This window comes from Shewanella oncorhynchi, assembly GCF_012584455.1.
In the GTDB taxonomy this organism is placed as follows: Bacteria; Pseudomonadota; Gammaproteobacteria; order Enterobacterales; family Shewanellaceae; genus Shewanella; species Shewanella oncorhynchi.
On the sequence record NZ_JABAEB010000004.1, the window covers coordinates 1 to 57,671 of the forward strand.

The window sequence follows — 57,671 nt, forward strand, 5'->3', positions numbered from 1 at the left end:
CCGAAGGTTAAGCAGTTTCGATTAACTCAACACCTGTGAGTGTCCACACAGATTTGCTTGATAAATTGTTAAAGAGCATGGTTAGCAGCTTATTCAGCATTTAACCCTTGACCCCACTGGGTCAGTGGATGCGCATTATAGGGATGTCAGATTTTACCGCAACCCCTTTGGCGCGAATAATTACGAAAAACGATTCAAGCGCACACTTTTTAAACTAAAAGTGTGTTTTAACGCCAATATTATCGAATCTATGCTGAATTAAGGGCAAAGATGAGATTAATCCAGCGCTAGAAATGACAAGAGCCAACCTATTGGTTAGCTCTTTATCTCATGCGAAATAGCTTTACTTCTGATTTCTATCCAACAAGAGCAACAACTGGCACCGCTTATATCGCAACCTTGGTTGACGAATCAGCCCATGATGAACTGATTATAAGTAGTAGAACTCCAACTAACCCACGCTTTTTAAGTAAGCTGGCACATCGGCAATACTGTCGAGTACCACAGTGGCATCACTGTCATCAGCAATAACCTTACCACTGCGCACTAATATACGAGTAGTCACGCCCGCAGCTTTCGCGGCCTGCATATCTTCGGCTTTGTCGCCAACCATGACTGAGTTCGCTAAGTCGATTTTTAAGAATTGCGCCGCATCATTGAGCATACCCGGCTTAGGTTTACGGCAATCACAATCGACCTTATATTCCCCTATGCCTTTCTCGGCATGATGCGGGCAATAGTAAATACCATCGAGCTCGACCCCTTTGTCGGCAAAGTTCCAATCCATCCACTCCGTTAAGCTGTGGAATTGGTCTTCAGTATACATGCCACGGGCAATACCGGATTGATTAGTGACGACAACTAACTTGTAGCCCATTTCTTTTAAAGAGAGGCAAGATTCAAACACACCGTCAATATATTCGAAGTCATCCACTAGGTGGACATAACCATGGTCTTTGTTAATCACACCATCACGGTCTAAAAATACTGCTCGACTCACTGTAATACTCCCAAATCGCCTAAGGCGTTATCGCGCTATTATTCCATTCATTATCAGAAATTGCACCGCGAAGTTATGCTTTTAGCGCTAAATTGCGCGTTAGTGATATTTCGTGGCTGTACAGGCAAATCTCTATGCACAGCTTGTGTCTATGCGAGATAGCAATTGTCCCACCAAAGCAGCGTACAAAAAATCCAGCAGTGAAATGTGTAATTGCACTATTTTAATCAAAATACTCAATCGAAGAAGCTGAACAGCGTTTTTACAAATAATTGCTACTGTTGCCATCGAAGCCGCTCGCAAGTAATGCGCTTCAAATCGTAAGAGAAAACCACAAAAAACCCCGTCTTTTGGGCATTGTTAGTCTCTGAGATGCTGCACTCAATCAAGCATTTCCCTTTATTTGTGGTGTTTTTAACGGTAATCTTGGGCAAATAACGAGAAAATACCCGAAATAGACGGAAATAATGAGTCGAACTACGCCTATCGTCCACAAAACCCGCACCCAGTTAGTTGTGGAAGTGCTCAGAGAGAGAATTCTTTCTGGTGACATAGCCGCAGGAGAACCCCTCAGACAAAGTGCCTTGGCTGAAGCGTTAAATGTCAGCCGTATTCCGGTAAGAGAAGCATTATTGCAACTCGAAGCCGAAGGACTCGTTAAGTTTGAGCCCCATAAAGGTGCGACTGCGACCGTGTTATCCGTCGAACAAGTCACCGAACTCTTTGAATTACGTGCAATGATCGAAACCGATCTGCTTGCGAAAGCGATCCCACGACTTCAAGAGGCTGATTTAGAAAAAGCAGAACGTGTACTCGAACAATTGGAGTCGGCCTTCAAACATGAAGATGCCGTCGCCAGTTGGAGCGAGTTGAATACGCAATTTCACACTTGCTTATATCAGGCGGCTAATCGCCCACACACCCTTGAGGTTGTTCACGGCCTCAATACTAATTGTGATAGATACATTCGTTTGCAGTTATTGCTCGCGGGGGGAATTCCTGCCGCAGAGCATGAGCACAGGGCTTTGCTCAACCACTGCAAACTGAGAGAAACAGAAAAAGCGACGGCGCTACTGCGTCATCATATTCTGCATGCCGCAATGACAATTCGAGATCTCGTCGCCAAACAGGTGGTCTAGATCACGGACGGCCATTAGAGTTGCCGATAAGCTTTGTTGTCGATTCAAGGCAGCGCTCAGGTTCTGCCTTTTTTATTTGAGAGAAACCACCATGCAGTACGCCACTATCACAGGTTGGGGCAAATGTGTTCCACCAGCCACGCTGACCAACGATGATCTTGCTACCTTTATCGAGACATCCGACGAATGGATTAAATCTCGCACAGGGATCAGCCAACGCCATATCAGTCATGTAAATACCTCTGAACTTGCTTCAGTTGCAGCACAACGTGCGCTCGCAGCTGCAGGTATTGATGGCAGTGAAATCGACATGATCATTCTGGCCAGTGCCAGCCCAGACACTTTGATCCCAAATATTGCATCCACTGTACAAGCTAATATTGGCGCCAGTTGTGCCGCATTCGATATCAATGCTGCCTGCAGTGGCTTCTTATATGGATTAGGTTTAGCCAGCTCACAAATCAAGAGTGGCCAGAGCAAGAAAGTATTAGTCATTGGTGCTGAACGTTTATCTTTCTATTTAGATTGGTCACGCCGCGAAACCGCAGTGCTATTTGGTGATGGTGCAGGTGCCGTTGTGGTTGAAGCGACAGATGTTGCCGGTGGCGTGCTCGGTTATGAGCTGAATAACGATCCTGAAGGTCGTGATATTCTGAAAGCGGGCTTTGGCACGGCGATGGACAGATTCTCAGCCGACTCATTGGACTTTTTCATTGAATTCGATGGCCAAGAAATCTTCAAGCGTGCGATTAACGGAATGAATAAATTGAGCACTAAAGTGCTTGAAAAATGTGGTGTTGATAAGGATGAAGTGGATCTCGTGATCCCGCATCAAGCCAACGAACGTATTATTGATACCTTAGTTAGCCGAATGAAAATCCCGAAAGAAAAAGCCTTCGTGAACATCGCTAATTATGGCAATACCTCGGCGGCGACGATTCCAATTGCCATTTGTGATGCGTTAGAACAAGGCATTATCAAGCCGAATCAAACCATACTCTCTTGTGCCTTTGGCGCAGGCTTAACCTCTGCCGCACTCTTGCTGCAATGGGGAAATCGTGTCACACCTATCAATATCAGTGATGCCGAGTTACCACCTTGCGATAAAACAGGCATAGAGTTAGTCAAACGCGCTGTAGATTATTTTTGTAAGCCGTAAACGGTTTTTGCAAAACGATTACATAGTGTTTCACTAAAACAAAAAGCCATCTTAATCGATGGCTTTTTTAGTTTATGACTACAGAACTTATTCATTCAGCTTGCTAATGATCATCTCATCCCAATAGATAGCTTGATTAAAATGTTCGGCGAGTTTTTGATTTAACTCATTAAAGCCTTTAATCACGCCTTCGCTACCACTAATACAAGACCAGACAAATCGATGGCAATTATTGTCGAATAAATCATATTCCCGATACTGATAAATCGCCTGTTCAGCGCGGGGCAACACAGACTCGGCAATAAGAGGCTGATGTTGGTGATTACAGGCAAGATAGATTTGGCTACCGGTCCGTCCCGCTAAAAAACGCTTTACCGATACAGCCCGCACCAGCCCTGAGCCATGTAACTCTACGAGGCAATCATCACCAAGCCAAATGCCAGTATGCTCAATCACACCAAAAACATAACAACAGACGATACTCCCAGGAATTGGCGATACTTGTTTTAATCCCTTTTGCCATTGACTCGGTGCTGCCATCATAGCGCGATTGGCAGCGGGGTACTTAGGGGCCTTACCGAGTAATCTGTCACGCTCGAGCTGTTGACGCTGCTGGCGCTCATCGGCCAGCAAAACCGCACCTATTACGGCACCACCCACCCAAAGTAAAGGTAACGGCATCATATTCTCCTACACACTCGACTTAGTAGAGTGAAGTACAAGTTGGTTGGATTGCCAAGCTAACGGCAGGTTGAATTTGAATAGAGGATTAAATGTAAACTGAGTTTAGCCTGTCAGTGATTAACCTAAGATGAAATCAAAGTGAAATCAAAGTGAAATCAATCCATCTCAAATGAATTCACTCACCACAAAGAGTGATTTCTGTTAGCACTGACTAAGTCGATTTTTGCAGTAAATCAGCCACAGTAAGCTTTGCCGCACCGCCCATAGCAGCCATTTGCGCGAGTAATAATTCCCCACAAGCTAAGGCATCGGTCAGTGCGCTATGGGCTGTATAAATGGGTAAACTGTAACGTTCGCGACAAGCACCGAGACGCAAGCTCCCCTCTTTAATCACTGAGTGTTCCCGTAGTAAACGGTGCTTTTCAACCATTAAAGTATCAATTGCAGGTAAAACAAGGGCTTGATGATAAATCGTCAATAAATCCTGCTGTAAAAAACGACAATCTAAAGGGGCATGATGTGCCACCAGCACGCGGCCATAGGTTTGATTGATAAACCAGCCCATGGCTTCCTCAATGGTGACGGCTTGTACCAAATGATTATCAAGAATGCCGTGGATCGTCGCACTTTGGCCTACACTACCGCGAATTTGCACTAACTTTTGCTCGGCGCGTGCCAACGGGATCTCACCGCGCTCAATCGGCACCAATCCAATGCTGAGAATTTGATCTTGCTGTGGATTGAGCCCTGTCATCTCCAAATCCATCGCCGTTAACGGCGCTTCGGATAACGGCATTGCCAGTAGAGGCAACAGCGACTGATAATAGCCTTTAAATAAATGGTGTTGGCAACGCAGCGCCCGCCAATTGAGCTGAGTTTTCAGCAACAATGTATTCATATCAAAAGCTTCGCATAAATTTCATCTTCATCCCCGCCTGCGCCTCATGTACGACTTTAAAAGCGTCACGTAACTGATGACGAACCAGCGAAGATAAATGCCCAGGCAGCAAATAATTACTCACCTCTACCCCTTGATTATGTTGATAACCTTGGTTCGATAACCGCATATGGGCGATAAACTCGTGGGCATCAGCCAAATTGAGCGCATCTTGTCGATTGAGAATATTCGCATCCATCAAGGCACGAATACGTTTTGCAGTATTCACTTCTTTAATGCCCGCAGACAAGGCATAAACACGGGCAATATCGTTGATCAAAGCATTGCCCTTATGCTTCAAATCTATGCCTTTAACTTCGCTACCATCCCGTTCGAGTACAAATTTGCGGAAAAATCCTAGCGGCGGCGACTCCACCAGCGAATTACCTGTCATACCCGCGAGGAAAATATCGTTATCGCGGGTTTGAGCTAAGACTTTATCCTGTAAGGCATCAAAAAGGGTTTGTGGACCGTAAACCGATCGCATATCGAAGAAAATGCTGGCGTGCATTAACGCCTTAGGCTCAGGCGTTATGACCCATTTTTCAAATACCTGTTGCCACTGTTTGAGTGACATCCGCCATTGGGGATTTTGCGCCATAATATTGCCGGGACAAAATTCATAACCACATTGGTCAAGCCCTGCGCATACGGCATGGGTTAAGGCATCAAAGTAACCTTTAGCAAAATCATCCATCTCTTCTGCGACTAACAAGCCATTATCTTGATCTGAACACGCAGCCTGATCTTGTCGTCCCTGCGAGCCAAATGCCAACCAGCAAAAGGCCATGGGCGGTTCACCAAGCAATTGTTGATTGAGCAAGATTAATCGCCGCGTCAGCGCATCGGTGACAGAGGTTAACACTCGGCCAATTTCTTCAGCTCTGGCATCGGCACTAATAAGATTTTGCAGCAATAGGGGAATTTGCTTACTGACGCCAATTAAACTGGCAAGATCCTGCTGCCGTTCAATCTCACCAATCAACAGTAGCGGTTGTGAGCCCTGCCCGCGCAAGATGTCAGTACTGGTCACCATACCGATAGCTTTATCTTGATCGATAATAGGTAAGTGATGAATGTTATGCTCACTCATCAGCAGCATGGCTTCAAAAATCAAGGCATTGGAGGAGATCGAGATAGGTGAAACCGTCATGGCTTGATGCACAGCAACGCTGCCATCAAGCCCTGCTGCTAACACGCGATTACGCAAATCCTTATCGGTTAAGATGCCAACCAATTTATGATTATCCGTCACCAATAAGGACGATACTCGGCGATTTCGCATCAAGAGTGCCGCCTGAGTCACGCTAGCTTGGGCATCTATAACGATGGGAGTGGAAGACATCAAGGTACTTATCCGACTTGTGGTCGTCAGATCCTTTGCCTTAAAGCGGGCCTCATGGCGTAAACGCTTTGCGAAGGCGCGGGTAAAAAACTTATCGAAGTGACGACTCTCACTCCTAAGGCTATCAAACAAGGCTTGGGGCAGATGATAAACTAGACCGTCTTCAAGAATAGCGACTTTATTAACGACTTTTTCCCCTGATAACAAAGTAGAAAAGCCAAAAAACTCACCCTCACCCACTCTATCCACCAACACACCGTCAGGATCGCGCACTTCAAAGGCGCCGCTACGCACCATATACAACTTAGGTGAATTCGCGTCGAAATTAACATAACCAGAGGCCTTGCTGTAATACCCAACAGTAACAGCCTTAGCGCAGCGCACAACAACATCCTCAGGCAGAGCATCAAAAGGCACAAGTCCCTGTAGAAATTGCACTACGGGTTGTAACTCACTGGCATTCATAGGCAACACCTTTTTAGGCGAATTTTTACTGAGATGTCATCACTATAGCCTGCATTGTCGCTACGCTACATTCGACTAAAGTCAGCCGCAAGCATAATAAAGTGACTCCCCACAGAATCATAAAGGCTGGCCAAAAGAGCCATAAAAAAGAGCGCCGAAGCGCTCTCTTGTGTTGGTACTCACCATTACGCAGTAAGGTTAGTGGCCGCTTGCTTCACCCGAACCTTTAGGGAAACGAATCGATTCAACCATCTCCTGAACATGCAGTGGTGTTGCCGCTGTGACTCGACTGACTATCGCTGCCACACCGAAGTTCACTAACATGCCTACCATACCAATACCTTCTGGTGAAATACCCAGGAACCAGTTAGCAGCTATGTTAGCCGTTGGATCAACAAACTTGAAGTAGATGATATAACCAGCAGTAAACAGTAGACCCGTTAACATACCGGCAATCGCACCTTCTTTATTCATTGTCTTAGAGAAAATACCCATAACAATGGCAGGGAACAGTGAGGAAGCCGCTAATCCGAAGGCGAATGCCACCACTGCCGCCACGAAACCAGGAGGGTTCACCCCAAAGTAACCCGCAATCACAATGCCGATACCTGCCGCCAAGCGAGCGTATAGCAGCTCTTTTTTATCGGAAAGGTTAGGCATTAAATTCTTTTTCAATAGGTCGTGTGAAACCGACGTTGAAATCACCAATAGCAAGCCTGCAGATGTTGATAACGCTGCTGCTAAACCACCCGCCGCCACGAGGGCGATAACCCAAGCTGGTAAATTAGCGATTTCTGGCGTAGCAAGTACGATAATATCGTTATCAATCTTCATTTCATTTTTGCTAGCGGGATCTTCAATCTTACCTGACGAATAGTAAATTTTACCGTCGCCATTTTTGTCATCCCACTTAATCAAACCGGTTTTTTCCCAGTTCTTAATCCAATCTGGTGCAGACTCATAAGCCACACCTTTAGAATCGGGACCGTTAATAGTTTCAATCATGTTCACGCGGGAGAACGCTGCTAACGCAGGCACTGTGGTGTACATAATCGCAATAAAAACAAGCGACCATCCGGCAGTGATACGTGCATCTTTCACCTTAGGTACAGTGAAGAAACGCACGATAACATGGGGTAAACCCGCAGTACCCACCATCAAGGCACCCGTAATACAGAACACATCTATCATGCTCTTAGAACCGTCGGTGTAAGGTGCAAAGCCGAGCTCAACCGAAACGTTATTGAGTTTTTCTAACAAATACACACCGCTATTATTGCCAGCGGCATCCAGTAACTCAGCACCAAAACCAATTTGCGGAACTAAGTGGCCTGTCATCATCACTGAAAGGAAAATAGCCGGAACCATAAAGGCGAAAATCAGTACGCAGTATTGGGCAACCTGAGTGTAGGTAATCCCTTTCATACCACCGAGTACCGCGTAGAAGAACACGACCGCCATACCGATATATACGCCCGTATCCACATCCACTTCAAGGAAACGCGAGAACACAACACCCACGCCACGCATTTGCCCTGCAATATACGTAAAGCAAATAAAGATAGCGCAGATAACCGCGACTGTGCGTGCCGCCTGTGAGTAATAACGCTCACCGACGAAATCTGGCACAGTAAACTTACCAAATTTACGTAAATACGGTGCCATACAAAGGGCAAGCAATACGTAACCGCCAGTCCAGCCCATCAAGTACACGCTACCATCGTAACCGACGAAAGACACAATACCCGCTAACGAAATAAATGACGCCGCTGACATCCAATCTGCCGCCGTTGCCATACCGTTCACCACAGGGTGAACACCGCCGCCAGCAACATAGAACTCTTTGGTTGAACCCGCACGGGTCCAGATTGCAATCCCAATGTAGAGCGCAAATGAGAGCCCTACGATAATATATGTGAGTGTTTGAACATCCATCTCAAAGCTCCTTAGTCTTCTTGTACGTTATATTTTTTATCTAAGGCGTTGGCTTTTGCCGCGTAGACAAAGATAAGCGCAACGAATACATACATAGATCCCTGTTGTGCAAACCAGAAACCTAATTTGAATCCCATGAAATGGACTTCATTGAGTACATCAACCAATAAAATGCCGCATCCAAAAGAAACTGCCGCCCAAATGGCTAATAAGCTCAGTACGAGACGAATATTCTCGCGCCAATAACCCTTTGCCTTGTCGTTGTTTTCAAAACCCATAGTGACTCCCCTGTGCTGTTTTAATTTTAAGTCATGTTTAATCTAGCAACAGCTGGTGTGAGCACAATCACGACTTTCGTCTAACCCGTGATTCAAAACACTGTCTGCAAATAGCGAATAGAAACAAATTCAAAGAGTTAACAATGATATTACATTTCGATACGGTTTTAACTTTTTTAACAGGTTAGACCAATGTCGAACATGAATGAGTGGGATGTGAATGGAGAAAGAGGATTTTCATCCAATAAATAGAAATAACTTATTGTCTGAACTAGGGAAATTAGAAATTTAAATGACCTTTAATACAGCTCTAGACTGGCTAAAAATCAGATAACTTGAGGTTTTTAGCCTAGATTATCGAGAGTTTTAATCATGAGTTTCTCAATTAATTAGAGACGTTTCATTTCATCAAACCTAGGTCAGGTCAATTGCTTACCGTTTCATTTCATCATGTTATTTCGTCAAAATGTTAGGGTTTGACTCACAGTCACCTTGCAGGTTTACAACAAAAAATAACCCAGCCTATGCTGGGTTACTCAATCTACCTTGAGGAAACGTGACTAAGCGTTACTCGCAACAAGCAACTTTCATCGCATGATACATCGCGTGCCGTCCGTCTATAAAATGCCGTTACTTCGCAGCTAAAAACTTCACTAACGCCGCCAATTCTTCTGCGGTATGTGCGGTTGAGGTCAGCATATAACGGCCATTAACCAGTAATGACGGTACCCCCTTGATCCCAGCAAGCTCAGCTTGAGAGTCATAATTCATTAGGGTGAATTTTGCATCGACGGAATTCATCGCGGCATCGACATCATCCACCCTAGCGCCTTGGGCAAGGAAAAAGGCTTTTACTTGCTCAAGGGTGGTAAATTGCTCACCTTTCTCATGAATTTGCTTAAAAATGGCACCATGGGTTTGCTTAGTCATCTTTAATTTTTGCGCCATATAATAGGCAAACTGGCTCAATTCCCAAGCGGGACGACCTGCACCAACGGGTGTACGCTCAAAGGCCACATCTTTGCCAAGCAGCTTTACTGTCGACTCAATGAGCGGTTCTTGCTTATAACAATGTGTGCAGTTATAAGAAAAAAACTCCCGCAGCACTGGCTTTTGCGTTTCGGTAATGCCCGCCACAGTGACATAATCCTTGCCTTCTTCGAAACTTGCAGCCTGCAGGGCAAAACTGGCACTCAGCATTAATCCGCACGCAAATACTGCTATAGGTCGAACTCGATTAAACACGCCCATTATATTGTCTCTTTTTATTCGTCATTTGTTTAAATAAATAAGGATTACACATTTGCTAAAGCAAATTTGGAACCCAAAGATAACCTAAAAGTTCGACTTTTACCTTTTACAGTAATGAACCTTTCTCAACATGCCGCTAGCATATCCAGCGGCGAAACATACTGATATCGAAAGCCTAAATCTGTGACAATCGCGTCAGCTTGGATGACTTTACTCGGCATAGATTGTTGATTAAATTCTGGCGCGACTAAACCTAGAGATTCGGCAGCAGCTTGATAAAACTCAGCTTTAGTCGGATGTGAAGGTGCGCAAAGATTATAAATCGGCGCCACTGATAATCCAGAATGAGTTGCCGCGAGAATTGCGCTAACGGCGTGCACACAGTCACTAAGATGGACTAAATTTACCGCGACATTCGCCCCACTCACATCAGTTTTTCCAGCAAGAAAACGCCCAGGATGACGTTTAGGACCGACGAGTCCAGCAAAACGAACGATACAGGTATGGGGCAATGCTTGAAATAAAGCTTCAGCATCTAATAGCACTTGGCTATCGCTTGATTCTGCTATCGCATCGGCTTCTGTCATCAATTTATCTTGGGTCGGATATACGCCCGTAGTGCTGATAAACACAATCCGCTGATATTGCCAGCCTTGAGTTAATGCGATGAGTTGTTGTAATTCTTCAAGATAAGCGGCATTACCACGCTTTAATCGGGGAGGAATATTGACCACTAAATAATCGGTCTGAAATAAACCGCTTAACGCCTGAGCATCGGGGGCAGATGATGCTTCGTGGCCCAATTGCAGCGGATAGGCTTCAATCCCGACTTCAGTTAATACCGATAATTCTTCGGCACTGCGCTTACAGCCAGTGACTCGATAGCCCTCATGGACAAGTTGCTTTGCCAAAGCAAAACCAAACCAACCACAACCGACCAAAGCAACACTGGATTTTACTGTGCTGTTTTCTGCTTTTACATTCGCCATATTAGCCCTAAGGGAATCACATCAGCGGATAGAATACGGAACTTAGCGCATAAGATTCAAGTTTGTAGCGAACTAAAATAAAAACTAATCCCTTTATCGACTTGTAAGGTACGAATAGCCCCCTCGGACAACTCTTCCGCCTTGATGGCTTTTTGTACTGTCACGCCTTCATTACTTAAAAAACGCAGCGATGGTTCACTGCCATCCTCTTTGCAGGCCCACACTTGGGGTTGACTCACATCTTTAGTCGTCATCATGACTTTTGCGATACAGCCATCGGAGAGTTTCACTATGGTTCCTGGTGGATAAATACCGAGAATTTTAACCAAAATAGCGATTAAAGATTCGGCATGTTTAGTGGCCCGATTCTTAAACAAATAACCTAAAGCGACTTGAGGGGAGGATATTTGTTGACCACTGAGCTGTTGATCGTAGTCATTTGCCAAACTCACGATCTGCGTAATGATAGGAATTTTATGATCAGTTAACCCATCAGGGAAACCTGAACCGTCAATAAACTCATGGTGGTGTAAAATGACATTCAGCACTTCTTTAGGGAATAATCCGGAACGATTCAGCATGTCAAAGCCAAAATTAGGGTGCATTTGCAAATAGCTTGCTTCGTGTGTAGTCAAAGAGCCTCGCTTACGGCGAATAACATCAGGTACCTTAAGTTTACCAATGTCATGTAACAAACTACCAAGAGCAATATCACGCAGCTCTCTTGGAGTTAAATCCAGCGCATGACCTATCATCATTGCCAGCACAGCCACAGAGACGCCATGTTGGGTCACACTGACATCATTATCATCCATTCCAACTAATGTTAGGAACGGTGTTTCAACTTCCTGTAGATGGCTGAGTAAGTCTTCGACCAGTGCCGCCGATAAACGATAGGCGCCTTCAGGATCGCTGACTATTTTACCAAACACACTACGGCAGTTATTCACATTCATTAAAAAACGCTTCTGACTCAAACGCATCGCCTTACGGGTATCAGCCTTAAGATCACGCTCGGGTTCAACTGCTATCTCATCTTCGATGTCATCTTCTTCAACAATATCCAGTTCGGCATTCAATTCAGATAACAAAAAAACATAGGGGACGCCTAAGCCACGGATCATTTCAATTTGAGCGGCACTGCTAATATCAACACGGTTAAATAAAAAAGGATGGTTCGTCCATGACAAAGGCAACTTGACTCTCATGCCAAGTTGAATTTCTGACAGTAACAACTTTTTTTGAGGTACTTTTGCCACGCAATATGACTCCTTTCAAATGTAATGTGGATATAAACAGATGGCCTTATCTGCGTATCCAACAGGGCACATTTAAGCTAAGTACATATAACTATAGATGATTCAAAGCATTCAATGGAGAAATAAGGTAAAAATCCTTATCAAACTGAGGGATAGAACACATCGTCATGTGCCCCACCGCTCAGATCTAAATAAAGTTATTATATAACAATACGATAAAAACTAAGGCTGAAGTTCTTTAGCTTCTTCTTTTGGCCAATCACGGAGGTAATAACTGAGTCGCTTCGATTTAATAAGATAAATGCTCGACCAAAACAACATTAAAGCGTCTAAAGCAAGACTCCAATGAAACAGAAATTGGCCATGGATTAACCGCTGACCCAACAAGACGCCATCAATAATCAACAGCAACCACAACCCCCATTTTAAATGCACAAAAATCGGTCTTAACCATTGGGGCGAACGTCGACGTTCAGCTATCACCACAAGATAAATCAAAACCGCGCCAAGTCCCGCCCCGAGTGCTAACAAAAAATCTGACTTTTCAGGGTAAAAAATCCGCACTAACTCAGAACGGTCACCCATCTGAGTCAGCGAGGCGATAAAAATACACCAACCACGCGCGAGATAAGCCAAAAGCGCATATAAAAAGATGGGCGGTTTAATGTGGCCTTTATCATCGAGCCAAGTGATGTGACTAAAATTCAAATAGGTTTCCAATCAGCAAAATCTAAAACAGCATATCAAGGAGATGGTGCCAATCGCGGTTAATTCAATAGCCAAAGCAGATAATCTTTCCGCACCTTGATTATTTTCAGACAAAAAATAGCGCCTTGGGCCAGGCGCTATTTAATATCTGCTATTCGGCGGTATTCCCCCCTCGATACAAGGCTGCAGCCGTTACAGCCGGCATTGAATCAACATCAAGCCAACGCCCTCTCTGAAATGACGCCAATCAAGCGTTCGCGGCGAGAAGGGCTAACAACGCGTCTTCATCCATCACTTTAACACCAAGCTCCTGCGCTTTAGCCAGTTTTGAACCTGCCGCCTCACCTGCCACTAAACAATCGGTATTTTTGGAGACACTGCCTGCCACTTTCGCCCCCAGCGCCTGCAACTGAGCTTTAGCATCATTGCGATTGAGCTGATTTAAGGTGCCAGTCAATACCCAAGTTTGGCCTTTAAGCGGCTGTGCATCTGCACTTGGCGCTTCAATGGCGGGCCAATGCACACCAGCAGCGATTAAAGCATCAATAACTTCAAGGTTATGGGGCTGGGCAAAAAAATGGGCCACATGCTGGGCAACAACAGCACCAACATCTTCCACTTCAGTTAACTGCTCCACAGTTGCCACCCGCAGCGCATCTAGACTGGCAAAGTGCGCCGCCAGGTTTGCTGCCGTCGCCTCACCCACTTCGCGAATACCTAAGCCATATAAGAAACGCGCAAGAGTGGTGGTTTTGGCTGCTTCAATCGCGGCCGCTAAATTGGTTGCCGACTTCATCCCCATGCGGTCAAGCATCGTCATCATAGAAGCGGTGAGCTTAAACAGATCCGCAGGACTTTGAACTAACTCTTTATCAATCAATTGCTCAACGACTTTGTCGCCCATGCCATCGATATCTAAAGCCTTGCGGGATGCAAAATGCTTAATCGCTTCTTTACGCTGCGCTTCGCAGAATAAACCACCGCTACAGCGAGCCACAGCCTCACCTTCTAGGCGCTCAACTAAACTGCCACATACAGGGCAATTATGCGGAAATACAATGTCAGTCGCCGTTTCAGGGCGTCTTTCAGGCACTATGGCAACAATTTGTGGGATAACATCGCCAGCGCGGCGGATGATCACAGTGTCACCGACCTTAATGCCTAAACGGGCAATTTCATCGGCATTGTGCAGCGTTGCATTTGATACCGTCACGCCACCAACAAACACTGGCTTTAAGCGCGCCACTGGCGTCACGGCACCTGTGCGGCCCACTTGAAAATCAACGCCTTCAAGTTGGGTCATTTCTTCCTGTGCGGGGAACTTATAGGCAATCGCCCAGCGGGGAGATTTAGCCACAAAGCCTAAACGTTGCTGCTGGGCAATGTCGTTAACTTTCATCACTACGCCATCAATTTCAAAGGCTAAATCGCCGCGACGGCTGAGAATGTCTTTGTAGTAATCATAGACTTGGCTTAGTTCAGCGCAGACTTTAATTTCACTACTTACGGGTAAACCCCACGACTTAAGCTGTTGCAACTGTTCAAAATGGGTTTTAGCTAACGGATGGGAGTCGGGCTCAACAACACCAAGCGCATAGGCATAAAAAGCCAATGAACGGGCAGCAGTAATTTTACTGTCGAGTTGTCGCAAGCTACCGGCTGCTGCGTTACGCGGATTAACAAAAAGTTTTTCATCTTTGGCGCGCGCCCTGTCATTCAAAGCTTCAAAAGCGGCTTTTGGCATAAAAGCCTCGCCGCGCACTTCAACGACCTCGGGAAAATCATTACCACGTAATTTAAGCGGGATCGATTTAATAGTTTTCACATTTTCAGTGATGTCTTCACCTACTGAACCATCGCCGCGCGTCGCCGCACGCTCGAGCACACCATGGCGATACAAGATACTCACGGCAAGGCCATCGAGTTTAGGCTCACAACAAAAGCTCACCTCACCGACTTTATCGGTGACACGCTTATGGAAAGCACTGAAATCCGCCTCATCGAAGGCGTTATCTAGGCTTAACATAGGCTTAAGGTGCGTGATTTGATCAAATTTGGCGAGCGCTAATCCGCCCACCCTTTGAGTCGGTGAATCAGCGACAATCAAATGGGGATACAAGGCTTCTAACTTGAGTAAACGCTGCATCAACCTGTCGTACTCAGAATCGGTAATGCTCGGTGCATCGTCTACATAGTAACGAATGTTGTGCTCGTTCAGCGATTGGCTGAGCGCCTGCATCACCTGCGATGCGTTTTCTGGGGTGACGTCTTTAGACAGAAGTGTATCGAGTTGAATGTCTTGCATATTCTTTATCCAGAATTCTTTAGATCACAAAAAGTAGATCACAAAAAATGAGGCCGCAATCGCGGCCTCATCAATCTATTAACCGCCAAATTGCGGCGTCGGCTTAAGCGTTAGCGCGAATGCGGTGTAAATAATCTTGCTTAGTGAACTCACCCCAAGGTTGGCGTTGTCCGTCAAGCACGACCGCATCGATATCATCCGCGAGTTGACGCGCCGAGTTAAGCATAATTGAAAAGTTCATTAGGGCGTCACCGTAACAAGGCAAAGTCATGAAAAACACCACACCTTGGGTACTGAACTGCTCCATATTATCCGGATCAAACACGCCAGGCTTTAGCATATTCGCTATCGAGAACAATACTTTACCATTGCCAGCATTATCCACATGGCGATGGAAGATATTCATATCCCCATATTTAAAATTCAAGGTTAAGAAACAAGGTAGCAATTCGGCGCCGTTAAGCTGTAGACCCTCTTTAGCGACCACGTGTAATACCAGTACGTCGCGTGGTTCACCTAACTCATCTTCAGCGGCTTGTTCGACAACCTCTTCTTGATAGCTATCTTCTTTATATTCATTTTCGTCAAACAAGGCCGTTTGCTGCGGAGCTGCACTACGTAACGCATGTTCCTGCTCAGCCGCTTTTTGCGCGACGATAGCCGCATGGGATTGACCCATTGGCGGAGTTTGCGTGCTCGCTTGAGTGTTCAAAACGGGCTCTTGACGCGAGACTTTCGGGCTACGGTGTTGCTCTTTTGCCACGGGTGGCTGCAAGCTAAAATCAGGCTGAGCTGTCACAGGCTCGTGTTTAGGGCCAACTTTCAACTCTGGTTTAAATTCTGTTGATTTAAACTCTTGTGGTTTAAATTCAGGCTTAGGTTCTAGCTTTACTTCCTGCTTCAAATAAGGATTGGCCGCAGGAGTTTCGTTGTTAGGTGCAAGTTCACCGGCTTTGCGCACGCGTACGGCGCCAATACCATCGGCATCAAACCCTTCTGAATCGATCCGCTTCGGACTCGGCTCACCTTTCTCAGCCTGTTTCTTATAAAAGTTGCTCATTGGGCTATCTTTCAATGACTTAGGCTGTTGTCTTCTGATCGACCAAAATCCATGCACCAGCACAGCAACTATGGCTATGGCGCCTAAAACGAACAATACTAGTTGCAAATCTTCCATTGGTTACCCTGTCTTTCTTCTAGTTATCCAGCGTCAGCCATCGCCACCGCTTGCTCTATGTCTACCGCAACTATACGAGACACACCGGGCTCGTGCATAGTCACGCCAATAAGTTGATCCGCCATTTCCATGGTTATTTTGTTATGGCTGATATAAATAAACTGTACGCTCTGTGACATTTCTTTTAGCAATCGACAGAAGCGTTCTACGTTGGCATCGTCTAATGGCGCATCCACTTCATCTAACATACAGAAGGGAGCAGGATTCAGCCTAAAAATGGCGAATACCAATGATAAAGCGGTTAATGCTTTTTCACCACCCGAAAGAAGATGGATTGTGCTGTTCTTCTTCCCCGGTGGTTGGGCCATGATAGTCACGCCCGTTTCTAGCAAATCGTCGTCAGTTAACGCTAAATAAGCTCGGCCGCCACCGAACACTTTCGGAAATAAGCGTCCGAGATCTTCGTTGACTGAGTCAAATGTCGTCTTAAAGCGGCTTCGGGTTTCCTTATCTATTTTACGAATCGCTTCCTCTAAGGTTGCAAGCCCTTTATTTAAATCGTCATCTTGATGATCAAGATAAGATTTTCGCTCACTTTGCTGTTCAAATTCTTCGATCGCCGCAAGGTTAATGGCACCTAAACGAACAATTTTCTGCCGTATTTGATCTAAATCACTCTGCCACTTGTCTGGCATCCCCTCTGCGGGCAAGTTTCCAAGGATTTCAGACAGAATGATTTGCTGTTCCTGTAAGGCTTCCAGCTGACTATTCGCTTGGCCTTTTATTCCTTCACGACGTAACTTTAACGTGCTCAGGCTTTGAGTCAAGTCCTCAAGCTTACCAAGCTCTTGTTTTTGCTTTATTCCTATACGGTTTAATGTGTCTGTGAGCACACTTTGCTGCTGACGAACCTCTTTTAAGCCCTGTTGTTGCTCATGTTGTTGCTTTAGTAACTGCGTTAACTGTTCAGTCAGCTGCACACTATTTTGCACCCCACTCAATTGGGCAACTTTGGCAAGTTCTGTTAACACAGACTCGCGGGAGTGGATGAGTTCATTGACACGCACTTGCTGTAATTCAATTTGCTCCGTGCTCACGGCCATGCGCATCGTCACGGATTGCAACCCCGTCGCAGTGGCTGATAATTGACGTTCTACCTCAGTAATACGCCCTTTTAATGCTTGATGGCGCACACTATCGGCCTGTGTGTCTTGGATGAGTTGCCGCTGAATATCTTCACTAGCCTGCAGCGTCTCATCGAGCTCCATTTCTTGTTCTGCTAATAATTCGCATTGCTCGCTTAAGCGTTCAATATCAATCAAACTCGTACTTAAAGCCGCGTCGAGTTTACTTTGCTGTTCGACGCGCGCCTTCACTTGCTCGATTAAACCACTAAGCTGCATCGACTTAGTCGCTTTGTCTAACTGCAATTGATGTAATTTTTGCGCGCCATCGGTCAGTTGCAGTCTTTGTTGCTGCAAAATAGCCGCAAGATCTGTCATCTTGTCTTGCCGAATCTGCAGGGATTTTTGCAAATCGAGGATATTTTGCGCTAACTGAGCTTGCTCTTTACTGAGTTGCACCAGTGACTGGGCGCCCTCTGTTTTCGTGATTAAAAAACCTTGTCCCAGTAGATAACCGTCGGCAGTGACAATCCGTTGATCGGACGTTAGTTGTGGCAGCAGTTCTTTCGCTGCATGGATATCCTTTGCCCACTTAAGCCCCGCTAACCAAGGGGCGAGATTCACCTTAGCCTGTAAAAATTCACTTTGGTTTGATTGTGACGCTAATGCTTGAAATCCCATTTCAGTTTCAGTGACGCCAACGGGCAAGGTCAACAAGCCATTTAGGGCGAGTTCGGCCGCGGTTTCCCAACCATTTTCAACGGTTAAACTCTGCCATAACTGCGGTTTATCACTCTGCTGTTCTTGAGTCAACCACTGTTCAACCAGCTCATGGCGCGCTTTAGTCGCGGTTAATTGCTGCTGAATGTGCTCAGCGCTATGGCGGGCTTCATCTAAGGCTTGCGTACTTGCACTTACACTTTGTTCTTGCTGATGATTAATTTCATTTTGCAGTTTAAGCGCATCATCCAAAGACTCAATATCTTGCTGCAATGGTGTAATACTCGATGCGAGATCACCGTCCATTAACGCCGAAAGTTGTGCCTGCTGCTCACGACTTTGCTGCTGTTTGTGTTGTAGTAATTGCTGCTGATGCGCTAACTGGCTGCGACGCAGTTCAAGCTGTAACTTATGTTGAGAAACATCCGCTGCCTGTTGGCGCGCCACTTCGGCCTGCTGCTGACTGCGTTCTATGCTCATTTCCCATTGGGATTGCAGCTCATCCATGATCTCTTGTTGCTCATCATGCTGTGGCCCAAGTTTGGCAAGCTCAAGCTCTAACGCGCTAAGACTCGCTTTATAGCCGTTAAGCTTGTCGGTATTTTGTTGGATCTGCTCTTTGACTTGCGCCAACTGGGTTTCGAGCTGGGCGTCGCGTTGCTTTTGATTCTGTAGCTGTTGCTCTAACTTAGCGATCTCAGTACCAGTCAGATAATAGGCTTCAACCGCTCGCTGCTCTTGCTCCGCCAGTTGCGCGAGTTGCACTTGCAGTTCAGTGGTTTGTAATTCATCTGTTTGCGCGAGTGACTGCGCCGCCGCTTGCTGTACTTCAATAGCACTTATCTGCTCAGATAGGCTCGCCATCTGAGCTTGCAACTCTTGATAGCGCATCACAAGGAGTTCAGCATGGGTCTTACGCTCGGCCTGTTTAAGCTCACGATATTGTTTAGCGGCTTTAGCCTGCTGCGCAAGTTTATCTAACTGCTTACCGAGTTCACTGCGAATATCGCCCAAACGCTCGAGGTTTTCGCGGGTATGGCGAATACGGTTTTCAGTTTCGCGCCGACGCTCTTTATAGCGGGAAATCCCAGCGGCTTCCTCAATAAAGGTGCGCAAGTCTTGGGGTTTAGATTCAATCAGGCGGGAAATAGTGCCTTGCTCGATAATGGCATAACTTCGCGGGCCAAGACCTGTGCCCATAAACAAGTCGGTAATGTCTTTACGACGACACTTTTGACCATTGAGAAAATACCAAGACTCACCGTCGCGGCTCACTTGACGCTTAACGGCGATTTCTTCATAACTGGCATACTGACCAGCAAGACGACCCTCTTTGTTTTCAAAAATAAGTTCAACCCCCGCCACAGACACAGGTTTTCGCGCGCTTGAACCGTTAAATATCACATCAGCCATAGAATCACCGCGTAGGTGCTTCGCCGAGCTTTCACCGAGCACCCATCGCACGGCATCGATCACGTTCGATTTACCGCAGCCATTTGGGCCAATAATGGCGGTTAATGCCTGTAAAAAAGGAATTTTCGTGGGATCGACAAACGACTTAAAGCCGGCAAGTTTTATCTGTTTTAATCTCATGGTGCCAGTTAGCGCGTCTCTGAAGTCTGGCCCGAAAATGAGCCGAGCGGTGCAAATGCATTTATCGGCCAACTTTAACAAAGCAGGCAGCATTTTGTAACGCTTTTTATTGAATTCATGCGGCTTTTAGCTTGTCATCTGTCCATGAGTTGATCACAATCGCATATAGCTGTCGCTTAACTTTTTGGAAAAACGATATGACACAGAAAAAAACCTTGCCCTTCCCAGCCAAAAGTGGCGTTAATTATTTTCTCGATGGCTTTGGTTTAATCACACGTAAAGGCCTGCGCACTTTCGTATTTATTCCGCTAATGATTAACCTACTGCTGTTTGCTGGCGTCATTTATGTAGCCATAGGCCAGTTAGATACGCTATTCACTTGGATGAATGCCCAGCTCCCTGAGTACTTAAGCTGGTTAAACTTTTTACTTTGGCCACTCGCCGTCACCACTATGCTGGTGATGCTTGCTTTTGTATTTAGCTCCGTCATGAACTGGCTCGCCGCCCCCTTTAATGGTCTGTTGGCTGAAAAAGTCGAACAGTTGTTAACTGGTAAGCAGCTGAATACCGGTTCTGGTATTGATTTAATCAAAGACTTACCGCGTATCCTTGGACGTGAGTGGATCAAACTCAAATACTATCTGCCCCGCGCACTGGTATTTTTGTTATTGTTTTTAGTGCCTATGGTAGGCCAGACGCTGGCGCCGATTTTATGGTTTCTGTTCAGCGCTTGGATGATGGCGATTCAGTACTGCGATTATCCCTTCGATAACCACAAGGTCAGTTTTAAAGATATGCGCTTTGCCTTGAATCAAACCCGTGGCACCAGTTTTAGCTTTGGCGCCACTGTGACGCTATTTTCGATGATCCCCATAGTCAACTTTATCGTCATGCCAGTGGCGATTTGTGGCGCGACGGCCATGTGGGTCGATAAGTATCGTGAAGCGTATCGCAACCATGCCATCGCACCCGAGTAGTAACACCAGCAGTGCTGAGTCATGGCTCAGCACTGCTCCCCAATTTTTTTAAACCCAATAATCCAATCATGTTTCGCCTCGTCAGAATCAACGCAAACCTTGTAACAATTACTCGCTATTGTTAACTTCACGTTTTCTGGCAAAATGCGCGCCACGAATGTGTTATTTGAGTCTTTTTTGTTGAAATCAATCTTAGCCATCATCTTATCTAGTCTTACTTTTCTACCTGTAACTTGTCTTGCTGGCTATGCCAGCCAATTTCAGTTAGCCATTCCAACACTTAACAGTGCAGCCAATATTGACGGTGAGTTGGACGATGCCATTTGGCAACAAGCCGCAGTCACAGAGCTCAAATATGAAACCCAACCAGGGGAAAATATTGCTGCATTAGTGAAAACCGAGGCGCGAGTCTATGCGACTAAAACCAGTCTTTTTGTGGCATTTACTGCCAAAGACATTAATCCCAAACTCATTCGGGCCACACTCAAGGACAGAGACAAGCTGTGGAGTGATGATTTAGTCGGAATTAAACTCGATACTTTTAATAATGCCCGTTTAGCATACCAATTTTTTATTAATCCCCTTGGCGTGCAATTAGACTCAATTGAAAACGAATTAACGGGTGAAGAAAGCGAAGCATGGGATGGTATTTGGAAATCCGCAGGCAAGATCACCGCCGATGGCTATCAGGTTGAAGTCGAGTTACCACTGAGACTGTTCAACTTTGACGACAAGAAAAGCCTGCAAGAATGGGGCTTTGAGTTAATTCGTTATTATCCACGCAATGAAAAACATCGCCTATCGACCCATAAGATTGACCGTAATACGAGTTGTCAACTTTGTCAGTTAGGTGTGGCTTCTGGCTTGGCGGGGGCAGAACAAGGACAGGATGTACAAATCACCCCGACTTTTATCGCCAACCGTAACGAACATAAACAGGCGGATGGCTGGGAAGCTGATAACAATCTCGAGCCAGGTGTAGACTTACGCTGGGGCATTAATTCCAGCACCTTACTCAATGCCACCATTAATCCCGATTTTTCCCAAGTGGAATCCGATGCTGGCCAGCTCGATGTGAACAGCACTTTCTCCTTGTTCTATGATGAGAAACGGCCGTTCTTTTTGGATAATAAAGACTATTTCGACACACAGGTGAATCTGCTGCACACCCGCAATATTGTTGCACCTGACTATGGTATCAAACTGACAAGTAAGAGCGATGATCACACTTTAGCTCTGCTAGCGAGTAACGATAGCCAAACCACGTTTTTGGTACCGGGAAATTTAAGCTCAGAGGTTGCCTCGCTTGATCAAGAAAGTTTGAACCTTGCGGGACGTTATCGTTTCGACATTAGCAAAACCTTCTCCATCGGCGGATTACTTACCGCGAAAACAAGCAGTGACAACACTCACAATGGTACAGCAAATACCCCCCACAATGAGATCAACAGCCAACCCGATTACCACAACTATGTCATTAGTCTGGATGCGAAATATCAACTAACACCACAGGACAGTTTCACTGCGCAAGTGGCCCAATCAGATACTCAGTACCCCACGGGAGTCTATCGTCAATTTTGTACTGATACTGAAAATGACCCTAGTAATGGTTTGCCCTGTGGCCAATCTCAGCTTGATTGCGAACTCGGTCACTGCCAACTCAACGAACAAGTATTACGTAGCCAATCTGATAACCGCTTTGGCGGCAATTTATATCAGTTAACCTTTAAACACGAAGAGCGAAATTGGTTTGCTTACAGTGAATACAACGCAGTTGATCCCGATTTTCGTGCCGATTTAGGCTTTGTCGAAAAAATCGATTACCGCACCTTTGAGGCTGGTGCGGGTTTGATTTGGTATCCTACGGGCACCTTTAACAAGGTGGAATTAGCGGGAGATTGGGATATCACTCATAACCAAGCAGGCGAACGACTTGAAGAAGAGTATGAAGCCTACATCGAAATCATCGGCGCATTACAAAGCGAAATCACCTTTGGTGTAGAAACCCGTGAACGTGTGGGGCCTCGCCGCGATGCTTCACAACTCACTATCGCCGGAAATAGTCAACTATATGATGAAACCCAAGTGTGGTTTTATGGCGCAGTAACCCCGTTATCGCCCCTGAGTATGGAGCTTGAAATGTACTACGGCGATGAAATTGATTTTATCAATGATAGGCTGGGCACTAAAACGCAAATGAACCCGAGTATCAATTGGAAAATTGCTAATGGACTTTCTATCGATATCTCCCATCTTTATCAGCAAATGGATGTGGAACAAGGTGCACTTTTTACCGCTAATCTGAGCGATGTACGCCTCAACTGGCAATTCAGTCTACACAGTTTTATTCGCCTTTCTAGCATTTACACTCGGATAAATCGCAATGTGGCGCAGTATTTATATTCAGCGCCGCAGAGTGAGGAAGCGCATTTAGGCAATGAGCTCCTCTACGGTTATAAACTCAATCCGCAGAGTGTGTTCTACCTCGGATACTCTGATAGTTTGCAGGCTAATGATGAGTTAAGCCGCCTGACACGGGACGAGAAAACCTACTTTATGAAGTTAAGTTACGCATGGCTGCTATAAACAATCATTGCCTTAAACAGAAAGCAACTTAGGCAAACAACTGACATAAAAAAGCCCACATCTTCCTCGATGTGGGCTTTTTATTATGACGGTGAGAATCTTAGACCTTCTGCAGAATAACACTACCAATAGAATATCCTGCGCCAAACGAACTCAATAAACCTAAATCGCCAGCCTTAAAGTCACCGGAAAACTTGTGAAATGCAATCACAGAACCCGCGGAAGCCGTATTGGCGTACTCATCTAACACCACAGGCGCTTGTTCCGCTGACACATCATCCCCTAACAGCTTTCTCACCACGAACTGATTCATGTTGATGTTCGCTTGATGCAACCACAAACGCTTAAAAGACTGTGGCGTTAACGCTTGTTCGGCCAGATGTTCATCCAAATGTTGATAAATCATCGGCAACAGCTCTTTAAATACCTTGCGCCCTTGTTGGTGGAATAACTTATCGGCTTGATGGGCCGCACTCGGATCGCAGCGATTCAAGAAACCGAAATTACTGCGAATATTGTTCGAGTAATCGGTAAAACAGCGGCTTGAGATGATCTTAAACACATGGTCAGACTGGGCTAAGCTTTGTTCTTCCAGTACCAGAGCCGTCGCCACATCACCGAAGATAAAATGGCTGTCACGGTCGCGATAATTCACCTGTGCCGAGCAAATTTCAGGGTTGATCACTAGCACTCTTGAGGCAGAACCCGTAGCAATGGCATTAGCCGCGGCGACAATTGCAAACGTCGCCGATGAACACGCTACCTGCATGTCGTAACCATAACCCCGCGTACCCAGTGCACGTTGAATTTCAATCGCCATAGCAGGATACGCACGCTGAGTATAAGCGCAGGCAACAATCACTAAGTCAATTTGCTCAGCTTTGAGATTGGCATTCTTTAGTGCCATCAAGGCAGCTTCAAGGCCAATCTCAGCCTGCATAGATAATTCGTCACTGCTGCGCTCAGGAATCAACGGCATCATGACTTCGGGATCCAGAATGCCCTCTTTCACCATCACATATCTGTGCTTGATGCCTGAGGCTTTTTCAATAAACTCGCTTGATGAATAGGACAAAGCCGCAACATGGCCTTGCTCAATTAAGCCTGCATTTTCAAGATTGAAAATATCCACATAAGCATTGAAGCTCTCAACTAAGGCTTCATTGGAAATACTGTGGGGCGGCGTAAATAGGCCACTCCCCGAAATGACGACCTGTTTCATAAATGCTCCAAACGGGTACTGGTTGTAAGGTGAGCAGAGGATACATCATCACTCGTAAGCACAGGTGCTAACTCATTTTGCCCCTGCGCTTGTTGCTCTAATCGTTGCTTTTTATGCATTTGCACTAAGTCTATCACGACTGTTGAAGATATTTTATCTTGGATCCCCTGCCGATTGGCATCCCAAAATATTTGCATAAAACCAAGTAAGCCTGTGGTAAAGCCTGCGGCATAGCCACCATAACGGCCAAACGCGGCCCATAAACTGATATTGGCACCATCGAGCTGGATCACCCGAATGCCCAACATCTTCTTACCTAAGGTTTGACCATCAAATCGTGCAGTAAAGACGGTAAAGTAAAACGCTGCCCAACCAAAACCCAGCCCCATATCACTCAGAAAGCCTTTAACCCAAGCGACAACACTATGGCTTGTAGCTTCATCAACGGTTCTGAGGCGAGAATATTGCGAAGGGCTCACATCCACTGCATCAGCCACCGCACTTTGCGGCTGTACATCCGGCGAAATAGCTTGAATAGGCTGAAGTGGCTCAGGCGGAGAATCTGTTGTCGCCAACTCAACAGGAAGCGTAATAACAGGCCATAGGCTGCCATTAAGCACTTCCGCCTGTAACTTTTCACTGTCTACGGCAGGTAAACTACTGTTGGCTATGGTTGCTAGCACTATTTCACGTTGATCATTTTCTGTCATGCCCTTTGATCCTGAAGCATTTTTTATCGCTTCATGTAGGGACTGAACTTGAGTTTTACCACAAGCATAATTATTACACTGGCTCAACGACATCAATGCTGGTAGTGACGTAATGATTTGTTCACCTAATGCAAATTGTTGCTCTACTCCCTCACTGCTTTTAACGTCTGTTCCATTAAAATCAAACAGATTATTGGCGGTTGTCAGCAACATAAAAACCAACATCAAGGCATAAAGTCCCCACTTTAATAAACGACCAAACTTACGACTGCGCTTTTCAATCCAGATAATACTGACCACCAGCAAGACAAACATCCAATCCATCTGCTCAGCTAACACAGTGATCAGCAAACCATCAATCAGTATGGCTAACATCCGCTTCAACGGTGTCGCCAATGGGGTATATAACACGGCTGCTGCAATGGTAAATGCCTTTGGTGTTACCATCGTTTTTGGATCTTTACCCAGATCCATTTGTTGCTGCTTCATCTTTGCGCTTGTCCGATACGAGTGATAGGCTAGTTTTACGATTGAGACATCAAGAAGTTATCCCTGTTAATGCCACAATCTTTTTTATGTTAGCAAGAGGTTAACACAGTTAAACTGGCTGCCAATCAGGGTTTGCGAATAACAGCACACCCTTTAATAACCAAATCGAATAAAGAAGAACAAACAATCACTTCTAAAAGCGCCACAGCAGATTATGATTCAGTAGTGCCAACATAGGAGCAAGCAATCCATGAGCAAAATTTTCGAAGATAATTCATATACTATTGGTAATACACCGCTAGTACGTTTAAACCGTGTTAGCCAAGGTAAAGTACTGGCCAAAGTCGAAGCCCGTAACCCAAGTTTCAGTGTTAAATGCCGTATCGGTGCCAATATGATTTGGGATGCCGAGAAGAAAGGTCTATTAACAAAAAATCACGAGCTGATTGAGCCGACATCAGGCAACACAGGTATTGCATTAGCGTATGTTGCCGCGGCCCGTGGCTATAAACTGACCCTGACCATGCCAAATACCATGAGTTTAGAGCGTCGTAAGCTACTCAAAGCCCTAGGCGCAACTCTCGTGCTGACTGAAGGCGCGAAAGGCATGAAAGGTGCGATTGATAAAGCGGAAGAAATTCGCCAATCGGCTCCTGAAAAATACATTTTATTGCAGCAGTTTAATAACCCTGCTAACCCAGAAATCCATGAAAAAACCACAGGTCCAGAAATCTGGAATGATACCGACGGTGAAGTGGATGTGTTTGTTGCCGGTGTAGGTACTGGCGGTACAATTACTGGGGTAAGCCGTTACTTGAAAAAAGTGGCCGGTAAAACCATCACCTCAGTTGCGGTTGAGCCAGCAGATTCTCCTGTTATAGCTCAAACCTTAGCGGGTTTACCAGTGCAACCAGGGCCGCATAAAATTCAAGGTATTGGTGCAGGCTTTATCCCAGGTAACTTAGATTTAGAATTGATTGACCGTGTTGAGGCTGTAACTAACGATGAAGCCATCGACATGGCCCGCCGCTTAATGCAAGAAGAAGGCATTTTAGTGGGTATTTCATCGGGTGCCGCCGTTGTCGCCGCCAACCGCATCGCTGAGTTGCCAGAGTTTGCAGGCAAAACCATTGTGGTGATTTTGCCATCGGCTGCCGAGCGTTACCTATCTTCAGTCTTGTTCCAAGGCCAATTCGGCGACGAAGAAAACGTTCAATAAACGACGTTTTATCGTCCTTAAAATACCCAGCTTTGGCTGGGTATTTTTATTTATGGCATTCCATTATTTAGATCTCGATTACAGAGCATAAACAAGTTACTGCTCAAGTTTGGATACAGCTCATAGTTCTTTGTATCTCAACTGGCTTTCACGGCTAACTTGGTTATAAAGAACGGACCCGCTCGCCAATTCATTCCTTTTTATGTCTTTTTACCGAACACCAAGTAACATCAGCGCCTTCAATGCGAAGTTTGAAGCTCAAAAAATTGCCTTTGGCCCCATCAGCTTTCAAGTCGCCCACTGCCTACTCAAATTCGATGTGCTAGCGCAAATAGATAACGCGGCTGAACGTGGGATCACTGCGGCCGAGTTAAGCCAATCGACACCACTGAGCGAGTACGCCCTTGGAGTCTTGCTGGATATGGGGCTCAGCATGGGGCTCGTTTGGCAAAATGAAAATGGCTATGTGCTCGACAAAACGGGGCACTTTTTACTCCATGACGACATGGCCGCCATCAACCTTAACTTTGTGCAGGACGTTTGTTATCAAGGCCTTTTTAGCCTTGATACCGCACTACTCGAAGGCAAGGCCGCAGGACTCAAGGTTTTCGGTGACTGGGATACTATCTACCCTGCCTTGAAGGATTTACCACCCAAAGCGAAACAGAGCTGGTTTGCCTTCGATCATTACTATTCGGATCATGCCTTTCCACAGCTTCTGCCGTTAGTGTTCGCCCATAAGCCAATCCATTTAGTGGATATAGGCGGCAATACGGGAAAATGGGCACTGAGCTGCTGTGATTATGACGCAAACGTTGAAGTCACGATTATGGATTTTCCGGGGCAACTTGAGGTAGCCACACAAAATGCACTCGCACGAGGTTTTGCAGCACGAGTGCATACCTTTGCCACCGATCTGCTAGACGACTCCCAACCCTTTGTCGAAGGCGCCGATACTTACTGGATGAGTCAATTTCTGGATTGCTTCTCAAAAAGCCAAATCCTGAGCATTTTACAACGCACGGCAAAGGCAATGACATCAAGCAGCCAACTCTTTATCGTCGAAACCTTTTGGGATAGACAGCCATCGGCCGCCTCCGCCTATTGCGTAAATGCCACTAGCCTCTATTTCAGCGCCATGGCCAATGGCAATAGCCGCATGTATCACTCTAAGGATTTATTGGCCCTGCTTTACCAAGCGGGACTGTATGTGGATGAAGATACAGACAATCTTGGCCTAGGGCACACGCTACTGCGTTGTAAACTCAAACCTTAAGTTTAATAGCAACATCAAAGTAAACAAAACTTATGCAATGAATAAAATCAATCAAATTTATTTATCATTGATACCCGCAGTACACTAAATACATCAAAACAGCGCCCCAAAAAAGCGATGTTAAGCATTGTCAGTATTGAGAGGTATTCAAAATGACTTCAAAACGCAAACGCTGGACATCCCACGCAGCTAAACTTCCCAGCCCTATGGCTGGGTTGGCACTGGCAATTGCCAGCTTAGGTTGGACATGGGAGAACATGACACCTTCACTTAATGGCGCAGGACAACTCACAGGTGCCATCATAGCCTCTGTGTTACTGTTATTGCTCATGGGTAAATTCATGCTTCATCCTAATATTTTAAAGGACGAGCTAAGTCACCCTGTGATTGGTAGTGTGATCCCCACCTTCGCCATGGGCTTGATGGTGGTGTCTAAATCACTCGGCGATTATTTCCCCCATGCAGGCTTAACTCTGTGGCTAGTCGCCATTGGTATCCATGTGATCTTCCTAAGCGCGTTTATCTATTATCGCGCCATTGATTTTAAACTCGAGCACATGGTTCCGAGCTGGTTCGTACCACCGATTGGCATTATCGTCGCGGCAGTGTCTTTCCCTGTGTCTGACTACCAATGGTTAGCAAATGCCATTTTGGTTTTTGGGATGTTGGCTTACTTAATCATGCTGCCTTTGATGCTCTATCGCCTCATTTTCTGTCAGGCGATACCCGATGCCGCTAAACCAACCATTGCCATTCTCGCGGCGCCCGCCAGTTTATCACTTGCAGGTTATCTGACCGTTTGCGAGCAGGCGTCGATTCCCTTAGTCGCCTTACTACTGAGCATCGCCATTCTGATGACCAGCATCATCTACTTGGCCTTCTTTCACCTACTAAAACTGCCCTTTAGCCCAGGCTACGCAGCCTTTACCTTCCCTATGGTGATCGGTGCAACCGCCCTCTTTAAAACCGCTGCTTGGTTAACGCAGTTCAATAACATGGGTGAGTTAGCGATATGGATAAAATACTTAGCAGAATTCGAACTGGTAATCGCCACCTTAGTGGTTGCCTATGTCGCCCTACGTTATTTAGGACACTACTTTCCACTGCAATTTAACGTGGTAGAGCACAAATCAGTTCTAAATAGCAAATAAACAGAACAGCTTTTTGTAAAAATAATTAACCATACAAATGAATTGTTCACTCAAAAAACTAAACAATAAACCGAAAGCGAAGTGAATAGATATTCACTTCGCTTTTATATTTAAACAGTCAAAATTAAATAATCAGAAATAGCATTTGATTAGTTTTTATTCTTTACAACATTTCATTCCATAATTTTACTTCTAGCTTACTGACGCGGTGTAAAAATATCACCATACAAAATTAAACCGCATGAAAACCCTTATTGATAACACTCCTCAATCATCCAATCTAAAATATATGGAATGACAAACCATATCGTTATTAATTTTTACTTTTTCACATAAAATAGTTTCAAACTATTATTGAAAACAACAAAATTAAAACACAATAAAACAAAATATTAGCAACAATAAAAAAACACAAAGAACCAATAATAAAAACAAAAAGCCAAATAAAAAACAAAACCCTCAGATTAAAACCTTATCTGCCACCGATTACACACACACCCTACTTATATCTGCATTTTAAAAAGAGAGTAAATAACAAATTTTAAACAAAACTCCAGCATAACCAATGTTGCACTTGTTATTTTCTTGTGGTTATATCCTGAACTCAATTAAATGAGAGCTTAATTCTTTACATAAGTAACCATTTAAGAAAAATAAAAAATAAACATACAACATGTGTTAAGGGAGAATAAAATGCGTGCAAATTCTACATTAGCCAAAGCCGTTCGCTTTGCATTAATAAGCGGAGCAGCTACTGCCGCGTTAACCACTTCGATAGTATATGCAGCTGAAGATGGTGCCAAAGTTGAACGTATTGAAGTAACAGGTTCACGTATTAAGCGTACCGACATGGAGGGCTCATCACCAGTTACAACTATCAGTGCATCCGATATTGAGAAAACGGGTGAAATGTCTGTTGCTGATGTATTACGTAGAAGTAATTTAAACAGCTTCGGGTCTACTTCAGAACGTTCAGGTAGTAGTGCTCAATCACAAGCGACAATTAACCTCCGCGGTGCGGGTTCAGATCGTACTTTAGTACTGTTAAATGGCAAGCGTATGCCTGGCTCTCCTACGCTAGGTGGCACCGCTGTCAACCTTAATACTATCCCAACTGCTGCAATTGAAAGAATTGAGGTATTAACTGATGGAGCTTCCGCAGTATATGGCTCAGATGCCGTTGCAGGTGTAGTCAATATTATTCTTAAAAAAGGCTTTGAAGGCCTTGAAGTTTCAGCTACAAGCTCACAACCAGAGCAAGACGGTGGTGAAGAATGGAAAACACAAATTGTGGGTGGTACTGTTGGTGAAAAAGGCAGTGTAACTTTCTCTTTTGAACACTTAAACCGCGAAATCATTTATCAACGTGATCGTTGGTTTTCAAGTTCTTCCAATATCCTAGCACCAAAATTTGACGATACCACTGGCGTTTCAACTTATGCTCGTAATTTCCTAGATGGAAAAACAGGCCAATTTAAACCTATGACGGCTTGTGATAACCCTAAGATGGTTGGTGGTGGACATATCTATGATGCTGGCGATGGTGACTATGTTTGTGGTTACGATTTTACAGCAGAAGCTGCTGACCATGCTGCACGTTCCTATACTGCTGGCTATGTAAATGGAGAATATGAACTTTCTGATGAAATCGTATTTCAAGGCTTAGGTCTATTCTCTCGCAATGAAACTTTCGGTCGATATGCTCCGGCAGCAGGCTGGTTTAATGTCGCTCCAGGTCAAGTTGAAGTAAAAAATTATGATGCTAATGGGAAATACACTGGCAACAGTTTAAACGAAAATGCTGGGCGAGCTTATTATCGCTTCACAGATGTTGGTACTCGTGATGCAAAAACTGTCGATTACAGCACCGATATTCAATTGGGTTTAGTTGGCACGCATGACAGCTTTGGTTGGGACTTCACATACCATTACAATTTAGCTGAAAACAGTAACTATGGTACTGGATATGTACACAGACCTACGGTTGAAAGATATGTGAAAGATGGTATTTTCAACTTTGGTCCTGAAGGAAATAGTGCATCTGTCATAGCAGATATGACTCACGAAACCCTCAAGCAAGACATAATGGAGTTCCAAAGTATTAATGCTGGTGTGAACTTTGAAGCCATTGAATTACCTGCTGGTAGCATTGGTTGGTACATAGGAACTGAAGCACTCCAATACAAGTATGAAGCTAACGTTGATGCGCAAACCGCTGCTGGTGACGTTATTGGTTCATCAGGTAATGGCTCTTCAGGTGACCGTGATGTCTATGCACTGTTCGCTGAATCAATTATCCCTGTAACCGAAGATTTAGAATTAAACTTAGCTTATCGCTACGATAACTACTCTGACTTTGGCTCTGCAACAACACCAAAAGTCGCTCTAAGATATCAAGTCTTAGATGATGTTGTATTCAGAGCATCTTGGGGTCAAGGTTTCCGCGCTCCATCATTATCAGATCTACTTGCAGCAGATTCTTTCAGTGCAGATACAGCAACGGATTACCATTACTGTGATGTGCTAGGCACGAATGTAGCTGACTGTAAAGCCAAACAATATGATGTGACTCGTACTGCGAATAGCGAATTACAACCAGAAACATCAGATTTCTACAACTTAGGACTAGTATGGGATATCACAGATAAACTGAGTAGTAAAGTTGAGTATTACAGCTTAGATATCAAAGATGTTATTACTTTTGTCTCTTTAGACTCACTATTAAAAGAAGAACAAAAAGTTGGTTACGGTAACTTAAGCCGCGGTGAAATCAAACGCGTAGGCGATAATCCGAATGGCAAGTTATTATCAGCAACGACACCTAAAGCAAATGGCAACGGTTTTGATACTTCTGGTGTTGACTTCAATCTAACATATAGTGGATTTGAAACAGCTATTGGCGACTTTAGCAGCTCGTACGATCTAACTTATATTCTTTCTTATAATGAGGAAGAATATTTTGATGGCCCAGTTAACGATAAAATTGGCCGTAATGGTATGCCTGAGTTCAGATTTACTTGGGTTATCGACTGGAGCTATGGCGATCACTCTGCATCTATATTAACGCAATATATTGATGGCCAATCAGAAAAGACAGATCCAAATACATACGCCCAAGTTGGAAGCTTGTCTTCGCAAACAACTTTCGACATTAGCTATGGCTATGCTACACCATGGGAAGGCAAAATTAGTTTGGGTATTCGCAACTTAACTAATGAAGATCCAGTTTTAGATTCGGACCTTAAATATGATGCTTCTCTGTACAGCTTATATGGCCGTACATTTACGGCAACGTATACACAGAAATTCTAATCTCGCATTTATTAGTTAGAACCTAATCAAAAAACGGCATCTTCGGATGCCGTTTTTATTTACTTCATTATTTACACATCATAGTAAACCGACATAAAAATGCCCAGCTACCTGCTGGGCACTTTCACTTCAGACTGATAATTAAAGACGTTTTAGGAATGTTTAGTCAGCTTAATCTCACTCTGATGCTGAGGTTTTTCAGTATGTGAATGTGGTGCAGAAAAATGTTCATGATGAGCTTTGTGTGGTTCAGCCAAGGTTACTTTACCCTGCTCTATCCACCAATAACCTAAACCAACAATCACACCGCCACCGACAATATTGCCTAAGGTTACAGGTATTAAATTATTGAATATAAAGTTTGCCACGGTTAAATCGGCAAATTGTGCTTGAGTAACCCCTAAAGACACGAAGAACTCTGGGCTGGCGATAGATTGGATCATCATGCCCATAGGCACCATAAATAAGTTAGCGATACTGTGTTCAAAGCCACTACTAACGAACATAGCCACAGGTAAAATTAACAGTAACGATTTCGTCAGTACATCACGACTAGCAAAGGTCATCCACACACCTAAACACACCAACATGTTACATAAAATGCCTAAACTAAAGGCTTGGACCCAAGTATGGTGCAGTTTGTGCTGTGCCACTTTAAGGGCATTTAATCCCCAGTTACCACCATCGAGATCATACATACCTGCGGCAGTGATCAAGCAAACCATCAACATAGCGCCGACAAAATTGCCGGCATACACGCGGCACCAACATTTGAGTAATTCAGCGCCAGTAACCTGTTTTTGTGCCCAGGCGACGGTACTGAGCACAGAACTGGTGAACAGTTCTCCACCGCAAACAACCACTAAGATTAAACCTAAACTAAAGGCTATTCCGCCAACGAAACGAACTAAACCCCAAGACGCATCGCCTGCGCCAGTGGTTACGGTTAAATAAAAAACAAAGGCTAAAGCGATAAATGCGCCAGCAAACACGGCTAAGCCAAAGGACTGCCAAGGTGCTTTAACCACTTTGCTTGTCCCGTAAATTTCAGCCTGATTGTAACAACTAAAATGAGCTGAAACCTGTGGCGCTTCATGTGCGCTGTTTGTCACAGTTGGAACTGATGACGATGGATTTGGGCTTTTCATTGCATAACTCCAACTTCAGATAAACAAACTTGAACGCGTAGCATAGGTATCTCCAGCAGCGCCATTGCGCAGATAACACGAATCAAAACCGAGATAATGATTTGCTTAAATGATGATTCACTAAAGTCTCGCTTTGTATCATACAACGCGCTTATGCTGTGAAGCAGATATTGCTAAAGCGTGATGCTATTCACACCCAAAATGTGAAAACTTTGAAGCCAAAAACACAAAAGGTTAATTGGTCTTACCATGACAGCCCGATTTTCATCGCGAGAATGTGGCTTAATTAAGATGGTATACAATGCATATCCTGCACGTTTCCATCTCATATTTAGCGAACTAACGCTTAAATTAATGCGCTATAGATTCAAGCAAACCTCAGCAATGACACATTAAATGACCAATAGCTTGATGCGTGTATCTCAGTATTCATTAAATTGAACCGATACTTTAGCATTTACAGTTTAGTCCAACAGCAAGTAACAAGTTGCCTGCATCATAGCCAACTACTGTATTTAGCCACTCTTTAACCCTTCCTGAATGATTTAAGCATTGCATGCTTTATTTGATGGCGTTATGACATGCCGTCTCCTAAATCGACACTAAGTTAGCAAATAAAAATAAATTAATACAAATAGCTAACATCAAACTTATTTTTAATATCATAACCACTGCGCCTACTGTGACAGCTCCCATTATCGAGCCGTGACTCCCACCAATCAAAATCAGCCTATACGAGGATAGATTTATCCTCGCTAAAGGTGGACAGTAAATGGGAACAATATAGGCAGGCTGATTTAAGAGATAATGGGGTTCAGATGTCACACCAACTTAAAAAGCGTGCCGTATTCCCTATTGTGGTAAAAAAATGCTACCTAGCTAGCAAATTTGGGATTAACAGAGCATAAACCAAGCCGTTTAAGATGCGATAGCGACAGACCTATGTTAATATGTTTATGGACAATTGGTCTTACCAATTATAAAGATTTATCAGTAGCCGATAATCAAAGTAAGCGAATATTTGTCATCTTATCGGGTATCAATAGACAGACTTTTGGAGTGACGAGCGCTTCAAAATCCAGTTCCCATCATAGGGCGTCATCATGAAGGGAGCTTTATTTCAGGAATTAGCTATTGGCTTATACTCAGCATTGCTTAACGCTGATCGCCAATAACCTTTTATCTCAACCAGAAGGTATTAGTACGATGACCGACAAAACTGAACTGTTTGCCAACGCATGGGAAGGCTTTACTCCTGGCGATTGGAAATCTGAAGTCAATGTACGTGACTTTATCCAACAAAACTACGCGCCTTTTGAAGGCGACGAGTCCTTCCTCGCCGGTGCCACCGAAGCGACCACAAAATTGTGGGATAAAGTCATGGAAGGCATCAAACAGGAAAACCGTACCCACGCGCCTGTTGATTTCGACACTAAGATGGTTTCAACCATCACTTCCCACGACGCTGGCTATATCAACAAAGAATTAGAAACTATCGTTGGCTTACAAACAGACGCGCCGCTAAAACGCGCTATGTTGCCTAACGGTGGTATTCGTATGGTGGAAAGCTCATGCGCCGCCTACGATCGTGTACTGGATGAAGATGTTAAATACGTTTATTCAGAACTGCGCAAAACCCATAACCAAGGTGTGTTCGATGTTTACACCCCCGAAATTATGGCCTGTCGTAAATCAGGTATTTTAACGGGCTTGCCCGATGCTTATGGCCGTGGCCGTATCATTGGTGACTATCGCCGTGTGGCACTTTACGGTATCGATTACCTTATGAAAGATAAGTTTGCCCAATTTAGCTCACTGCAAGCGCAGTTCGAAGCGGGTGAAGAGTTATCTAACGTTATCCAATTACGTGAAGAAATTGCCGAGCAACACCGTGCATTAGGCCAAATGAAGAAAATGGCTGCCAAGTATGGCTTCGATATTTCTCGTCCAGCGACCAATGCACAAGAAGCGATCCAATGGACTTACTTCGGCTATTTAGCTGCAGTGAAGAGCCAAAATGGCGCTGCCATGTCATTAGGTCGTACCTCTTCATTCCTCGACATCTATATTGAACGTGATCTGAAAAATGGCACCTTAACTGAGCAACAAGCTCAGGAAATGGTTGACCATTTCGTGATGAAATTGCGTATGGTGCGTTTCCTACGTACCCCTGAATACGACGAATTGTTCTCAGGCGACCCAATTTGGGCGACGGAGTCAATTGGCGGTATGGGCTTAGATGGCCGTACGTTAGTGACGAAATCAAGCTTCCGTTTCTTGAACACCCTTTACACTATGGGTCCAAGTCCTGAGCCAAACATCACGGTATTATGGTCAGATAAACTGCCAATCGGTTTCAAAAAATATTGCGCCAAAGTGTCTATCGACACTAGCTCAATCCAATACGAAAACGATGACTTAATGCGTCCTGATTTCCAATCAGACGACTATGCAATCGCCTGTTGTGTGAGCCCTATGGTTGTGGGTAAACACATGCAGTTCTTCGGTGCTCGCGCTAACTTAGCGAAAACCATGCTGTATGCGATTAACGGCGGCGTAGACGAAAAACTGAAAATCCAAATTGCCCCTAAAGCAGACATGATCACAGACGAAGTGCTCAACTTTGATGATGTGATGAATCGCTTAGACGGTTTAATGGATTGGTTAGCGACTCAATATGTCACTGCACTGAACTCAATCCACTACATGCACGATAAGTACTCTTACGAAGCCGCGCTTATGGCGCTGCACGACAGAGACGTACGTCGCACTATGGCTTGTGGTATTGCGGGTTTATCTATCGCAGCCGACTCACTGTCTGCCATCAAATACGCCACCGTAAAACCGGTTCGTGATGAAAACGGCATAGCAGTTGATTTCGATATCAGCGGTGACTATCCAAAATTTGGTAACAACGACCCACGTGTAGATGATATCGCCTGTGACTTAGTTGAACGTTTTATGGCGAAAATTCGTGACCGAAAAATGTATCGCAATGCGATCCCAACGCAGTCAATTCTGACCATCACCTCAAACGTGGTTTATGGTAAGAAAACCGGTAACACACCAGATGGTCGTCGTTCAGGTGCGCCATTTGCACCGGGTGCAAACCCTATGCATGGCCGTGATGAAAAAGGCGCAATCGCTTCTTTAACCTCAGTGGCAAAACTCCCATTTGCCCACGCTCAAGACGGTATTTCTTATACCTTCTCAATCGTGCCAAATGCGCTGGGTAAAGATGATGATGCTCGCCGTACCAACTTAGCGGCATTGATGGACGGATACTTCGACCACAATGACAAAAAAGAAGGTGGCCAACACTTGAACGTCAACGTGATGAACCGCGAGATGCTCGAAGATGCCGTTAAGCATCCAGACAAGTATCCACAGCTGACCATTCGTGTTTCTGGCTATGCAGTGCGCTTCAACTCACTGACGCCAGAGCAGCAACAAGATGTGATCACGCGTACATTCACAAAAGGTCTGTAAGCTAAATTAGTCAAGGCTGTAGTACACTGTGCTACAGCCTCACTTATTTTAACAGGAGTCACAATGGCAGTTATCGGTCGGATCCACTCGGTGGAATCCTTTGGCACAGTAGATGGTCCCGGCATACGGTTTATCACCTTTATGCAGGGCTGTTTAATGCGCTGCCAATATTGCCACAACCGTGACACTTGGGATCTTGATGGCGGAAAAGAAGTTCTGGTCGATGAGTTAATGAGTCAAATCATCAGCTATCGGCCTTTTCTCGATGCCAGCAATGGTGGTGTTACGGCCAGTGGTGGTGAAGCCATTTTACAGGCCGAATTTGTCGCCGAATTATTCACAGCCTGTAAGCAAGAAGGTATTCATACCTGTTTAGATACCAATGGTTTTGTACGTAAGTACACGCCAGTGATTGATGAGTTGCTCGACCACACTGACTTGGTCCTGCTCGACATCAAGCACATGGATGATGAAAAACATATTGAGTTAACCAAAGTCAGCAACCATAGAACATTACAGTTTGCGCAGTATTTAGCAGAGCGTAATCAAGCGACGTGGATACGTTATGTCGTAGTGGGCGGATTTACCGACGATGAAGCATCGGCATTACAACTGGCCGAGTTTATCAAGCCCATGAAAAACATTGAAAAGGTAGAGTTACTACCCTATCACGAATTAGGTAAACATAAGTGGGAAGCCATGGGCGAAAGCTATCAACTCGATGGAATATCCCCCCCGAGTCGAGAAACCATGGAAAAGATCAAAGCGGTATTTGTCCAACAAGGGATTAACGCGATTTATTAATCCACAGTAATAGAAAAGCCAAAACGGATAACCGCGGCAACGGCCTAAAGTTCTTCCCAATAACTGGCATCTAAACGCTCAAAGGCTATTTTTAAAATCAGTGCCATATCGAGGTAACAGGCTTTAGCGCCTAAGGTGTGGCAATTGATACCCATGGACGACAACTTCGCACTCAACTGGTTAATCCAGTCGAACAGCGTTAACGGTAATGGATGGCGGGCTCGCCAGCCTAACCACAGCAGCCCCTGTAACGGTAAGCTGATAAAAAATAAACCGAGAGTGACAGCTTGGGGCAGAAATGCCCAACCGTGAATATACAGCTGGCTCATGCTCACAAAAATCGCCAGCACTGGCATCACCAGTATGGCAAGCTGAGTTGCTCGGACGACCCGATACTCAGGAAAATAAAAACCCAGTTGTCTAACCATAGGCCAAGTCTTCATATACTGATGACCATCACCTAAGGTTTTGAGGATCTTAATGCTCAATCTTAGACACCAACTACAATGGAATACTGCTCTTACCATAGCACAATCTGGCGAATCGCCCCAAGACTGATATGGTAAAAACACCGCAGTTCCTCATTATTTTGAATCGTTATATTAAACACAATGGCAAAGGGTTTACACATGTCAAATAAACTGGTTTTAGTTCTCAATTGCGGTAGCTCTTCTCTCAAATTTGCCGTCATTGACGCGCAAACAGGTGACGACCAAATTTCTGGCTTAGCCGAATGTTTTGGTTTAGAAGACTCTCGCATTAAATGGAAAATCAACGGCGAAAAACATGAAGCAGCCTTAGGTGCATTTACGGCTCACCGTGAAGCAGTTGAATACATTGTTAATAAAATTCTTGCGGAACAACCTGAATTAGCAGCAAAAATTCAAGCCGTTGGCCATCGTATCGTTCACGGTGGTGAGAAATTCACTCGCTCAGTGATCATCGATGAGAGCGTAATCAAAGGTATCGAAGACTGTGCTTCATTAGCCCCACTGCACAATCCTGCTCACCTTATCGGCATCCGCGCGGCAATGGCCTCTTTCCCTAAATTGCCACAGGTTGCTGTATTTGATACCGCTTTCCACCAAAGCATGCCAGACAGAGCTTATGTCTACGCCCTGCCTTACAAGTTATACCGTGAACACGGTATTCGTCGTTATGGCATGCATGGCACGAGTCATTTATTCGTTAGCCGTGAAGCGGCAAAAATGCTCAACAAGCCCATCGAAGAAACGAATGTTATCTGTGCTCATTTAGGCAATGGCGCGTCAGTCACGGCCATCAAAGGCGGCAAAAGTGTCGACACTTCTATGGGCTTAACCCCATTAGAAGGTTTGGTCATGGGCACGCGTTGTGGCGATATTGACCCTTCAATCATCTATCACTTAGTCCATCAACTGGGTTACACCTTAGAAGAAGTGAATAACCTGATGAACAAGCAAAGTGGTCTGCTGGGTATTTCCGAGCTGACCAACGATTGCCGTGGCATCGAAGAAGGTTACGCCGAGGGCCATAAAGGCGCGACCTTAGCCTTAGAAATCTTCTGCTACCGCTTAGCCAAGTACATCGCCTCTTACACTGTGCCACTGGGCCGTTTAGATGCAGTCGTCTTCACCGGCGGTATTGGCGAAAACTCAGATTTAATCCGTGAAAAAGTGCTCAACATGTTGGAAATCTTCAATTTCCATGTCGATAGTGAGCGCAACAAAGCGGCGCGTTTCGGTAAGAAAGGTATCATCACCCAAGATAAAGGCACGATTGCCATGGTGATCCCAACGAACGAAGAATGGGTTATCGCCGAAGATTCCATTAAACTTATCAACAAATAAAAAGGCCGAAGCCGTTTGCTCACCCAAACGGCTTTATACCTTACGTAGCCGTACTCACAAGTAAATTTGCAGAAACTATTCTGCCAAAAACCATCGAAACTAGAGGTTTTTATGTCTCGTAATATTATGTTAATCCCCATAGGTACAGGAGTCGGCCTGACTTCCTTAAGCCTTGGGATGGTGCGCGCACTGGAGCGCCACGGGGTTAAGGTTCAGTTCTTTAAGCCTATTTCTCAGCTTCGTCCAAACGATAATGGCCCAGAACGCTCGACCACTATTCTGAGCAAATCGCCAACAGTAAATCCCTTAGAGCCCTTCGACATGGCCCATGCCGAAGCCTTAATTCGCGCCGACCAAATCGACGTCTTAATGGAGCAAATCATCGCCCGTGCGGCAGATTGCGCTAGCAACACAGAGACCTTAATTGTCGAAGGTTTAGTGCCAACGCGTAATCATCCCTTCGCCGATGATGTGAACTATGCCATTGCTAAAGCCATGGATGCCGACGTGATTTTTATTGCCACACCAGGCAGTGATACGGCTACAGGGCTAATGAATCGCCTCGAAATCGCCTATAACTCTTGGGGCGGGAAAAAGAATAAACGCTTAATTGGCGCCGTAATTAACAAGATTGGAGCACCCGTTGACGACGAAGGTCGCGCGCGCCCTGACTTATCTGAAGTCTTTGATCACCAAGGTGTTCAACGCTCAGATGCGGCCAGCATGTTCCAACTGCCGGGTAAAAGCCCACTGCGTATCTTAGGCAGCGTGCCCTACAACCTTGATCTTGTCGCTCCTCGTGCGTCGGATTTAGCGAAACATTTAAGTGCACGCATTCTGAATGCTGGTGAAATGCATACTCGTCGTCTGCGTAAAGTAACGTTTTGTGCCCGCAGTATTCCGAATATGGTCACTCATATTAAGACTGACTCCTTGCTTGTAACCTCAGGCGATCGCTCAGATGTGATCGTATCAGCCTGTCTTGCGGCCATGAACGGCGTAAAAATTGGTGCCCTGTTATTAACTGGTAGCTACGAGCCGGAGCCAGAAATTCTTAAGCTGTGTGAACAGGCCTTTGAAACCGGTTTACCTGTGTTCTTAATAGACAGTAACACTTGGCAAACCTCGCTCAACATTCAACGTTTCGACCATGAAGTACCCGTCGATGACGCGGTTCGTATCGATCTGGTGCAGGATTATGTGGCCAGCCACATCGACCAAACGTGGATTGAAAGCGTGACTAAAAACTCACCCCGTGAGCATCGCCTGTCACCACCGGCTTTCCGTTACAAACTCACGGAATTGGCGCGTGCCGCCCACAAGACTGTGGTGCTGCCAGAAGGTGATGAGCCGCGTACCATTAAAGCGGCGGCCATTTGTGCCGAACGCGGTATCGCTCGCTGTGTACTTTTAGGTAAAAAAGATGAAATCCTGCGTATCGCAGCACAGCAAGATGTGGTGCTTGGCGAAGGCGTGATCATTATCGATCCAGAAGAGGTGCGCGACCGTTACGTAGAACCTATGTTGGAACTGCGTCGCAGCAAAGGCTTAACTGAAGTCGTTGCCCGTGAACAGTTAGAAGACAACATGGTGCTCGGCACTATGATGCTGGCGCAAAACGAAGTCGACGGTATCGTTTCTGGTGCGGTTAACACTACAGCCAATACCATTCGCCCACCACTGCAATTGATCAAAACGGCACCGGGCTCAAGCTTAGTTTCATCCATCTTCTTTATGCTGATGCCAGATCAAGTGCTTGTTTACGGTGACTGTGCGATTAACCCAGATCCCAATGCTGAGCAGTTAGCAGATATCGCCATCCAATCGGCGGAATCAGCAAAAGCCTTCGGTATCGAGCCAAGAGTGGCAATGATCAGCTACTCAACTGGCAACTCAGGTACAGGTTCTGATGTGGATAAAGTGCGTGAAGCAACCCGTATTGCCAAAGAAAAACGCCCAGATCTGATTATTGATGGTCCATTGCAATACGATGCGGCAGTCATGCCAAACGTTGCACGCTCTAAGGCACCTAATAGCCCTGTCGCTGGTCAAGCTACCGTTTTCGTGTTCCCAGACCTTAATACAGGCAACACGACTTACAAGGCCGTACAGCGAAGCGCCGATCTGATCAGTATTGGTCCTATGCTGCAAGGTATGCGCAAACCTGTGAACGACTTGTCTCGCGGCGCGTTAGTCGATGACATCGTCTACACTATCGCACTAACGGCAATTCAAGCCGCACAAAACGACGCAGCTAAAGGCTAACAGCATTAAATCTGCATAGCGTTACGCACAAAAAAGCACTGGTTATTACCGGTGCTTTTTTATGCTCAAATTTAGCGTAAACCATACCGTTGATCACAAGAATCGCTTAATGGATAAGTCGAAATTACAAAAGATGAAGAAAAAACGAGAAATATCGAATTATGCAGTGTGAATAAGCTCGGCAAATTGCGAAAAATATCCACAAGTAGAAGTGGAACATAATGGAAAGCAGAAAAGCGTCACTTTTTAACCAGCAAATAAAGCAAGACAATATCAGTGACTTACAAAGTATCACTGAAGTCTTCAACATAGTTTTCCACAGTTTCTGTGGATAACCTTTTTATATGACTCCTAACTATATGCCACACACATGAGGTTTGAGTCAATGCTTTTCACAATAGACAGCGAATCACGACAAGACTTGTACATTACAGCTAAAATCGCGATACTCGGAACAAATTCCAATAACTAAAACTTATGCGAACTCTATTTTTTTTCTCCCTCCTGTTTCTCTTCGGTTGTGGCGATCCCTCAACGCAAGAGCAGCGCCAGTTATCACCGGAAGAAGTGAGCTTAGGCTTTTTTCAAGCGATTTATGTTGATCGTAATGTTGAACAAGCCAAGCAATACGTCGACGATCCCATTAAACAAGTGCTCACCCATTACCACATTGCCGCAGCCGTACAGCGTAATATGCTCGGCCTATCTATGACCAATGTTGAAATGGAAATTGATGATATCGATATCGACTTCTTCCGCAAATTTACCAAAGACGTCATTGTTGTGGTCAAAATGAAAGGTCTTAAAGGTGGTCAACCATGGATTGATGACAGGACCATACGCCTACACAAAATTGGGAGCCAATGGATTATCGTCGAACTTCTGCCTGAAAAGCGCAAAGTTAACGGTTAACCCCCTTTCTTGCCTGCTTTCACCGCGCATACCTTGTCATACAATCATTCTGCTTACTTTCAGCCAAAAAAATAGCAACCTTAGGGTTGCTATTTTTTTGTGCTTGTTCTGTTATTTCCGACTCATAAGTACCGTCAGTTTAATCACTATCGATTAAGCTTGGATCACTTCTTCTTCGCTTTCAGCAGGTAAAGACGTTAGTACATCGTCTTTCACTTGATAATAAGCATTTTCGTATTCATGAACTTCCATAACAACTCCTGCTTGATTGGGTAAGGTCGCAGAGGCTTGCCATTCTATGCTGACATTTTGCCTATGAGGAAAGGGATACATTCCGTGGGCTGGAGTATAACAAAGCAAAAGCCACAATTACAGAAAACTTTCAGTTTTGTATCATCAAGCATAGTGTTTAAGGCTGGTTATCATTTAAATAGCTCACAATCAGTGATTCGACATGAAAGACTTTCACTTTCTACGAGGATATTGAGGCCATGCTGACGCCATTTCATCATTCGCTTTATACACAAAAGCGATTAACAGAAATCGCTTACATAAAATGAATCTAGGGAATGCCATTAGATGTTCAGGGCAGGCTTTATGGTGAAATTTCTATCCTCAAACACTTAGACCAACATCAAGTCAGTAAAGTGATTGAAACCTATGGGCGATCGCAGCTATCTGAGCGATTAAGCTACTGAAGAATAAGTGCTGTGTAATAAGCGACAGTGTCGAAAGCTAAACACCCAACCTAAGCCGACAAAAAAGGCCAGTTAATACTGGCCAGTTAAGCTAAATCAGGCCTAGGCTTGAGTCGATAAGCGGTAGCGAAGCACCTTAAGTGACTTCTCTTCCGACACATCCATAAAGGCTAGCGGATTGGCTAAGCGCTCTATGTATTCGAGTGCAGGTGCAGCTTCCGCTACCTGTTGACGCAGGAAAGTGGTATCGAGTTCAGGTGCATTTAGACACAGTAATACTTCGCCATTCTCGGCAAGCAACTCAGGTAAACGCCTAATTAAACGCACATAATCCTTAGTCGCGACAAAACTGCCCTTTTGATTGCTCGGTGGATCGGCAACAACAATGTCGTAGGGACCGAGCTTTTTCAGTTTGCCCCAAGATTTAAAAATATCATGGCCTAAAAAACGGGCTCCCGCGCTAAAGCCATTAAGCAAATGATTCTGCTTACCTATGCCTAATGCGCCTTTGCTCATGTCCATATTCACAACTTCATCGGCGCCCCCTTGTAATGCGGCGACCGAGAAACCACAGGTATAAGCGAACAAATTAAGCACCTTTTTATAACGGGCGTTTGCTCTCACCCACTCGCGGCCATTGGCCATATCGAGGAAGAGTCCGTGGTTTTGTCCGCGCATTAGGTGCACCTGAAACCGTGCGCCATTTTCGCTAACGATATGCGGCTCAGGCACTTCACCTTGCAATAATTGGGTAAACATCTCCCCCGCACTACGGTATTGGTAGACTAAATTCAATTGGCTATCTGGCCGAATAGCTTGCCAGCGCGCTGCAATCGCCTGTTGGCAGAGGGTTAAATCCGTATCCTCCAAGGGAGTAAAGCTGGTCAGCAATAGTACGGGTGCAAACCAATCTAAACATAGGTGCTCACAACCCACGTAATGCCCACCGCGGCCGTGGAATAACCGCACCGCATCATCACCTAACTCAATTGTCGCTAGCGCTTGTATAAAACTTTGCATCTTCTACTACTTACTCTCAGTTGCACTTGTATTGGCTTCATCGCCATTGGGAATTGAATTTTCCGTGTTACTGGCCAAGAACTTATCTTCAATATCGTCCGATAATAAAATGGCTAACCAATTACCACTCTTACTCGATTCGAGGGCAATTTTAACCACCATAGTCAATGGCACTGACAGCAACATGCCCACAGAACCTAATAACCAGCCCCAGAAAATTAATGATAAAAACACCACTAAGGTCGATAACCCCAGACCGCGCCCCATAAATTTAGGCTCAATGATATTGCCCATCACCATGTTGGCACCCACGTACAAAAGTGCAGTCCCCCCCGCAGCCGCAGGGCCAAGCTGAATAAAGGCCAACAACACCGCAGGAATGGCGGCAATGATAGAACCAATATTGGGAATGTAATTAAACAGGAAAGCAATCACCGCCCATAACATGGCGTAATCCACGCCGATGAAGGTCAACCCAACACCGACGATGATCCCAGTAGCCAAACTCACTAAGGTCTTGATCACCATGTACTGATTCACAGATTGTAAAAAGCGGTCAATCTGCTTTAAGCGCATATCGGGATCGTCCAATGCGAGATGCAATTTCTTTGGCAGCGACTGAGCTTCAAACAGCATAAAGACGATAGTGAGGATGATCAGAAATAAATTCGCCATCACATTGCCGACACCCGATAGCATATTCGTGGTCATAGACAAGGCCATACCAGGGTCAAAATAGGCTAATACCTGATCCTTCGAAATCTGAATATTTAATGCCTGTAATTTATGGATAATCCACGAAAACTGCTCCACCAGCTGATCGCGATATTGGGGCAATTGTTTAGAAAACTCATTGACAGAACTGCCGACGACTGAGGCTAACCATAGGCCCATCAACACAATAAAAACCATCAAGAGGATCACTGCCAGCCATTTAGGCACACGGAACTTTGTCATCAAACCGATTGCAGGATTACAAATCACCGCAAGAAAACTGGACAGCACAAACGGCACCACAATCGGGCTCGCCGCCTTAATCCCTGCCAAAATAATCACTACAAAGGCCATAACCGCAAAGCCACGATAAGCAGCAGAGGGCGCATTAGGTCGAGTCATTTATTAAAAATCCTTCTTGATCTTAGATAAAATTGTTAGGCTAACCCTTGAACCACTTAACCTCAGAAACTTTAGCTTAAGATAGCCATTTGTCATTATGAAACCAGAAACCGCGATTATACGCATTAAAAACTTAAGACTTCGTACTTTTATTGGCATTAAAGAAGATGAAATCCAAAATCGCCAAGACGTGATCATTAATGTCGTGATCCATTATTGTGCCGAACGTGCCCGCAACAGTGACAATGTCGAGGATGCGCTCAATTACCGCACAATTACCAAAAAGATCATTGAACTGATTGAGAATAACCGTTTCTCATTACTCGAAAATCTCACCAGCCAAACGCTGGCCATCGCCAGTGAGCATCCTTGGGTTGAATTTGCCAGTGTCGAAATCGACAAACCCCATGCACTACGCTTTGCCGATTCAGTCTCGATGGAGTTATGTTATCAAAAATAATCTGGCTAAAAATACTCCGACTAAGTGATCGTTGCACACCGCATTTTGGTATATATCCGCAGAGCTTAACCAATTAAGAGAGGTTCCATGAATATACTGATCACCGGCGCAAGCGGCTTTATTGGTCGCCAATTAGTTGAACGACTGGCGCCATATCATCAACTGACGTTATTAACTCGCTCAGTGCAACAAACACAAAAAGTGCTCGGTAATCAGCACCATTACCTCGAGAGTCTCGATGCGCTAAGCGACTTAAATCACATTGATGCCATTGTAAATCTTGCGGGTGAACCCATAGTCGCTAAACGTTGGAGTAAAAACCAGAAGCAGCGCATTTGTGATAGTCGCTGGAATATTACGGCAAGATTAACTCAGTTAATACAACAGAGTAGCACTCCTCCTCAGATCATGGTGAGTGGTTCGGCAGTAGGTTATTACGGGCGGCACGATGATAAATTACTCGATGAGTCTAGTGGCGCCCATGTTGAGTTTAGCCATGACATCTGTCGAAAATGGGAACAAGAGGCGCTAAATGCAACCTCAGAGCACACACGCGTCTGTATTATCCGTATTGGTATCGTGCTAGGCAAAGGTGGTGCCTTAGAGAAAATGTTACCGCCATTTAAACTCGGACTCGGTGGCCCAATTGGCCATGGACGCCAAGGTATGAGCTGGATCCATGTGCAGGATCTCATTTCCCTTATTGATTTTTTACTCACTCAACAACACTGTAAAGGCATATTTAATGCCACTGCACCCAATCCAGTGAGTAACGCTGTGTTTACCAAAGCGCTCGGAAAAGCACTTAATCGCCCAGCGTTAATCACGACCCCACCGCTTGCATTACGCTTAGCGATGGGCGAAATGTCGGAGCTGCTGACGGAAGGGCAATTTGTTTACCCCAAACGTGCCCTCGAAGCGGGTTTTCAGTTTCAATTCAGTGATCTTGATAACGCCTTAACAAACGTGTTAGCCAAATAGGCTAGCACGCTAGAGCCTAAACTCAGCTTAAATATGCTGATAAAATCAGTCGCTAATGCAGGCGGATCTTAGTACTCAAATCCGCTCAACAGCCAGGTATATTGTAACGTCAATCTTGCCATTATTTTAGCAACACTAGAAAAACAAGAATGTAACATCATGATTTATATTATGATTTAGCGACAATCCGTCCATTTTCTGCTAAACTCGCCTTCATTCGGTCATAGGAGGCACGCATTAATCGCCTCAGCCTTGACCACAGATAGACTCAGCAACACCTCATAAATAGACAGTTATTTATGCTCAGGAACAGGCTATTTAATCTGCTGTTCTTGGTCTGTAGACCATAAAACGATACACACTCGCGCCTACTCGTCCTTTAAATTTTTTATCGGATTGACACTGATCTGTCCTCGACATCAAGCGCTTAACATCCAGCATTAGCAGGTACTTAATAACAAGATGGGTTACTTCTCATTGGACATTGTGCCCAATGAAACGCCCGCACTAAGACAGTTTGTAAGGAATTTTCATGCACATGACCTATATGATTGGCGAGCTAGAATCATTTTTAATTGCCATTTTCGTGCTGTTTATCGGCCACTCTATCAATCGCCATGTACGTGTTTTCAGGCAATATAATATCCCCGAACCCATAGTGGGTGGCCTTGTTGTCGCCGCGGGAGTCACATTTCTTCACTTTCAAAATATCAGTCTCGACTTCAGCCTATCACTGCAAAATACCTTAATGCTGATGTTTTTTAGCACAATCGGCCTCTCGGCAAACTACAAACTATTGCTCAGCGGTGGTAAAAAAGTCTTCATCTTTTTAGGTGTGGCCTCAGTGTATATTGTGATTCAAAATGCCGTCGGCGTCAGTTTAGCCAGTCTATTGGGGCTCGATCCCATCATGGGACTTATCGCAGGATCAATTACCCTGTCGGGCGGGCATGGTACCGGCGTTGCTTGGTCACAAACCTTTGCTGAGCGCTACGGTATCAACACCTTAGAGTTTGCTATGGCTGCGGCAACCTTTGGTTTGATCATGGGTGGGATCATCGGTGGCCCCGTCGCGCAGCGATTAATCGGTAAGCATAATCTTGTTTCTCGCTATGGGGTTGGCCGCAAGCATCACAGTGAACATCCACATTTAGTCACTTATGATCACTTAGAAGAAGACCAAGTCACCGCCAAAACCATATTAGAAACTCTGTTTGTGCTGTTGTTGTGTGTTGCAGGATCAAAATGGCTCACGCTGTGGATCAGCCAATCGGGTATTGCATGGCTAAAGATGCCCGACTTTGTATATGCTCTTTTTCTTGGCGTGCTCATCGCTAATCTCACAGAACTCACCCGCGGTTACAAACCCCATACCGAAAGCATCGATGTGATAGGGACTGTCGCGCTGTCTCTCTTCCTCTCAATGGCCTTAATGACTTTAAAGTTATGGGAAATTTTTGATTTAGCGATCCCGCTACTGGTGATTTTACTGGTACAAACCGCAGTGTTGGCCATTTTTGCCTATTTCGTGACGTTCAAAGTCATGGGCAGTAATTACGATGCTGCGGTGATCACTGGTGGCCACTGCGGCTTTGGTATGGGTGCAACCCCAACAGCAGTAATGAATATGGGCGCGCTCGTCTCACGCACAGGGCCATCACCCCAAGCCTTTATGGTAGTACCTATCGTCGGAGCCTTCTTTATCGACATAGTTAACTTAATTGTCTTACAGGGCTATCTGAGCTTTATGAAGTAGTTGTTTATAACTCAATCACTTAAAAAATAGGGCGCCGACTTTGGCGCCCTATTTCATGGTTCAAAATAGTTAAGACTAGAATTCACGCATTAAGCGTTCAGGCCGAGGCAGGTAATAATCATCATAATCAAGGGAGAAAACGACTGAACTTGAACGGCCAACAATCTCATCACGGGGCACGAAGCCAATAACCCGAGAGTCTGCGCTGTTATCACGATTATCACCCAGTGCTAAATAATGCGCATCCGGCACTGTGACAGGTCCAAAATTGGCAAGCCTTGAGGGTACAGGGTTAAGGCGAATACTGTGGACCATACCGAGTAAATTTTCCTGCATTTCTGTCACATCAGCGGGAGCATAAGCACTCAATGCTTGGGATGTGTAGCTAAGCAGTTCACCGTTTAAATACAAGCGATTATCCTGCATCATCACAGTATCGCCTGGCACAGCGATTACCCGCTTAATCAGTTTTTTATCGGCCTTTTTCGAGTCAAATACCACGATATCGCCGCGAGCAGGATCTGCCAGTTTAACTAATGCGATATGCGTAAATGGCACCCTAAGATCATAAGCCATCTTATTAACAAGAATGCGATCGCCCTCGACGATAGTCGGCAGCATAGAACCCGATGGCACAGTATTCCAATCGGCCACCGCGCTCCTGAACACTAGCATTAAACTGATAAACAGAAAAAAGGAGCGATTATCCTTAAGCAGTTTTGTTACTCCTTTGAACATAATATTCCCTCTATGGCATATATAAGCTAGTCGCTGTTCTCAGTTAGATAGACCCATTGCGTTGCACTAAGTTCTGTTGCTACCTGCTTAAGCACAGATCAATTTGTAAGCCGATGTAAAAAGCATATTCAATTCAAGTGCAGCAGAATCAACCCCATAACAAAAAAGCACTGAGCTTATGTCGCATCAGTGCTTTTAATGTTGGCTCAGCTTGTTGTCTTAATAAGCTTTATGTTTTAGCCCATCAACAGAGTTCACAAACCGCCCTAGCTCCCAGCCTTTAATAGCTCAGAGCAAGATTGGCTGAGCAATTGTCGACAACGCCAACCCCCTAGTAAGGCGACGATTAAGGCTCCAGAAACAGGGGCAATACCCCACCAAGGCCAGTGCATGTATACATTAAGCTCAAATACTTGAGTTTTAAGTAGATATAATGCAAATTCGGCCACAATTACGGCTAACACACCCGCAATACCGCCAAGTAAGGCGAACTCTAAACCCGTTGCACTGCGCAATAACCATCCTGAAGCACCAAAGGTACGTAACACCGCCAGTTCACGTTGCCGAGTTGCCATGCCAGCCTCAGTCTGTGCAATCAAGACTAAGGCACTGGCTAATAACACTAAGGCCAGCACTAAAGACAAGGACAGCGACACTTGCTCAATTATCTGCCGTAACTGCCCCACCATAGCGCCAACATCTATGATAGATATCGTCGGAAATTGCTGAATAAGCGCAAGGATCACTGCATCCTTAGGCGTACCATCAGCATTCATAGTCTTATCGTTAGTCGCCTGATCATTCAGATAAAAACTCGCCATCGAGGTATAAGCAAAAGGCGCGAGCGCTTCTTGAGTGAAAATCATAAAGAAGTTCGGTTGCAGCGTTTCCCAGTGTACGGCACGAATACTGGCAACTTTAACTGTGAGCTCTTGATTATCAATCACGTAAGTCAGCTTATCGCCAAGACCAATACCTAGACGCTCCGCCACGCCGGACTCCACCGACACTTCATCAGCGGCTTGATTAAAATGCCCCTCTAACAGTTCGTTGTTAGCAGGCAGTGTATTGCGCCACGTTAGGTTTAACTCGCGCGAAATGCCCACTCTTCCCTTTTCACCCGCTTCTGACTGTTCATTCGAAATCAGCGCTTCACCGTTAATTTGAGTTAATCGGCCACGGATCACCGGATAAATATCTGTCGCCACTATCCCCTTCGCCGTCATGAAATCATTCAAGGGCTTTGCATCATCAGGCGCAATATTGACAAGGAAATAATTAGGCGCATTTTCGGGCAACTGTTTTTGCCATTCGTTAAGTAAATCTTGTCTTAACGCCAAAATCGTCAATAACAGTACCAGTGCAGCGCTAAAGCCAACCAATTGCACCGCATTTTGCCGCGCACGACGCCTTAGCCCCGCCAGCGCTAATTGCAAAGGATTGGTAGTCTTCATACCAACACTGTGTCCTGCTCGTATCATCACAAATCCAAGCAGACTTAATAGCACAGCCAGCAATAGCACAGCCGCGACCACAGTCAGAGTCAAAGTCCAACTTTGGGAATACAAATAGCCCAATAGCGCCATAGCCCCTAGACTCAGTAGCAAATGCAGCCACATACCAAGCTGTAAGCCTTCTAACTGGCGCTGCAACACCCGCAGTGGCGGAATAGCCAGTAAACGCATCAATGGATAAGCCGAAAACATAAAGGCGCTGATGAGCCCTGTGCTGATGCCGAGTAATAATGGTCGTGTGAGTGGCGGTGAATAGGCCGCAATTTCGGGTGGCAATAGATAACTGATCCCAAAATCGAGTAACCCTCCCCCAATAAGACCTAGACCAATTCCCAGTAGCGTTACCAACAATAAATGAGTACCAAACAACAGGCGAATTTGCTTTGCCGAGGCGCCAAAGGTTTTCAGCATGGCCACCACATCGTAATGGCGCTGACAATAACGCTGGGCGGCAATACCTATCGCCGCGCAGGCCAATGCAATGCCCATCAAACTTGCCAGCAGTAAGAAGCGCTCCGCTCGCTTAACGGCTCCCGCAATCGGCGAGTCACCGGATTGCACATCGACCCAACGCTGGGTACTATTCAAAAGCAGTTTAACACTTTGTTCAAAGGCCGTAAGCGAGGCTTCATCTCCGGCAAATTGATACAGATAAGTCACGCGACTGCCCGGTTGAATAACACCTGTTTTGGCGACATCCTCCATCCGCATCAATACCACAGGCGATGAAGCAAAAGGATTAAAACCTGCGTCGGGTAAGCGGCTGATCTCATTGCTGAGCACAAATTCACTGTTACCTAGTTCGATGGATTTGGGATAACCCAAAAGTCCGCCTAAGCGAGTCTCAAACCAGATTTCGCCCGCTTGAGGTAACGCCTTGGTTTTACCGCTGGTGAGTTCAATATCGCCCTTAAGCGGGTAACCCGACTCTACGGCGCGTACTGTGACTAACTGAAACTTATCTCCCGAATAGACCATGGAATTAAATTGCATGTTAGTCACATGCTTAAGCCCAAGCGCTTCGGCTTTGGATAAAATCGCCGCATCAATTTTAACAGGTGAATCGATAATACGGTCAGCAGCAATAAACTGTGACGCTTGACCACTAATTGCCACTTGCAGACGTTCACTCACCCGCGCTAAGCCACTCACAGACAAAACCGCGAGCGTAATAGCGAGGATAATCAATAACAATTGTCCTTGCTGTAACTCGCGTTTAAACAGGCGCCATGCCAGACTTAACTCCATTATTAAGCCTCCTTAACATCAGCTAGCAGTTCTGTTTGAGTGATATCTTCCTGTAAATGGCCGTTATCCATCACCAGTTGACGCTCACACCGCTTGGCCAGCAGCAGATCATGGGTAACAAGGACTAAGGTTGTATGGCTTTCTTGATTAAGCTCAAACAACATATCGGCAATCTTATGGCCGTTGACGCTGTCTAAATTGCCAGTTGGTTCATCGGCAAACAAAACTGTAGGCTCACAAATAAAAGCGCGGGCAATCGCCACCCTTTGCTGTTCACCACCCGAAAGCTGTTTGGGTAAATGGGTCAAGCGATGGGATAAACCAACACGCACCAACATGGCCTGCGCTTTTTCCTTGGCATTACTCACGCCCGCAAGCTCGGCGGGTAACATGACGTTCTCGAGCGCAGTTAAGGTATCAACTAACATAAAGGATTGAAAAATAAAGCTGACCTTCTGTTTACGCAGTGCCGCTTTTTGCTCTTCATTCAGTGGTGATAATGCCACACCATCAAGCCAAATCTCCCCCGACGTAGGCGTATCAAGCGCCGCAAGCAATCCCAATAAGGTGGATTTGCCTGAACCTGATGGGCCGAGAATGGCCACACTCTCACCTTGCTTGACATCTAAGTTAATGCCCTTGAGGATAGTGAGCATTCCTTCCTGAGTAATCACTGATTTTTCGAGGTTAACAACATTAATGGCACTGTTTTTTAAGATGACGTTAGACATAGGATCCTTCTTATATAAATCGTTCTGGTATCAATCGCTAAGATTAAAATCAATGGCGAAGACCCTAGGGGCATTCATCCTACTGAGTGTACTCATGGTCACGCCCGCTCACGCGGCAAAGATACTGATCCTCGGCGATAGCTTAGGCGCTAGCTACGGCATGGCAGAACAGTCAGGCTGGGTAGCACTACTGCAAAAAAATCTGCCCGAACATCAGTTTACCAATGGCTCAATGAGCGGCGAAACCACAGCGGGTGGCCTACGCCGATTACCCGCCTTGCTCGATTCTGTTGCTCCCGATCTTGTGGTCGTTGAGCTAGGAGGTAATGATGGTTTACGTGGATTCCCCCCAACGCAACTCGAAAATAATCTAATCCAAATCATTACCCTAGCCAAAGATAGCGGCGCAAAAGTGCTGCTGACCGAGATCATGGTACCGCCTAACTATGGCCCTCGCTATACCCAAAAGTTCACCCAAGTGTATCAAGACATATCTAAAACCCAGGATATAGTGTTGATCCCCTTCTTTATGCAGGATATCGCGCCCCATCCAGAATTAATGCAAAGGGATGGCATTCATCCCAACGAAAAGGCGCAAGCTCAGATTGCGGCTTGGATGCAACCATGGATAGAAAATGCGTTAACCCAATAAAATAGCTGCTATTTTAAGCTAACGAACCGCTTACTTAGCTAAACTCATGTTCAACGGATAAAAACGTGTTCTAACGCAAGATTCACCCTATAGATAAACAGTAAAATTCGTGTTAGCAAATGGTTAACTCAAACAAGGAGTCAATATGTCCCTTAGCCATCAGCAAAAAGTGTACATACCCAAGGAAGCCCGTACCAATCAATACATCACAGCCGAAATCAAGGTGACGGATGAGCTACTCAATCAATATCCCGATTATCAAAGCTGTTATCAAACGTTAAGCCGTTTGATATTTAATTTGGCAGAACAACACGATCTCCGTAATGTTCACGTGATCACTAACGATAAACTGCCAGTAGTGCGTTACCATACCGAAGCGTATTGCTTCCAAACCACTGAACAAATTCTATTTTTTTATAACCCAGCCTACCACGAAGCCCAAAACTTATTCTCGCAAGAAAACTATCGCGCCCGTAAACTGCGCATTGTGTTTCTCGCCACAGGTGACGATATTCGCAGTAATTCCGCCAGTTTCCATATCAAGGTACGTGAGTTGCTCACTGAATTAATGCCCTTAATGCCAATAAGCGATCTTAAGGTTAAGGTCCGCGACCATCAGCATTTATCCTATGATCTGTTCGCAAAAGCTAAGGGCTATAAAGAAACCTATGGTTATAAACTGCGCGCCATCGGCCCAAGATATAAAGCCAGAAAATGTGAGTTACCAGAAAACGTTAGCTCTCTTACCTATGTAACGGTGAGCTTGCCGCTGAGTCGCAAACTCAAACAGGGTTTATTACCTGACTCAGCCACTGACTTTACGCCTTTATATCAGCATCTTGAAGACTGCTTCCTCAAAGCGGCAGCTAATAGACAACTGACACGCCTTGCTATGATAGCGAACGGCTTAACACCACTTGTGCGTAACAGTAAGTTTGAAAAGCTCGACAGCAAAGCCGAAGTACAAATGATAGGGTTCGATCCTAATGCGACTGAGCAACAAGTTATCCGTCGCTGGGATGCCGATAACTTAGTCGAAGCCGCGCACTTTACCATAGTGGCAGGTACTAAGGACTGTGACGATTCGGGTTTCGGTCGCTTTATGAACAATGTTGAAACAGCTCTGAAGGCCTTCGCAGCCGACATAGGTGTCGATCCGGAGCGTGAAGATCTCATCGTACGTTTCCATCAACATATCAGCTATCAAATCTAACCCACTTCGGTATTAGCCGCGAAAGCTCAGCAAATGAAAACGCCTGCAAATGCAGGCGTTTTTACTTTTATTCACCAATAGACAGAATTACATAGGACGATTTTTTTCTATGAGGCGATTGAAAATAGCGTTCACAGACAAAGAAGCACCGTGGGCAATTTTATCGGCAAGTTTCTTTCTCACCTGATAACGTATCTTGTACACAGTACGCTCTGTGGCAAGTGACATTATCACATCATCGCTGGTCGAAATCGCATCAACTAAACCTAATTCAATGGCTTGCTGACCGTACCAATGCTCGCCAGTGGCGACTTTCAGTAAATCCAACTCAGGGCGATACTTACCAACAAACGCTTTAAATAAGACGTGGGTTTCTTCGAGTTCTTCTTGAAACTTCTGTCTTCCCTCATCGGAGTTTTCACCAAATACTGTCAAGGTGCGCTTAAAATTACCAGCCGTATGTTGCTCATAATCAATTTCATGCTTTTTCAGCAGGCGATTAAAGTTAGGCAGTTGAGCAACAACACCAATAGAACCGACAATGGCAAAAGGTGCTGCATAAATTTTATTCGCTACACAGGCCATCATATAGCCACCACTGGCGGCGACTTTATCAACACAGACAGTCAATGGAATATCAGCTTGGCGTAAGCGATCTAACTGGCTGGAGGCTAAACCATAACCATGCACCATACCACCGCCACTCTCTACATTGACAACCACTTCATCGCCTTTTTCTGCGATAGCAATAATTGCACTGATTTCTTCACGCAGTGATGCAACCTCAGCGGCATCGATACTGCCCTTAAAATCAATCACGAACACTTTGCCCGTGCAGGCTTCATCTGCGGCCTTGTCTTTTGCCTTTTCGTCAGCTTTTAATTGCTTTTCATAGGCTTTGAATTGTTTCTTTGACAGAAGTTCTTCTTTTAAGCCATGCTTAAGTTCTTCTAGCTCTTCAGACAAGTTAGTGATCCTCAGCTCGCCCTTATCTGACTTGTGTTTTACAGTGGAAGCCAACACCACAATAATAACGGCAACGATTGCGACCACTATTGTGACGGCTTTCGCCAAAAACATTCCATACTCGTATAAAAATTCCAAAGTGTTCTCCGTTAGGGCGTTACATCATTCAGTCAATTGCGCGCTATTCTAACAGCCTAAAGGCCCATAAAAAAACCCAGCAAAGGCTGGGTTTTTCCGATTAAGGCAAGATTAGTTAGGACAAGTCGCAATGACCTCACTGTTTGTCACTAAAATCGTCGCATCGCCCTTACCTGCAGTAGCTGCATAGGTTGCCACTTGAGTCTGCATTTCAACCGTGGCAGCCGCGGCCATACCATCCGTTGATTCCTTTTCTTTAGGATCAACAATCGAACTGTGGTGACCTTTAGCGAAGCGCACAACGCCATGACCTTTGCTCGTGCTATCGGCACAAGGTAGCCCGATGGCAGCGATCAGTGGCTCAGTGCCCGATAATGGGAAGTTATCGACGCGATTAGGCAGCACTTGATCTGCTAAGTTACCGTTACCATCACCCGCCACTTCAATTAAGTGCACAGGTAAGCCAGTCGCTTTTAACATAGCAGCATGGTTAACAGGATCTGCAGAATCTACCGCTGTTTGAACCGCAAAGGCAAACGTCGGAATAAACTGTGCGTATACCGCCTGCACCAGTGCCGCATATTCAGGGCTACCAGGCTCATAACCTGCTGTATTAGCCGCATCGACCTGTGCTTGGAAAGTTGCAGATGCCGTAATATTACTAAACAGTACTGGGCCAAAGGTTGCAGAACCTGCGAATGATCCTGCTAATCCACCTGCTGGCGCAACTAAGGATACAGCATTGATAACATAAGCATTTGGCAAGGCATCGCCGGTTGCTGGATTCTTCATACCTGTGCTGGCATAGGTCGCAAAATCGGTGCCCACAATGGCGCCTAAACTCAGACCTTGAGCACTGATTTTAGTCACATCAAATACTTGCGGCTGACCTGCTTGTGCTAAGCCCTGTGCTAAGCCCGTAAGAGCAAGACGCACCCCTAAATGGTCCATCGTCGCTTGACGGAAATTATCTCGCACCGACA

The 57,671-nt window shown here is 45.2% G+C and carries 43 protein-coding genes (1 of these 43 running past the window's edge); 19 read left to right on the forward strand and 24 right to left on the reverse strand.

The window, feature by feature from the left end; all coding sequences use genetic code 11:
- Window positions 1-451: 451 nt before the first annotated feature.
- The gene (gene gmhB / locus HGO26_RS06815; protein WP_168824129.1) at window positions 452-1,000 is read right to left on the reverse strand and encodes a D-glycero-beta-D-manno-heptose 1,7-bisphosphate 7-phosphatase; all 549 of its coding nucleotides are present in this window, start codon (window positions 998-1,000) and stop codon (window positions 452-454) included.
- Window positions 1,001-1,467: 467 nt separating this feature from the next.
- Here gmhB and HGO26_RS06820 point away from each other — a divergent pair, with 467 nt between their 5' ends.
- Together HGO26_RS06820 and HGO26_RS06825 are read left to right on the forward strand one after the other, a co-directional pair.
- Window positions 1,468-2,139, forward strand: coding sequence for a GntR family transcriptional regulator (locus HGO26_RS06820; protein WP_028760950.1), 672 nt, complete (start codon window positions 1,468-1,470; stop codon window positions 2,137-2,139).
- Window positions 2,140-2,230: 91 nt separating this feature from the next.
- Complete coding sequence (locus HGO26_RS06825) at window positions 2,231-3,298, forward strand: ketoacyl-ACP synthase III (RefSeq protein WP_028760951.1); 1,068 nt, start codon at window positions 2,231-2,233, stop codon at window positions 3,296-3,298.
- 87 nt (window positions 3,299-3,385) lie between these two features.
- Here HGO26_RS06825 and HGO26_RS06830 read toward each other — a convergent pair whose 3' ends face one another.
- From HGO26_RS06830 to HGO26_RS06885, 12 genes are all read right to left on the reverse strand, one after another.
- A complete protein-coding gene (locus HGO26_RS06830) occupies window positions 3,386-3,979 on the reverse strand; it encodes a lecithin retinol acyltransferase family protein (RefSeq protein ID WP_168824131.1) in 594 nt (197 codons plus the stop codon).
- 214 nt (window positions 3,980-4,193) lie between these two features.
- A complete protein-coding gene (locus HGO26_RS06835) occupies window positions 4,194-4,880 on the reverse strand; it encodes an exonuclease domain-containing protein (protein ID WP_168824133.1) in 687 nt (228 codons plus the stop codon).
- Between the two features lies 1 nt (window position 4,881).
- The gene (locus tag HGO26_RS06840) at window positions 4,882-6,729 is read right to left on the reverse strand and encodes a DUF294 nucleotidyltransferase-like domain-containing protein (protein ID WP_168824135.1); all 1,848 of its coding nucleotides are present in this window, start codon (window positions 6,727-6,729) and stop codon (window positions 4,882-4,884) included.
- Window positions 6,730-6,927: 198 nt separating this feature from the next.
- Complete coding sequence (locus HGO26_RS06845; RefSeq protein ID WP_131523557.1) at window positions 6,928-8,664, reverse strand: sodium:solute symporter family protein; 1,737 nt, start codon at window positions 8,662-8,664, stop codon at window positions 6,928-6,930.
- A gap of 11 nt (window positions 8,665-8,675) precedes the next feature.
- Window positions 8,676-8,942: a DUF4212 domain-containing protein gene (locus HGO26_RS06850; RefSeq protein ID WP_006082142.1), complete on the reverse strand. Its 267-nt coding sequence runs from the start codon at window positions 8,940-8,942 to the stop codon at window positions 8,676-8,678.
- A gap of 630 nt (window positions 8,943-9,572) precedes the next feature.
- On the reverse strand, window positions 9,573-10,193 hold the full coding sequence (locus HGO26_RS06855; RefSeq protein WP_168824137.1) for a thiol:disulfide interchange protein DsbA/DsbL: 621 nt from the start codon (window positions 10,191-10,193) through the stop codon (window positions 9,573-9,575).
- Between the two features lie 125 nt (window positions 10,194-10,318).
- Window positions 10,319-11,182, reverse strand: a complete 864-nt coding sequence (locus HGO26_RS06860) for an NAD(P)-binding domain-containing protein (protein WP_168824139.1) — start codon at window positions 11,180-11,182, stop codon at window positions 10,319-10,321.
- A 56-nt stretch (window positions 11,183-11,238) separates the two neighbouring features.
- Complete coding sequence (locus HGO26_RS06865) at window positions 11,239-12,441, reverse strand: HD domain-containing phosphohydrolase (RefSeq protein ID WP_168824141.1); 1,203 nt, start codon at window positions 12,439-12,441, stop codon at window positions 11,239-11,241.
- A 222-nt stretch (window positions 12,442-12,663) separates the two neighbouring features.
- The gene (locus HGO26_RS06870; protein WP_131523553.1) at window positions 12,664-13,149 is read right to left on the reverse strand and encodes a DUF2919 domain-containing protein; all 486 of its coding nucleotides are present in this window, start codon (window positions 13,147-13,149) and stop codon (window positions 12,664-12,666) included.
- Between the two features lie 247 nt (window positions 13,150-13,396).
- A complete protein-coding gene (gene ligA, locus HGO26_RS06875; RefSeq protein ID WP_168824143.1) occupies window positions 13,397-15,454 on the reverse strand; it encodes an NAD-dependent DNA ligase LigA in 2,058 nt (685 codons plus the stop codon).
- Window positions 15,455-15,557: 103 nt separating this feature from the next.
- On the reverse strand, window positions 15,558-16,631 hold the full coding sequence (gene zipA, locus HGO26_RS06880; protein WP_168824145.1) for a cell division protein ZipA: 1,074 nt from the start codon (window positions 16,629-16,631) through the stop codon (window positions 15,558-15,560).
- Window positions 16,632-16,654: 23 nt separating this feature from the next.
- A complete protein-coding gene (locus HGO26_RS06885; RefSeq protein ID WP_168824147.1) occupies window positions 16,655-20,068 on the reverse strand; it encodes a chromosome segregation protein SMC in 3,414 nt (1,137 codons plus the stop codon).
- A 197-nt stretch (window positions 20,069-20,265) separates the two neighbouring features.
- Between HGO26_RS06885 and cysZ the strand changes: the two genes are divergently transcribed.
- Window positions 20,266-21,045 carry a sulfate transporter CysZ gene (gene cysZ, locus HGO26_RS06890; RefSeq protein ID WP_131523549.1) on the forward strand — a complete coding sequence of 260 codons (780 nt, stop codon included), beginning with the start codon at window positions 20,266-20,268 and terminating at the stop codon, window positions 21,043-21,045.
- Between the two features lie 144 nt (window positions 21,046-21,189).
- A complete protein-coding gene (locus HGO26_RS06895) occupies window positions 21,190-23,631 on the forward strand; it encodes a carbohydrate binding family 9 domain-containing protein (RefSeq protein WP_168824149.1) in 2,442 nt (813 codons plus the stop codon).
- A gap of 100 nt (window positions 23,632-23,731) precedes the next feature.
- Here the strand turns inward: HGO26_RS06895 and HGO26_RS06900 are convergent, their stop codons facing one another.
- Complete coding sequence (locus tag HGO26_RS06900; RefSeq protein WP_168824151.1) at window positions 23,732-24,853, reverse strand: beta-ketoacyl-ACP synthase III; 1,122 nt, start codon at window positions 24,851-24,853, stop codon at window positions 23,732-23,734.
- Entirely contained in the window at window positions 24,850-26,052 is a 1,203-nt protein-coding gene (locus tag HGO26_RS06905) for an RDD family protein (RefSeq protein ID WP_168824153.1), read from the reverse strand. The genes HGO26_RS06900 and HGO26_RS06905 overlap by 4 nt, the downstream gene beginning before the upstream one ends.
- A 250-nt stretch (window positions 26,053-26,302) precedes the next feature.
- Between HGO26_RS06905 and cysK the strand changes: the two genes are divergently transcribed.
- The 4 genes from cysK (at window position 26,303) to HGO26_RS06925 (ending at window position 33,010) form a co-directional block, all read left to right on the forward strand.
- Window positions 26,303-27,271: a cysteine synthase A gene (gene cysK / locus HGO26_RS06910; RefSeq protein WP_113940761.1), complete on the forward strand. Its 969-nt coding sequence runs from the start codon at window positions 26,303-26,305 to the stop codon at window positions 27,269-27,271.
- A 202-nt stretch (window positions 27,272-27,473) separates the two neighbouring features.
- A complete protein-coding gene (locus HGO26_RS06915) occupies window positions 27,474-28,547 on the forward strand; it encodes a methyltransferase (protein ID WP_168824156.1) in 1,074 nt (357 codons plus the stop codon).
- 152 nt (window positions 28,548-28,699) lie between these two features.
- A complete protein-coding gene (locus HGO26_RS06920) occupies window positions 28,700-29,698 on the forward strand; it encodes a TDT family transporter (RefSeq protein ID WP_168824158.1) in 999 nt (332 codons plus the stop codon).
- Window positions 29,699-30,391: 693 nt separating this feature from the next.
- Window positions 30,392-33,010: a TonB-dependent receptor plug domain-containing protein gene (locus HGO26_RS06925; protein WP_131523544.1), complete on the forward strand. Its 2,619-nt coding sequence runs from the start codon at window positions 30,392-30,394 to the stop codon at window positions 33,008-33,010.
- A gap of 152 nt (window positions 33,011-33,162) precedes the next feature.
- Here the strand turns inward: HGO26_RS06925 and focA are convergent, their stop codons facing one another.
- Complete coding sequence (focA, locus tag HGO26_RS06930) at window positions 33,163-34,158, reverse strand: formate transporter FocA (protein WP_168824160.1); 996 nt, start codon at window positions 34,156-34,158, stop codon at window positions 33,163-33,165.
- Window positions 34,159-35,364: 1,206 nt separating this feature from the next.
- Here focA and pflB point away from each other — a divergent pair.
- Window positions 35,365-37,647, forward strand: a complete 2,283-nt coding sequence (pflB, locus tag HGO26_RS06935) for a formate C-acetyltransferase (RefSeq protein WP_028760972.1) — start codon at window positions 35,365-35,367, stop codon at window positions 37,645-37,647.
- A gap of 63 nt (window positions 37,648-37,710) precedes the next feature.
- Window positions 37,711-38,451 (forward strand): pyruvate formate lyase 1-activating protein, encoded by a 741-nt coding sequence (gene pflA, locus HGO26_RS06940; RefSeq protein ID WP_168824162.1) that lies wholly within the window; start codon window positions 37,711-37,713, stop codon window positions 38,449-38,451.
- 44 nt (window positions 38,452-38,495) lie between these two features.
- Here the strand turns inward: pflA and yfbV are convergent, their stop codons facing one another.
- On the reverse strand, window positions 38,496-38,939 hold the full coding sequence (gene yfbV / locus HGO26_RS06945) for a terminus macrodomain insulation protein YfbV (protein ID WP_081729091.1): 444 nt from the start codon (window positions 38,937-38,939) through the stop codon (window positions 38,496-38,498).
- 141 nt (window positions 38,940-39,080) lie between these two features.
- Here yfbV and ackA point away from each other — a divergent pair, with 141 nt between their 5' ends.
- The 4 genes from ackA (at window position 39,081) to HGO26_RS22460 (ending at window position 44,155) form a co-directional block, all read left to right on the forward strand.
- Window positions 39,081-40,280, forward strand: a complete 1,200-nt coding sequence (gene ackA / locus HGO26_RS06950) for an acetate kinase (RefSeq protein WP_105252134.1) — start codon at window positions 39,081-39,083, stop codon at window positions 40,278-40,280.
- A gap of 111 nt (window positions 40,281-40,391) precedes the next feature.
- On the forward strand, window positions 40,392-42,545 hold the full coding sequence (gene pta / locus HGO26_RS06955; RefSeq protein WP_028760976.1) for a phosphate acetyltransferase: 2,154 nt from the start codon (window positions 40,392-40,394) through the stop codon (window positions 42,543-42,545).
- Window positions 42,546-43,022: 477 nt separating this feature from the next.
- Complete coding sequence (locus HGO26_RS06960; RefSeq protein WP_028760977.1) at window positions 43,023-43,457, forward strand: hypothetical protein; 435 nt, start codon at window positions 43,023-43,025, stop codon at window positions 43,455-43,457.
- Window positions 43,458-44,026: 569 nt separating this feature from the next.
- On the forward strand, window positions 44,027-44,155 hold the full coding sequence (locus tag HGO26_RS22460) for a hypothetical protein (RefSeq protein WP_263206196.1): 129 nt from the start codon (window positions 44,027-44,029) through the stop codon (window positions 44,153-44,155).
- 102 nt (window positions 44,156-44,257) lie between these two features.
- On the opposite strand, the gene HGO26_RS06965 is transcribed toward HGO26_RS22460, so the two are convergent.
- Together HGO26_RS06965 and HGO26_RS06970 are read right to left on the reverse strand one after the other, a co-directional pair.
- On the reverse strand, window positions 44,258-45,175 hold the full coding sequence (locus HGO26_RS06965; RefSeq protein WP_168824163.1) for a class I SAM-dependent methyltransferase: 918 nt from the start codon (window positions 45,173-45,175) through the stop codon (window positions 44,258-44,260).
- A gap of 6 nt (window positions 45,176-45,181) precedes the next feature.
- On the reverse strand, window positions 45,182-46,291 hold the full coding sequence (locus tag HGO26_RS06970; protein WP_168824165.1) for an AI-2E family transporter: 1,110 nt from the start codon (window positions 46,289-46,291) through the stop codon (window positions 45,182-45,184).
- Window positions 46,292-46,388: 97 nt separating this feature from the next.
- Between HGO26_RS06970 and folX the strand changes: the two genes are divergently transcribed.
- From folX to gltS, 3 genes are all read left to right on the forward strand, one after another.
- Window positions 46,389-46,751 carry a dihydroneopterin triphosphate 2'-epimerase gene (gene folX, locus HGO26_RS06975; RefSeq protein WP_006082167.1) on the forward strand — a complete coding sequence of 121 codons (363 nt, stop codon included), beginning with the start codon at window positions 46,389-46,391 and terminating at the stop codon, window positions 46,749-46,751.
- Between the two features lie 87 nt (window positions 46,752-46,838).
- Window positions 46,839-47,732 carry a TIGR01777 family oxidoreductase gene (locus HGO26_RS06980; protein ID WP_168824167.1) on the forward strand — a complete coding sequence of 298 codons (894 nt, stop codon included), beginning with the start codon at window positions 46,839-46,841 and terminating at the stop codon, window positions 47,730-47,732.
- A 532-nt stretch (window positions 47,733-48,264) separates the two neighbouring features.
- Window positions 48,265-49,488 carry a sodium/glutamate symporter gene (gene gltS / locus HGO26_RS06985; RefSeq protein ID WP_168824169.1) on the forward strand — a complete coding sequence of 408 codons (1,224 nt, stop codon included), beginning with the start codon at window positions 48,265-48,267 and terminating at the stop codon, window positions 49,486-49,488.
- Window positions 49,489-49,563: 75 nt separating this feature from the next.
- Here the strand turns inward: gltS and lepB are convergent, their stop codons facing one another.
- The 3 genes from lepB to HGO26_RS07000 form a co-directional block, all read right to left on the reverse strand.
- Complete coding sequence (lepB, locus tag HGO26_RS06990) at window positions 49,564-50,226, reverse strand: signal peptidase I (RefSeq protein WP_168824172.1); 663 nt, start codon at window positions 50,224-50,226, stop codon at window positions 49,564-49,566.
- Window positions 50,227-50,492: 266 nt separating this feature from the next.
- Entirely contained in the window at window positions 50,493-52,988 is a 2,496-nt protein-coding gene (locus tag HGO26_RS06995; protein WP_168824174.1) for an ABC transporter permease, read from the reverse strand.
- 2 nt (window positions 52,989-52,990) lie between these two features.
- Window positions 52,991-53,719 carry an ABC transporter ATP-binding protein gene (locus tag HGO26_RS07000; protein WP_168824176.1) on the reverse strand — a complete coding sequence of 243 codons (729 nt, stop codon included), beginning with the start codon at window positions 53,717-53,719 and terminating at the stop codon, window positions 52,991-52,993.
- 52 nt (window positions 53,720-53,771) lie between these two features.
- On the opposite strand from HGO26_RS07000, the gene HGO26_RS07005 reads away from it, so the two are divergent.
- Entirely contained in the window at window positions 53,772-54,371 is a 600-nt protein-coding gene (locus HGO26_RS07005; protein WP_168824178.1) for an arylesterase, read from the forward strand.
- 145 nt (window positions 54,372-54,516) lie between these two features.
- Entirely contained in the window at window positions 54,517-55,584 is a 1,068-nt protein-coding gene (locus tag HGO26_RS07010; protein WP_028760986.1) for a DUF3083 family protein, read from the forward strand.
- A gap of 87 nt (window positions 55,585-55,671) precedes the next feature.
- Here the strand turns inward: HGO26_RS07010 and sohB are convergent, their stop codons facing one another.
- Together sohB and HGO26_RS07020 are read right to left on the reverse strand one after the other, a co-directional pair.
- Window positions 55,672-56,688 carry a protease SohB gene (gene sohB, locus HGO26_RS07015; protein ID WP_168824180.1) on the reverse strand — a complete coding sequence of 339 codons (1,017 nt, stop codon included), beginning with the start codon at window positions 56,686-56,688 and terminating at the stop codon, window positions 55,672-55,674.
- 111 nt (window positions 56,689-56,799) lie between these two features.
- Window positions 56,800-57,671 carry the end of a VolA/Pla-1 family phospholipase gene (locus tag HGO26_RS07020; protein ID WP_168824182.1) on the reverse strand. The gene runs 1,612 nt beyond the window's last position, so the window shows 872 of its 2,484 coding nt (coding positions 1,613-2,484); the start codon falls outside the window, past its right edge — the gene reads right to left on this strand; its stop codon occupies window positions 56,800-56,802.

Bases quoted from the DNA above. Each gene is read 5' to 3' on its own strand.
- HGO26_RS06820 (WP_028760950.1), top strand. From the start codon at position 1,468: ATGAGTCGAACTACGCCTATCGTCCACAAAACCCGCACCCAGTTAGTT.
- HGO26_RS06825 (WP_028760951.1), top strand. From the start codon at position 2,231: ATGCAGTACGCCACTATCACAGGTTGGGGCAAATGTGTTCCACCAGCC.
- HGO26_RS06830 (WP_168824131.1), bottom strand. From the start codon at position 3,979: ATGCCGTTACCTTTACTTTGGGTGGGTGGTGCCGTAATAGGTGCGGTT.
- HGO26_RS06835 (WP_168824133.1), bottom strand. From the start codon at position 4,880: ATGAATACATTGTTGCTGAAAACTCAGCTCAATTGGCGGGCGCTGCGT.
- HGO26_RS06840 (WP_168824135.1), bottom strand. From the start codon at position 6,729: ATGAATGCCAGTGAGTTACAACCCGTAGTGCAATTTCTACAGGGACTT.
- HGO26_RS06845 (WP_131523557.1), bottom strand. From the start codon at position 8,664: ATGGATGTTCAAACACTCACATATATTATCGTAGGGCTCTCATTTGCG.
- HGO26_RS06850 (WP_006082142.1), bottom strand. From the start codon at position 8,942: ATGGGTTTTGAAAACAACGACAAGGCAAAGGGTTATTGGCGCGAGAAT.
- HGO26_RS06855 (WP_168824137.1), bottom strand. From the start codon at position 10,193: ATGGGCGTGTTTAATCGAGTTCGACCTATAGCAGTATTTGCGTGCGGA.
- HGO26_RS06860 (WP_168824139.1), bottom strand. From the start codon at position 11,182: ATGGCGAATGTAAAAGCAGAAAACAGCACAGTAAAATCCAGTGTTGCT.
- ligA (WP_168824143.1), bottom strand. From the start codon at position 15,454: ATGCAAGACATTCAACTCGATACACTTCTGTCTAAAGACGTCACCCCA.
- zipA (WP_168824145.1), bottom strand. From the start codon at position 16,631: ATGGAAGATTTGCAACTAGTATTGTTCGTTTTAGGCGCCATAGCCATA.
- HGO26_RS06885 (WP_168824147.1), bottom strand. From the start codon at position 20,068: ATGAGATTAAAACAGATAAAACTTGCCGGCTTTAAGTCGTTTGTCGAT.
- cysZ (WP_131523549.1), top strand. From the start codon at position 20,266: ATGACACAGAAAAAAACCTTGCCCTTCCCAGCCAAAAGTGGCGTTAAT.
- HGO26_RS06895 (WP_168824149.1), top strand. From the start codon at position 21,190: ATGCGCGCCACGAATGTGTTATTTGAGTCTTTTTTGTTGAAATCAATC.
- HGO26_RS06900 (WP_168824151.1), bottom strand. From the start codon at position 24,853: ATGAAACAGGTCGTCATTTCGGGGAGTGGCCTATTTACGCCGCCCCAC.
- HGO26_RS06905 (WP_168824153.1), bottom strand. From the start codon at position 26,052: ATGAAGCAGCAACAAATGGATCTGGGTAAAGATCCAAAAACGATGGTA.
- cysK (WP_113940761.1), top strand. From the start codon at position 26,303: ATGAGCAAAATTTTCGAAGATAATTCATATACTATTGGTAATACACCG.
- HGO26_RS06915 (WP_168824156.1), top strand. From the start codon at position 27,474: ATGTCTTTTTACCGAACACCAAGTAACATCAGCGCCTTCAATGCGAAG.
- HGO26_RS06920 (WP_168824158.1), top strand. From the start codon at position 28,700: ATGACTTCAAAACGCAAACGCTGGACATCCCACGCAGCTAAACTTCCC.
- HGO26_RS06925 (WP_131523544.1), top strand. From the start codon at position 30,392: ATGCGTGCAAATTCTACATTAGCCAAAGCCGTTCGCTTTGCATTAATA.
- focA (WP_168824160.1), bottom strand. From the start codon at position 34,158: ATGAAAAGCCCAAATCCATCGTCATCAGTTCCAACTGTGACAAACAGC.
- pflB (WP_028760972.1), top strand. From the start codon at position 35,365: ATGACCGACAAAACTGAACTGTTTGCCAACGCATGGGAAGGCTTTACT.
- pflA (WP_168824162.1), top strand. From the start codon at position 37,711: ATGGCAGTTATCGGTCGGATCCACTCGGTGGAATCCTTTGGCACAGTA.
- ackA (WP_105252134.1), top strand. From the start codon at position 39,081: ATGTCAAATAAACTGGTTTTAGTTCTCAATTGCGGTAGCTCTTCTCTC.
- pta (WP_028760976.1), top strand. From the start codon at position 40,392: ATGTCTCGTAATATTATGTTAATCCCCATAGGTACAGGAGTCGGCCTG.
- HGO26_RS06960 (WP_028760977.1), top strand. From the start codon at position 43,023: ATGCGAACTCTATTTTTTTTCTCCCTCCTGTTTCTCTTCGGTTGTGGC.
- HGO26_RS22460 (WP_263206196.1), top strand. From the start codon at position 44,027: ATGCCATTAGATGTTCAGGGCAGGCTTTATGGTGAAATTTCTATCCTC.
- HGO26_RS06965 (WP_168824163.1), bottom strand. From the start codon at position 45,175: ATGCAAAGTTTTATACAAGCGCTAGCGACAATTGAGTTAGGTGATGAT.
- HGO26_RS06970 (WP_168824165.1), bottom strand. From the start codon at position 46,291: ATGACTCGACCTAATGCGCCCTCTGCTGCTTATCGTGGCTTTGCGGTT.
- folX (WP_006082167.1), top strand. From the start codon at position 46,389: ATGAAACCAGAAACCGCGATTATACGCATTAAAAACTTAAGACTTCGT.
- HGO26_RS06980 (WP_168824167.1), top strand. From the start codon at position 46,839: ATGAATATACTGATCACCGGCGCAAGCGGCTTTATTGGTCGCCAATTA.
- gltS (WP_168824169.1), top strand. From the start codon at position 48,265: ATGCACATGACCTATATGATTGGCGAGCTAGAATCATTTTTAATTGCC.
- lepB (WP_168824172.1), bottom strand. From the start codon at position 50,226: ATGTTCAAAGGAGTAACAAAACTGCTTAAGGATAATCGCTCCTTTTTT.
- HGO26_RS06995 (WP_168824174.1), bottom strand. From the start codon at position 52,988: ATGGAGTTAAGTCTGGCATGGCGCCTGTTTAAACGCGAGTTACAGCAA.
- HGO26_RS07000 (WP_168824176.1), bottom strand. From the start codon at position 53,719: ATGTCTAACGTCATCTTAAAAAACAGTGCCATTAATGTTGTTAACCTC.
- HGO26_RS07005 (WP_168824178.1), top strand. From the start codon at position 53,772: ATGGCGAAGACCCTAGGGGCATTCATCCTACTGAGTGTACTCATGGTC.
- HGO26_RS07010 (WP_028760986.1), top strand. From the start codon at position 54,517: ATGTCCCTTAGCCATCAGCAAAAAGTGTACATACCCAAGGAAGCCCGT.